The following is a 42,137-nucleotide window of genomic DNA, read 5'->3' on the forward strand; positions in this document are numbered from 1 at the left end:
TCGAAGAAGGAAATCCTGCAGCTTTACCTCGACCGCGCCTACATGGGCGGCGGCACTTTCGGCATCGAGGCAGCAGCCGATTTCTATTTCGGCAAGAGCGTCAAGGACCTGAACCTTGCCGAGGCGGCGATGCTGGCCGGCCTGTTCAAGGCGCCGACCAAATACGCGCCGCACATAAACCTGCCCGCCGCCCGTGCGCGGGCCAATGTGGTACTGTCCAATCTGGTCGATTCCGGCTTCATGACCGAAGGCCAGGTGCTGCAGGCAAGATTACACCCGGCCGAAATCGTCGACCGCGGCGAGCAGAAGAGCCCCGATTATTACCTCGACTGGGCCTTCGACGAGGTCAAGAAGATCGCCGCCAAAGGCGGCCCGCACTCGCTTGTCGCCCACACCACTTTCGACGCCAACATCCAGAAGGCGGCCGAAGAATCGATGGAGTTCCACCTCCGCCAGTTCGGCAAGGAATACAACGTCACCGAGGGCGCCATCGTCGTCATCGAGACCAACGGCGCCGTCCGGGCGATCGTCGGCGGCCGCGACTACGGCGCCAGCCAGTTCAACCGCGCCACCAAGGCACTTCGCCAGACCGGCTCCTCGTTCAAGCCCTATGTCTATGCGACGGCGATGGAGCATGGCTTCACGCCGGATTCGGTGGTGTCCGGCGGACCCATCTCCTGGGGCAGCTGGTCGCCCCACAATTACAATGGCGGGTCGGCCGGCAAGGTGACGCTGATCACGGCGATGGCCAAATCGATCAACACCGTGCCGGTGCGGCTGGCCAAGGATTATCTCGGCATCAAGCCGATCAAGGCGATGGCCGAAGCCATGGGCGTCGAGTCGCCGCTGGAATCGCACAAGACCATGGTGCTCGGTACATCGGGCATGACTGTGATGGACCAGGCGACGGGCTACAGCGTGTTCGCCCAGAACGGCTTTGCCGGAACCCGGCACGGCATAAGCCAACTCTTCAACCGTACCGGCGAGGTGGTCTACGACTTCGCCAAGGACGCGCCGCCGCCGCACCGGGTGCTGTCGGAGCAGGCGCTCAAATACATGAACACCATGCTGGCGGCGGTGCCGGTGATCGGCACGGCCCGGCGCGCGGCCCTTCCAAACATCGTTGTCGCCGGCAAGACCGGCACGACGCAGTCCTACCGCGATGCCTGGTTCGTCGGCTTTACCGGCAACTACACAGCCGCCGTCTGGCTCGGCAACGACGACTTCACCGCGACCAACAAGATGACCGGCGGCACGCTGCCGGCAATGGTGTGGCAGCGGCTGATGCTCTATGCGCACCAGAATATCGACCTGAAACCGATCCCCGGTATCGATCATCCTTTCGTCGATACCGAAATCGCCGCCAAGGCCGAGGAAGCGGAAAAGAAGAACGCCGAACAGGCAGCAGCCGACGCCGCCGCCGAGCGTCCGCCGGTGCTGTCCAGCCGGACCACCCGGACCCTGAAAGAACTCACCAGGCTTTTCCAGGCGGCACCCGTGCTCGACGCGCCCGCTGCACCGGAGACCCTGTCGGCGCTGTGACGGCCAATTCCGCGGGGCCGCTTGCCATAAGCCCCTGCGCCGAGATATCCCCGGGCGGCAATCTCTCTGTCCCCGGCCTTCGGTTCTCCCGGCTCGTCATGCTCAAGAACGCCTTCCTGACGCTGCTTTCGCTTGCCATCGCCATCGGTGGCGGTGGCGCCAGCGTCTGGTACGCGCTGAAGCTGCAGGATGGCGTCGGCGCCATCAGGATCGGGCAATGGACCGCCTTCCCGGATATCGGCACGCCGACGGCGGATCCTTATTCCAAAGCCCGGGTGGCTCGCGAAGGCGTGCTGGCGCTTGGACAGGCGGAAGGGCTGTCCTTCATAGCCGAACGCGATTCCGGCGGCGAACAGCTCAAGCGGCAATGCGCCTACAAGATTGCGGGCGGTTTTCCCACCGCTCGGTTCTGGACGCTTTATGCCGCCGACCAGTCGCTTGGCGTGGTCGAGACCGGCACGCCGAGGCCGGCTGCGCTGCAGTCCTATCAAGTGCTGCGCCAGGCCGACAATTCGGTGGTCATTTCCGTCGGCAGCCGCCCTGCACCTGGCAACTGGCTACTGACCAGCGGCGCCGGCAAGATGTACTTGGTGCTCACGTTCTACGACACACCGATCGCCAGCAGCACCGGTCTGTCGGACGTCACGCTGCCGCAGATCCAGAAGGTCGGCTGCAATGCGTAGCCTGCTGCATGCCGTGCTGCTCGGCCTGCTCGGCGCCGGCATCGTGCACATCGTCGTGCTGCTGCTCGTCCCCGAGTTCTCCGAACGCGACGCCTGGTCGCGATTGGCCATGGCTTCGGATCTCTACAAGATGACCAGGCTCGACGCGGAAGCCGGCGGCGCGCCGGTGGTGAAATCGGTCGATCCGCTGTTTTATGCGGCGGCTTGCCGCTTCGACCTTGCCGAGGGGATGGTGCGGGTCAAGGCGCCGGGCAAGGTGCCATTCTGGTCGATATCGGTCTATGACCGCGGCGGCCACAACATCTACTCGTTCAACGACCACAGCGCGACCGCAGGCGTGCTCGACACCGTTGTGCTGACGCCGGCCCAGATGATCGAGGTCCGCAAGGATCTTCCCGAGGAACTGCAAGGGGCCATCTTCGTCGAGGCGCCGATAGAGGAAGGCGTGTTCGTCATCCGTTCGTTCGTGCCCGACGACAGCTGGAAGCCGATTGTCTCGCGCTTTCTCGAACAGAGTTCCTGCGAACTGCAGGATTTTTAGGCCGGTTCCGATGCTCAGTGGTGCGGTACCGGCAATGTTCCCGACGGTCCCGGCTTGTCGGGGCCGGTCGGCCGCGTTTCGGCCGTCAGCGGCCGCTGCTCGTAGCGCACCCCGGGAAATATGATCACTGCCGCCGGCGCGGCTTGTTGTGCTCGATTGGTTGCCGCCGTTCGCGGCACGAAAGACAGTACCATGCCCATGGTTCGCGTATTCCTCTCGGTTGCCCCGGAGCACAACGCAACGCCTCCATAGTCGATTAAGAAGGCAGTAGGTTAACGGAGCGCTAACGGATCGCCGCTAAATTGATCTTTGTTCTTGGGAAACGCGAAACCGGTACAGCCCGGCAGAGCGCCCTCCAGATCGTGTCGAGTGTCAGGCGTATCCTTCGTGTCAGCTTCGGATTTCGGGCAAATCGCAGCAGGAGCTGAATCGGGAAAGGCCGAAAGGCTGTTTCGCGCCGCGGTATCGGCATTCTGTTCGCTCACCCGCCCTTCGCGCCGGGAGATCGCGCAGCTCGAAGACCTGACGCTGCCGCTTTTCGAGAATGTCTCGGTCGAATCGCGCCGCTACGTCGCAGCGGCCCTTTCCGAATGCGAATATGCACCCGCCGCGCTGGTGCGGCGGCTTTGCCAGGAGCGGGTCGACATCGCCGCTCCGCTACTCATCCGCTCGCGTGCCCTCAGCGACATCGACCTGATCGCGCTGATCGGGCGTCACGGCCTGCCGCATGCCCGTGCCATTGCCCGCCGCAAGGATCTCAACCAAACCATCGCCGATCTCACCAAAGTGCTTGAAAGGCCGACGCTGGTGCGGTCGCAGCAGCAGCCGGAAGCAACTGCCATTGCCCCGTCCGAAAACGCGGAAATGGTCGCGAGCGACGCAAACAGACAAGAGGCGGCCGACGCCGCCGAAACCGTACGCCGCCGGTTGCGATCCATGATGCGCTCCGAGCGCGGCACCGCCATCAGACCGTTCGTCGAGCCACAAACCTACGTCAAGCTGCGCGAAACCGCGCTGACCGGCAATGCGGCATTCTTTCAGACAGCGCTCGCCGATGCGCTCGAAGTCGATTTTTCAACGGCGCGGACGCTCACCGCGAGCCAAAATTACACACCGCTACTTTTCGCCTTGCGCGCGCTCGACCTCAGCGAAGACAAGGCGTTCCTGATCACGGCTGCCATCTATCCGACCGAGTTTCCGCACCCGCAGGCGATCCGCATCTTCCTCGACCGCTACCGCCTGCTGCACCGCGACGCTGCGTTGGACAGGCTCCGCGGCTGGAAGGCCGACACCGTGTCGAAAATCGTTCGCAAGCCCGGGCGCGTCGCGGCAAATGCCGACCTGCGCAAGCCGAACAACGCCGATGTAACCGCCACCCCAAAGGCGCTTCGCATCTGAAGGCTTGCCGTTACGACGCCTTGACCGAGATAAGCTCCTCGACGGGAACGACGCCCGCCTCGATCTCGATCACCCAGATATCCGGATCGAATTTCTTCTCGCGCTCCAGCTGCGCGTCGAAAATGGCGGCATCGTCGCCTTCGCCAAGCAGACTGAAAAAACGGTCGTCCGGCCTGGCCGAATCGTAGCTCGTCTGCGGCGCCGGCCCGAACAGCGCCATCTCTCCTAGCCGGCCACGCGCCAACACGAAAACTGCGCCGGCTTCCGTGGCGCCGCGCTTGACCACGGCGGCAAAGCCGCCGGCGCTAAAAACCCGGCGCAACAGGGCCGACACCCACAGATCGGTGGTTACCCGCATGGCGGGACCCTGTACGATTTCGGGTTTGTGGTGTCGAGATTCTCACTTATTCGCGAGCAACGGTTGGCCATCAAAGCAAGTCCCGGAATGCGACGATTTACCAACAAAGTCTAACAAAACTTGTTGGCCTCTGTGAAAAATGCTATAGTGCCCGGTATGAAAGCCCAGCCCATGCGCACTCTTACTGTGTCGCTTACCCCCAAGCAGGCCGCCCGTCTACAAGACGCCGTGAACAGCGGAGACTATGCTTCCAACAGTGAAATCGTCAGGGAAGCACTACGTCTATGGGAGCAGCGCGAGGAATTCCGCACTCTTGAACTGGAACGCCTCAAAAGGGCCTATGACGAAGGGATGGCAAGTGGCGAAGGTCAACACGTAAATCGTACGGCTTTCTTACGCGCTCTGAAGGCCGAACGCGCAGTCCGTGGCTGAATACCGGCTCACCCCGCGAGCTTCTCAGGATTTGCGAGATATTTGGCATCACATTGCCGTCGATAACGAGAAGGCGGCTGACAAGCTGATCGGACGCATTTTCGACAGGCTAGAATTGGCTTGCGAGCACGCCAAAATGGGCGCAGCTCGACCGGAATTGAGCGCCACCGCCCGCATTCTGGTCGAGGGGCGCTACATCGTGATTTACGAGCCCATGCCCTACGGCGTGTTAGCCGTGGCGATAGTCCATGGAATGCGTGACCCGGAGCAATGGCTTAAATAGGCCGGGAGACTAGGTTTCGGCCCTCAGTTGGTCAGGCCGATCTCGCGCATCTTGACGTAGACGATCTCGTCTGGCTCGCCGGTCTCCGGCAAGCCGAACAGCGCCTGGAATTCCTTGATCGCGGCCTTGGTGCGCGCGCCTACGACGCCATCCAATTGCATGTCCTCATTGCCGAACGCTTTCAGTCCGGCCTGGATCTTGACGATGCGGGGATCCGGCGTTTGCGCCGCTGCGTTTGCTGGTGCGGATACCGGAATGGCGGCCGGAGCAGCGGCCGTTTCGACCGGCCGCGGCACGGGATGCGGAACCACGGCCGCGGTCTTTGGCGTGGCGCCCAGTTGATCCAGCAGGACGCCGTCGATCTCGCCGGAGGCATTCAATCCGACTTTCTGCTGATAGGCCTGGATGGCCTTGCGCGTATTCGGTCCGGGAATACCGTCGATGGTGCCGGAATAGAAATCGAGATCCTTCAAGATGCCCTGGACCTGCTCGACGACCGGGTCGCTCTTGATCGGCGTAGCGGCCGGACGCACGATATTGATGGTGGTTTCGGGCTCATCGCTATCCGCCCGCGGAAAGCGTTCGATGCTTCTGGTAGCGAAAAACGCTCCGGCATGCGGAAAGGGCTGGTACCAAAGCGCGTTCGCCGAGACGTAGAACAGCGTCACCAGGAACGCGGTGGAGCCGCCGACCACAACAGGATTGCGCGAGATCAGGCTGCCCAGCGCCATCGCTCCGTGCTCGAAGGCATTGCCGCGGCGTTTGACCGCCTTAGGCTGTTTTGCGGAGCGACCCATTGCTCTCCCCTTTGCCACCGTCCGCCTTGGCTTTGACCGCGGACATCGGCACCACGCCGGTCTTCTCCGCCGAGCGGCCCGTCGGGCCGCTCACGGGAAGGCTGATCGTCACCGTGGTGCCCTCGCCCGGCATGCTTTCGATCGACATTGTGCCCTCGTGCAGCGCCACCAGCCCCTTCACCAGCGAAAGCCCGAGCCCTGTGCCTTCGAAACGACGGGTATAGTCGTTCTGGATCTGCATGAACGGCTTGCCGAGATTGGCGAAATCTTCCTCGGCGATGCCGATACCGGTGTCCCGGACCCAGAAATGCAGCCGCGAGCCGATCCGCTTGGCGCCGATGACGACATTGCCGCCTTCGGGCGTGAACTTGATCGCGTTAGAGACGAGATTGATCAGGATCTGCTGCACGGCGCGACGGTCGGCATTTATTTCGCCTGCATCCGGCGCGATCTGGGCCTGCAGATCGATGGCCTTTGCCTCGGCTTGCAGGCGCATCATCGACTGGCACATCTCGACCGCTTCGCGAAAGCGGAACGGTTCCGGTTCGGTCGCGTAGGCGCCCGATTCGATCCGCGATACGTCGAGTATCGAGGTGACGACGGCAAGCAGGTGCTGGCCCGAATCCCTGACCAGCCCGACATATTCCTTCTGGCGCGGATCCTTGAAGCTGCCGAACATCTCGTGCAGCAGCATGTCGGAAAAGCCAATGATGGCATTGAGCGGGGTGCGCAACTCATGGCTGACGACGGCAAGGAAGCGTCCTTTCGCCACCTCGGCCGAAGCAGCCGCCTCGTTGGCAGCGGCAAGCTCCTGGCGCAGTCCGGCCAGTTCATCGTTCTCGCGCAGAACAAGCGTGAAGACAGTCTCCTGCCCCGGTGCGCGCATCATCTCGAGCGAAAACGGCTGGTAGTTGTCGGCCGTCACGCCGCTGTTCTGCGGCAGCCGGACGCGAAGATCGAGCCGGCGCGACAGGGCGCCCTCGCGCATATCGGCCAGCGCACTGAGATATGGGACGCGGTCGGACAGATGGATGCGATCGAAAAGTCCGGTGCCGAAAAGCAGCTCCGGTGGCAGCCTCAGCATCGTGCGTGCCTTAGCCGAGGCGTCCAGAACCTCGCCATGGGCAGCGATTCGCAGCACGACGGCGTCGATCAGGTCTTCGAGCCGGTGGCTGCCGGCCGGATCGAGCTGAGCGCTGGCGGTGGCACGAAGTGAAGCGACACGCGGAATGAGCGTGAGCGCCCAGGCCAACGGCACCAGCCAGTGCCATGCGGCGATTTCGGTCTGGCCGAGCGGCAAGACGGAACCGGCTAAAGGCTGCAGCAAGACTGCGACAAGGGCCGAGATGGCGCCCCAGATCACGGCACGCCGCGACTGGCCGATCCACCAGGCTTCAAACGGCAGCGCCACCGCGAGCAAGGCAACCGGCGAGGCCACACCGCCGGCGGCAGCGATAAGGGCACCCAGGGCAACACTGCCGACGACCAAGGCGAGTTGGCCGGCCAGGGTCATCTTGCCCGATGCAGCCACCAGCAGGGCGGCGAACCAGCAAAGGCCGAACGCCGCAAAGATCGCAGCCACAGTCACGGCCGCGCCCATGCCCGACGTGACCAGCGTCACCGCTGCACCCGCGCTGAAGAAGGGAGCCGCCAGCATGACGCCAATGAACCGGCTCTCACGGCGGCGGTCGTCCTGGCCGAGGACGGACGGATGAACCATCCGTTCGCAACCGGCGGCTATCGCGCCTGGCAACTCGGCGTATCTGGCCTTGATCGCACTCAACTCAACGCACCCGGTCGTGAACGGCTCTGCTTTGCAGGCGGCTTTTGTCGATCCGAAACTCGCATCCAGCGTTTAAGGAATGGATAAGGCTGGGCCGATCGTCCCCGGCAGGCTGCAAATATCGGGATACCGGCGGGGAAAAAACCGGGGCAATTGCCGCCATAGTAAACGGAGCGTTATCCGGACCACCCGCGCCTGGGTTGGCGGGCGATCGCATCAAACTGTCACCAATGCAAAAAATAACGAGGAGAAACAATAGGTTGGATGGTTACCATTTGCTGAATGAAATATGAACCATTCGAGGCAAATGAACTTCAAAACGCTTTGTTTCGAATCTGCCTAAAATTTGAGGAAAACTGTTGCTTTCGGGACAAGTCGTCCTTTGCGCCTCCGTGCCAGTATCGCGGTACAAGGGTCGTGCGGTTCGGAGGCATGACCGTCATAAAGGACAGACAGATGGGCTTTCTGATAAGAGCTGCTTTCTGGTTTTCGCTGGTGCTTCTGGCGCTGCCGCTGGGTGTCGGCGCCGATGATGCGGGCCGCGAAAGCGTCGGGCCGCTCCAGGCGCTGTTTGCGGCGCGCGAAGCCGTCGGCGACATCGCCGGCATCTGCGAGCGCAAGCCGGACGTGTGCGAGACCGGCAAATCGGCAATGCACACCATCACCGCCCGGGCCAGGGAAACCGCCAAGATCGCGGCCGCCATGCTGGACGACAAAACCCCTGAACCAGATACGGTGACGACCACCGGCAGCGTGCCCGAGGAAATCGTCTTGCCGGCGAAAGTCGATCTGCCGGCGAAACTGCACTTGCCGGCGAAGAACTGACACTGTTTCGGCCGAATTCATCGCCAGACCGCAAGGCTCCCCACGCTCGGCGCCTGCGGCGTTTCTCCTCTTTTTCCGTGACGTGGCAGCGCCGGATGACTATATCCGGGGTGATGACTACGACGATCCAGACCATCCGCGACGACTTTTCCCTGCTCGACGAGTGGGAAGACCGCTATCGCTATGTGATTGAACTGGGTGAAGCGCTGCCGCCGTTTCCCGACGAGCAACGCATACCGGCCAACAAGGTCCCCGGCTGCGTCAGCCAGGTCTGGTTGACCACCGAACAGGGCGGTGGTGCCGACCCCGTTATTACCTTCAAGGGCGATTCCGACGCCCATATCGTGCGCGGTCTGGTCGCCATCATGCTGGCGCTGTTTTCGGGACGGCCGGCCAGCGAAATCCAGAGGACCGACGCGGAGGCCACATTGAAGGCGCTCGGACTTGACGAGCACCTGTCGCCGCAGCGCGCCAATGGTCTTCGCTCGATGGTCAAGCGCATCAAGCGCGACGCCGAAGCAGCGTTGAAGCAGACCGCCTGACCGGACGGCAGTTGCCGGCAGCATGGGGGGTTCGACCTTTGACCCCATAATACAAAACGGCGCCCGCAGGCGCCGTTTGAGTGTCAAACCCGAAGAGCCGGTTATCAGCGTCCCTTGCGCTTGCGGCCGAGACCCATCTTCTTGGCGAGCTGCGAACGGGCGGCCGCATAATTGGGCGCAACCATCGGATAGCTCGGGTCCAGGTTCCACTTTTCGCGATACTGGTCGGGCGTGAGATCATAGTGGGTCATCAAGTGACGCTTGAGCGACTTGAACTTCTTGCCGTCTTCGAGACAGATGATGTAGTCGTCATGCACCGAACGCTTCGGATTTACCGCCGGCTTCTGCTTGTCGGCAGGCGGCTGCTCGGCGGCCCCGCCGACGCGCCCCAAAGCGGCATGGACATCGGCAATGAGGTTCGGCAATTCGCCGACCGGCACGGGATTGTTGCTGACATAGGCGGCCACCACGTCGGCGGTAAGCTCGATCAGCGCGTCACTGTTTCTGGAAGGTGTTTCGGTAATATCCATGGCATTCAGGCCCCAACGAGAATTGTTTCTGTTTGCGCCCGTTTCGATAGTTGGGCATCGCGCGAACTTGTGCAGGAAAAAGCCTCCGCGATTCGCGTCGCGGCACCTTAATGGGCCTTGGCGTCAAGTAAGTCAATTCGCTTCTTGCGCTCTATTCAGCGATGCAAGTCAAATCTTTCATATTCAGCTTCACTCTTTCGTGCAGAGTGTAAACTTGCCGTTTTTTCTGGTCAGACCAGCATCGACTGACGCGGCGGCAAGCAGCCATTACACAGACTGCAGCAGGTAAATAGACCTCAATGCTTGATCCAGCCGGCAGCATTACAGCCTGGCCAATCGGCGGATTCAGTAAAATCATAGGTTGCGAAACATTACTGTTGCTCGTGAGCCGTCGGCCGGGAGCGGCGTGCCGCGTCACTGAAACGGGGTGATGTATTTTCCGTAGACCCAGCCGGTGACGAACTGGCCGTTCTGTGCCGGATCATGCCAGACTTGGCACCAGTGATTGCGGATCTTCTGTTTCTGCTGCCAGTACGAATGGTTGGCGAGATTCAGCAGATTTATCCCACCGGTGCATTTGCCGGTCATCTGCAGAACCGTCCCGTTGGGATAGCGGCCTGCTTCTGCGAAGTTCCCGAAGGATATTTGCGCACATTGAGTGTGTCGCCGAACGGCACATTGGCCACTTGCCAAGCCGCAAAGGCAGTTGCATGAGAATGACCGGCATTGGCCAGGGTCGTCGCAGCGACGGCGAGGGCCGCGACAGTCCGAGAAAAAATGTTCATTGTCCTCTCCTCCAGCCCGTCCCCTCGAGCCACCACGACAATAGATCATAGCCGCTGAACCCGCGCTGATCGGCGTGTTCATTCGCTATTCAAGTAACTTCCACAGCGAGACGCAATGACCAGAACCCCAGTGTTTCCGACCGCCACCCCACCGCAGCCGGAGAAACGGCCGATCTTCGACACGCATCACGGCATTACGCGGACGGACGACTATGCTTGGCTGAGGGCCACCAATTGGCAAGAGATGTTCAGGGATCCGTCTCTGCTCGACGGCCAAATCCGCGCCCACCTCGAAGCCGAGAATGCTTACCAGGCGGCGCTGATGGCCGATACGGCTCAGCTGCAGAAGCAGCTTTTCGCGGAAATGAAGGGGCGTATCAAGGAAGATGATTCCTCTGTGCCTATGAAGGATGGGCCCTATGCCTACGGCTCCTCCTTCAAGCTTGGCGGCCAGCAGCCGCGTTATTTCCGCACGGCGCGCGACGGCGGCGACAAGCAGATATTGCTCGACGGCGATGCCGAGGCCGAGGGTAAACCCTATTTCCGGCTGGGCGGCGTCGATCATTCGGACGACCACAGCAAGCTGCTCTGGGCCTTCGACGACAAGGGTTCCGAATTCTACACGCTGCGCGTCCGCGATCTCGCCGGCGGCAACGACCTGGCGGATAGGGTTCCGGACACCGGCGGTGGCGGTGTTTGGGATGCCGGCAATGACGGGTTTTTCTACACTCGCCTCGACCCCAACCACCGGCCTTCCAAAGTGCTGTTCCATGCGCTTGGTGACAGTCCTGAAAACGACCGGCTGATCTACGAGGAAACTGATCCCGGCTTCTTCATGGATGTCGGCGGCACGCGCTCCAACGAGTGGATCATGATCGGCATCAACGACCATGAGACCTCGGAATACCGAATCATGAGCGCCAACGATCCGTTCGCAGAGCCGAAGCTGGTTGCAGCGCGCCAGACCGGCCTGCAGTACGAGCTCGAGGAAGGCGGCGACATCTTCTTCATCCTCACCAATGCCGACGGTGCCAAGGACTTCAAGATCATGACGGCGCCGGCGCATGATCCGGTGCGCGCCAACTGGCAGGAACTGGTGCCGCACGAAGCGGGCCGGCTGATCCTTTCGGTGATCGGCTTCAAGGACCACATGGTCCGGCTCGAGCGCAAGGAAGGCCTGCCGCGCATCGTCGTACACGACCGCAAGAGCGGCGAGGAGCACCTGATCTCCTTCGACGAGGAAGCCTTCTCGCTCGGCCTGTCCGGCTCCTACGAATACGACACCGAGATCATGCGCTTTTCCTATTCGTCGATGACGACCCCGGCGCAGGTCTTCGATTACAACATGCGCACCCGCGAGCGAGTGCTGCTCAAGACCCAGGAAGTGCCGTCCGGCCACGACCCGGAGCACTACGTCACGCGCCGGCTGATGGCGCCTGCCGCCGACGGCGAACTGGTGCCGATCTCGCTCCTCCATCACCGCGACACGCCGCTCGACGGGTCGGCGCCGTGCCTGCTTTACGGCTACGGCTCCTACGGCATCACCGTGCCGGCCGCGTTCAATACCAATCTGTTTTCGCTGGTCGACCGCGGCTTTGTCTACGCGATAGCCCATGTTCGCGGCGGCAAGGACAAGGGCTATGGCTGGTACGACGACGGCAAGCGGGCGAACAAGATGAACACGTTCACCGACTTCATCGCGGTCGCTCAGCACCTCGTCGCCGAACGCTATACGCAGCATGACCGCATCGTCGCGCAAGGCGGTTCGGCCGGCGGCATGCTGATGGGGGCGGTCGCCAACATGGCGCCGCAATGTTTCGGCGCCATCATCGCCGAAGTTCCCTTCGTCGACGTGCTCTCCACCATGCTCGACGCCAGCCTGCCGCTGACGCCGCCGGAATGGCCGGAATGGGGCAATCCGATCGCTTCGGCGGAGGATTACCGGACCATCGCCGCCTATTCACCCTACGACAATGTCGCCGCACTCGACTATCCGCCGATTCTGGCGCTGGCCGGCCTGACCGACCCGCGCGTCACTTATTGGGAGCCGGCCAAATGGGTAGCGCGGTTGCGCGACCGCAAGACAGGTGAGAATCCGGTGCTGTTCAAGATCAACATGGATTCAGGCCATGCCGGCGCCTCTGGCCGGTTTTCGAGGCTGGAGGAAATCGCCTTCACCTATGCCTTTGCGCTCAAGGTGACAGGGAAGGCCGAGCTTGCCGCGTGAACACCGCGGATAGGCAGGTATTGCTTGCTGTTCCGCTACATGCCTTCATTGAGGATGGAAGTTGCGGAGAAGCCCACCAATGATCGATCTTGCCACATTGATTGCGTATGTCGCGGTTGTGCTTGGCTTTGTTTTCATCCCGGGTCCTGCCACCCTTTTGACCGTGGCGCGAGCAACCAGCTCTGGAACCAGGGTGGGCATCGCGACCGGCGCGGGGATCGCGGCCGGCGACGTGGTTCACACCTTCATGGCGATCGTCGGCATTTCGGCGATCATTGCCACGTCGGGGGCGCTTTTCAGCATAGTGAAGTACATCGGCGCAGCCTACCTCATTTATCTCGGCGTTCGCGCGATCATCGAGAAAACGCCTGCCTATCCGGCCGCCGGCGCACTTGCGATCCCCGCTGCCAAAGCATTTCGGCAGGCTGTTTTGACCGAGATTCTCAACCCCAAGACCGCACTTTTCTTCCTTGCATTTCTTCCGCAGTTTGTGCGGCCTGAAAACGGATCGGTGATGCTTCAACTGGCGACATTGGGCGTGATCTTTGTTCTGTTGGGCCTCGTCAGCACGGTGGTTTTCGCCGTGGGTGCGGGCGGCCTCGGCGCTTTCCTGCGCCGAAACCCGACGGTGCTGAGATGGCAGGGCAAGGCTGTCGGCGGCATCTATTGCGCCTTGGGCATCCGGCTGGCGCTGCAACAGCGCTAGGGTCTCGACATGCGACGCCGTACGAGGCTTCGGATACTGGGCAGGCACAGTTGATTTTCCGCTCGCAATTGCAAAGGTCGCGCGCTACCCAATGCGCGGCCTTTTCACTCGCCGCCAACACTCAATCACCCAGGGATCTGCCATGTTGCTCGTCGATGTCTATCTCGACAAATCGCCCATCCAGGGCATCGGCGTCTTTGCCAAGAACCACATTCCCCGCGGCACGCTGGTCTGGAAGCTCGACCCGAAATACGACCGCCGCATCGAGGTGACGACCTACGAGCGGGAAACCGGGCCGGTGAAAACCTACCTTGACCGCTACGCCTACCCGGACCGGTGCGACCCGAACTACATCGTCTTCGAAGCCGACGATGCGCGCTACATGAACCATGCCGACGACCCGAATTGCGACGTCTCGCAGCCGGAGGAGACTTATGCCTTGCGCGACATTGCGCCTGGCGAGGAAATGACCTGCGACTACAATCACTTCTTCGAAACCGGCTTCGACTTTCTCGGCGACCGCTGACGCAACGGCCGTCAGCTCGCCGGCTTCTTGCGAGCCGGATAGCCGTTGGGATGCGGCGGCACGGCTTTCAGATAGGCAGCGATTGCCGCGCGGTCCTCCGGGGTCAGCACGGCCATGTTCCGCTGCACGTCGACCATTGCGCCGCCGACCGTATCGAAATCCGGCGTGAAGCCGGTTTCGAGATAGTTGGCGATGTCAGCTTCGGACCAATCGGCAATGCCGCCCTCGCCCGACGTGATGTTCGGCACGATACCGCTGCCTTCGGCGGCGGCCGCACCTGCCAGCCACTGGCCCTTCCTGGTGCCGCCGGCGAGGTCCCGCGGCGTGTGGCATTCGCCGCAATGACCGGGGCCTTCCACCAGATAGCGGCCGGCCAGCACCGGGTCGGGCGTGCCGTCGGGAAAGGAAACGACCGGCTGGTCACTCAAATAGAGCAGCTTCCACAAGCCAAGACCGCGTCGGACATTGAAGGGAAATGCCAGCGAATTGGCGGGCGCCTTGCCGGCGACCGCGGGCAAGGTCTTGAGGAATGCATAGAGATCGGCAATGTCGGCCGGCTTCATGCGCGCGTATGAAGTATAGGGAAATGCCGGATAAAGATGCTCGGCCGACGGTGATACGCCCTTCAGCATGGCGTTGGCAAAGTCCTCGACGGACCAGGCGCCGATGCCGTCCCTGGCATCCTGCGATATGTTCGGCGGCACGAAGGTGCCGAACGGCGTCTTGAGCTCGAGGCCGCCGACCAGCTGAAGGCGGGCGTCGCCTTGCGAGCCGGGCTTGGCATGACAGGACGTGCAGCCGCCGGCGTAGAAGATGCGCTTGCCCCTGGCGGCGTCGCCGGGACCAAGCTCAGCCAGCGTTGCGGCATCGAGCCTGACCGGAGCCGACAGGAACCAGCCGGCAATCGCGGCCGCGCCGCCCAGAACGAGGGCGGCGCCGGCAAGTTTCTTCAGCAAGCGCATTGCCCGCCATCAGCCTTTTTTCACCCTGTAGTTTTGATGACAGTTGCCGCAGCCGCCGCCGATGATGTTGAACTGTGCCTTCAACGCCTCGGCATCCGCAGGTGCTGCGGCGACCGCTGCCTTGACGTCTGCGAGGTACTTGCCTTCAGCCGTCTTGAAGCCGGCCATGTCCTGCCAGATCTTGGGAGACGCCGTGGTGTCGCCGGTGTCGCTGCCCGCCGGGAAAAGCGTGTCGACGCCGGCATGGAATTTCTCGGCATTGGCCTGCAGTGCCTGCAACGCGGTCAGCACCGAAGCTGCGTCGTAGGGCGTCTCGCCCTTGACCACTTTCGACAAGCCGGCGGCGATCTTGCCACGTTCCTTCATCAGGGCCTGCCGGTCAGCAACCGGGTCGGCAAACGCCGCCGAACCGGCGAAGGCGAGCATCGAGATGGCGAGGATAAGCTTTCTCATTCACTTGGCTCCATGTTGAAGGCAATTCAGGATGCGGTCCCACCCGATGACAAACGGCAAGGATGGCTTAAAAATTCCGGCGCTTCGCCTCACGCTTGCGTGAAATTTTTGCAGCTGTCGTTTCTGATGTTGAAAAAGAAAAGCCCCGGTTCTGCCGGGGCTTTTCTGGAACGGATCAGGCCTTTTCGTAGAGTTCGAGCACATAGTCCCAGTTGATGAGACTGTCGACGAAGGCTTCGAGGTATTTCGGCCGGGCGTTGCGATAATCGATGTAATAGGAATGTTCCCAAACATCGACGCCGAGGATCGGCGTCGCGCCATGGACGAGCGGGTTCTCGCCATTCGGCGTCTTCGAGATCGCCAGCTTGCCGTCCTTGACCGAGACCCAGGCCCAGCCCGAACCGAACTGTGTGGTGCCGGCGGCGATGAAGTCGGCCTTGAACTTGTCGTAGCCACCAAGATCGCTGTCGACCGCCTTTTGCAATGCGCCCGGCAGCTTGTTGCCACCGCCGCCCTTCTTCATCCATTTCCAGAAATGGATGTGATTGTAGTGCTGGGCGGCATTGTTGAAGAGGCCCGCATTCTTGCCGAAGGACTGTTTGACGGCCTCTTCGACCGACAAATCGCCCATGCCCGCCTCGGCGGCCAGCTTGTTGCCGTTGTCGACATAGGCCTTATGGTGCTTGTCGTGGTGATATTCCAGCGTTTCCTTTGACATATAAGGCTGCAAGGCCTCGTAATCATAGGGCAAGGCGGGCAATTCAAAAGCCATCTGTCGTACTCCCTCGTGGAAAAATCCGGTGTCGATACCGGACTAACATAGGACTGGATTGGTCTGGAACAACTCCGGAAACGAAGCGCCGGCCGCTTTTTAGCGGGTCAGCCGGGCGAAGTCGAATGCGCCCATTCCCAATAGAGTTCGCGCGCCTTCTTGGCCACTGGTCCGGGCTGCAGATTGCGCTCCTCGATACGGGTGACCGGCACGACTTTCGAGTGGTTTCCGGTCGAGAAGATTTCGTCCGCCTCGAGAAAATCGCGGATCGACAGCGTCTTTTCCGTCGTCGTGAAGCCGTATTCGCCCAGCAGGGCCATCGTGCGCGCGCGGGTAATGCCGGACAGGAAGGTGCCGTTCGGCGCCGGTGTCAGGACATGGCCGTCCTTGACCAGAAAAATATTCGAGGTGCCGGTCTCGGCGACATTGCCCAGCATGTCGAGCACGAGCGCATTGTCGAAGCCGCGCATCTTGGCTTCGAGGATGGCCCGGCCGTTGTTGGGATAAAGGCAGCCAGCCTTGGCGTTGGTCGGCATGGTTTCGATGGTCGGGCGCCGGAACGGCGACACCGTCACCGAAAACCCAGCCGGCGAGATCATCGGCGATTCGTAGAGGCAAAGGCAGAAACGCGTCGAGGCCGGGTCGGCCGGCACGCCCATATAGCCGCCATGCTCGGCCCAATACATCGGCCTGATGTAGACTGCCGTCTTGCCGTCGAACTTCTTCAGCCCGTCCCAGGTCAGTCCGACGATCTTGTCGGTGCTCATCGTCGGCTTCAGGCCGAGCGCGATCGCCGAGGCATTTACCCGCGCTGCATGGCGATCGAGATCGGGAGCGACGCCCTCGAACCAGCGGGCGCCGTCGAACACGCTGGTGCCGAGCCACATGGCGTGGCTGCGCGGCCCTAGAATGGCAACATTGCCCTCGTACCAGTCGCCGTCGACGAAGGTCCATGTCGCGGATTGCGCCGCAGTCGCCAGTGTCATTGCCAGGTTCCGTTCGATGCTTGTTGCGGCGCATTGGAAGATGCTTTGGCGGCCGCCGTCAACCGGCTTGGCTGAGATTTGTTGAGGCCAGCGGGCTGGCGGACTGCAATCAGCGCTTGCGCCTTGCCTTACGCGGCCTCAAAACTGTCGAATGCAGTTCGCGGCTTACGTTTTCGACGCCTATGGCACGCTGTTCGACGTGCATGCGGCCGTGCGCCGTCACGCCGACCAGATCGGGCCGGACGGCCAGTTGCTGTCCGATATCTGGCGCGCCAAGCAGCTGGAATATTCCTGGGTCAGGACGCTGATGGGGGCCTATGCCGATTTCTGGCAGCTCACCGAGCAGGCCCTCGACTTCGCCCTGCGCAAGGTTCCATCCGCGGATGCCGGGCTGAGGGCGAAGCTGCTCGAGGCCTATTGGCGGCTGGACTGCTATCCGGAGGTACCGGCCGTGCTCAAGGCGCTCAAGGCATCGGGGGCAAGGCTGGCGATCCTGTCAAACGGTTCGCCTGAGATGCTGGAAGCGGCGGTCAAATCCGCCGCGCTCGACCAGGTCCTGGACGACGTCTTTTCCGTCGACAGCGTCAGGCGCTTCAAGACCGATCCGTCGGTCTACGACATGGTCACCACGGGCTGGCGCCTCTATCCGGGCGCCGTCTCTTTCCAGTCATCCAACCGCTGGGACGTCGCCGGCGCCACCAAATTCGGCTTCAGGACGGTGTGGATCAACCGCGCCAATCAACCAGAGGAATACCGGGATTTCCCACCGGCCCTGATCCTGCCGTCCCTCGATGGTCTGATCTCCGGGGTTTGACGGCCGGACATGTTGCCTCGACGCAACAGTGACGATCCAGTCACAGCTTTGCCTTTGTTTGTCCACCCTGCGGCCAGAATTGGAACCGCCTATCGCGCTGACATTGCTCAAGCACCTGCGCCGTATCGGACGCATTCACGCTTTGTTGCGATTTGAGACTTAAAAAAGGCAATCATGTTCACACCCCAATCGTCCTCTCTGCGCCTTAGCCGTCGCGGTTTCCTCAACGCAGCAGCCCTTGGCGCCGCCTCGGTCGCGGTCTCCAGTTGCACCACCCTGTCGCAGCAGCCGGTCGAGCCACCGCCGCCGACCTATGTCGAGCCGGCGCTCGGCGACTATGTGACGATGTATGGGCCGATGTCGGATGGGGGCTTCGAGCTGCCGGCCATACCTGTCGACAAGATCGACCCGCAGTTCCTGCGCCAGATCGTTGACGATCCGACCGGGCAGCAGCCCGGCACCATCGTCGTCGACACGACCAACCACTTCCTCTACCTGGTGCGCCCGGGCGGCCAGGCGATCCGCTACGGCGTCGGCCTCGGCCGCGCCGGCTTCGAATGGTCGGGCGATGCGGTAGTCCAATGGAAGCAGAAATGGCCGAAATGGACGCCACCGGACGACATGATAGCCCGCCAGCCCGAGCTCGCAAAATACAGTGCCGATAATGGCGGCATGCCCGGCGGGCTGGACAACCCGCTTGGCGCGCGAGCGCTTTATCTGTTCCAGGGTAACCAGGACACGCTGTACCGGTTACACGGCTCGCCGGAATGGCGCTCGATCGGCAAGTCGGTGTCGTCGGGCTGCGTGCGCCTGATGAACCAGGACATTATCGATCTCTACGATCGTGTGCCGAACAAGACCCCGGTCGTGGTGACAGCCGAAGTCGGCCAGCCGGTGGTGGCAACAGCAAACCGCAGAGCCATTCCGATCGACGCCGGCGTGCCGGAAGGATCGATCCTGCTCGGCCCGATAAAATCGGTGACCAACTCGATCTTCTGAGCTGGTCGAAAGCGCGGGCGGGGTCTTCCTCGCTCCCGCTGGTTTTGCTGCGCGTCGGCGTGCCCGTACCGGTGCCGGCCTTTAGGTCCGATGGCTTCGCCGAGCAGCGGATGTTGCCGCGCTGTGGGCAGACGCCACCGGTGACAGCTCATGACCGCATAGCCGCCGTCCGCTGTCCTCCAGATCTGGCTACTGGCGCTTCATGCCACGGCAGAATTTGCCAACGCCCATGCCCGCCTTCGGGTCCGATGCTCTTCACCGCCCCTTGGACAGGCTGCCTAGTATGCCGCGGACGATCGCACGTCCGACCGACGAGCCGACCGAGCGCACGACTGATTTGATCGCCGCCTCTGCCACCGTCTGGCGGTTGGAGGGGCGCGGCGCGCGGCGGCCGCCGGCTGGCTGGGGATCGTCGTTGCCGAAGCCGGGAATGGTCCAGCGCGAACGGCCTGCGTCCTGTTGCTGCGCCTGTGCCTCCTGGGCATCCTTGGCCTTTTTCTGCAGGATCTCGAAGGCCGATTCGCGATCGACGGTCTGGTCGTACTGTCCCGCGACCGGGCTCTCATTGATCAGCTTGCGGCGCTCTTCGGGCGTGATCGGGCCAAGGCGCGACGATGGCGGGCGGATCAGCGTCCGCTGCACCATGGACGGCACGCCCTTGGCTTCCAGCGTCGAGACAAGCGCCTCGCCGGTGCCGAGCTGCGTGATCACGGTTGCGCAGTCGAAATCGGGATTGGGCCTGAACGTCTCGGCCGCCGTCTTGACGGCCTTCTGTTCGCGCGGCGTATAGGCACGAAGTGCGTGCTGCACGCGGTTGCCCAACTGGGCCAGCACGGTTTCAGGGATATCCAGCGGATTTTGCGTGACAAAATAAACGCCGACGCCCTTCGAACGGATCAGCCGGACCACCTGCTCGACGCGGTCGACCAGCACCTTCGGGGCGTCGTCGAACAGAAGGTGCGCCTCGTCGAAGAAGAAGACCAGCTTCGGCTTGTCCGGGTCGCCGACTTCCGGCAGTTCCTCGAACAGTTCCGACATCAGCCACAGCAGGAACGTCGCATAGAGCCGCGGATTCATCATCAGCTTGTCGGCGGCGAGCACGCTGATGGCGCCGCGTCCATCGCGCGTGGTGCGCATGATGTCGGCGATCCGCAATGCCGGTTCGCCGAAGAAATTGGCCGCGCCCTGCTGCTCCAGGACCAGCAGCGTGCGCTGGATGGCGCCGACCGAAGGTTTCGTCACATTGCCGTAGCGGGCGCCGATCTCTTCGGCGCGGTCGGCGATATTGGCCAGCAGTGACTGCAGGTCCTTCAAGTCGAGCAGCAAAAGGCCTTCCTCGTCGGCGATGCGGAAGGCGATGTTCATGATGCCTTCCTGCGCCTCGGAAAGGTTCATCAGCCGCGACAGAAGCAGCGGCCCCATCTCCGAGATGGTGGCGCGGATCGGGTGGCCCTGCTCGCCGAACAGATCCCAGAAGATGACCGGGAATTCCTGGAATTCATAAGGATCGAGCTTGACCTGCTCGGCCCGCTTGACCAGGAAATCCTGCGCTGTGCCCATCATGGCGATACCCGACAGGTCGCCCTTGATGTCGGCGCAGAATACCGGCACGCCGACATTGGAGAAACCCTCGGCCAAAATCTGCAGGGTCACCGTCTTGCCGGTGCCGGTCGCGCCGGTGACCAGGCCGTGACGATTGCCATACTGCAGCAAAAGCTGTTCGGGCCGCTGATAGCTGTCGTCCGGCTTGCGGCTGGCCCCTATGAAGATACTGGTATCGTCGGCCATGTGTCCGGTCTCCGCAAACCTATAGGATTGAATGCCCTGATCCCTTGAAGAAAAGGGAGCCCCGCCGCAGGTATAGTGAGGCCATTGCGCAGCGACAATGGGCACCGTCGAAAATGGCTTTTGGAGCTTGCGGAACCTGCCCATGTTTGGCAATCGGTTGACGGTCGGCATCACGGAAGGCGTGTTGCACGGCAAGTGTGCTGCATTGTGATATCGGGCCGGGGACCGTAGACTGACATAGTCGGCCGCCGCGGCCGCTAGAACGAGGAGAACCGATGGGCGCCGGTGCCTTGACCCAGGATGCCGAACTTCCAAACGTCGACCGGCAACGATGGCTGGCGCTGGCGGAGAAGGCGCTGGGCGGCGGGTCCTTCGAGGAAAAGCTCGTCTCGCATACGGACGACGCCATCCGCATCGAGCCGCTCTACGAGCGTTCGGTAACCGCCGAGCCTGTCGTGCGCGCCAACCCGGGATCACCGTGGATCGTCAGCCAGCGTATCGACGATCCGGATATAGGCCGCGCCAGTGCGCAGGCGCTGGAAGACGTCGCGCAGGGTGCTACCGGACTGTCGCTTGTCTTCGAAGGTGCGCCGAACGCCTTCGGCTACGGCTTGCCGAGGACGGCGGAGGCGCTGGAGGGCGTACTCGACGGCGTGCCGCTCAACCGCATCCAGATCCGCATCGACGCCCATCCCTGGAGCCGTGCCGTGGCCGACTGGCTGGTGGCGTTCTTGACCAAGCGCCGCTCCGACCCGGCAAAGCTCAACCTCTCCTTCGGCATCGATCCGGCGGCGATCTTTGCCGGGACCGGCAGGCTGCGCATGTCGATCGAGGCTTTACAGGCTTCGATGCCGCAATCGCTGGCGCATTTCTTTTCGATGGGTGTGCCCGGCGTGCTGCTGGAGGCCGACGGGCGGGTATTCCACAATGCCGGCGCCACCGAGGCGCAGGAGCTTGGCACCATGCTCGCCTCGGCCGTCTCCTATTTGAGGCTGTTCGAGAAGGCGCGCCAGCCGCTCGTCTACGCGGCGCCGCATATTGGTTTTGCGCTGAGCGTCGACCACGACCAATTCGTTTCGACGGCCAAGGTCAGGACGTTGCGCAGGCTGTGGGCGCGTGTCCAGGAGGCCTGCTCGATACCGCCCTCCACCGCCAGCATCCATGCCGAAACCTCCTTCCGGATGATGACGGCGGCCGACCCGGAAACCAACATCCTGCGCACCACCATCGCCGCTTTCGCGGCTGCCGTCGGCGGCGCGGATTCGATCGCCATCCTGCCGCACACGATCGCGCACGGCCTACCCGCGGGTTTTGCTCGCCGCGTTGCCCGCAACGCGCAACTGATCATGGCCAATGAAAGCCACATCGACCACGTCGCCGATCCGGTTTGCGGTTCGGGCGCCGTCGAAGCGCTGACTGCGGAGCTCTGCGCGGCGGCCTGGCAGGAGTTCCAGCAGATCGAGGCAGAAGGCGGCGTGCTGACCAGCCTTGAGCAAGGCCACATCCAGAGGCGCGTCCAGGCAGCTTCCGCCCGCCGCAACACAGCCTACCAGGCGGGCGAACGGGCGATCGTCGGCACGACGCTGCACCCGTCGAAGACCGAGCGTCCGGTCGAGACGCTGGCGGCGGAGCGGCGGCCTGCCTTCACCGAAGGCGTTGCGGTGTGCGAGCCGCTATTTCCGATCCGCATCGATCAGTCGATCGGAGCCGTGCCATGATCCCGGATTTCAGCCAGATCGGCTGGTCGCCGCCACGGCGGGTGCCGGTCGAGGTCAAAGGCCAGCGGGTGACGCCGGAAGGCATTGCCGTCAAGCATCTCTACAACCAGGGCGATCTCAAGGGCTTGCCACATCTCGATACCTATCCAGGCCTGCCGCCCTTCGTGCGCGGCCCCTATCCGACGATGTATGTCCAGCAACCCTGGACGATCCGGCAATATGCCGGCTTCTCGACTGCCGAAGAGTCCAATGCCTTCTACCGTCGCAACCTTGCCGCCGGCCAGAAGGGCCTGTCGGTCGCCTTCGATCTCGCCACGCATCGCGGCTACGACAGCGACCATCCGCGCGTCGCCGGCGATGTCGGCATGGCCGGCGTCGCCATCGATTCCATTCTCGACATGCGCCAGTTGTTCGACGGCATCCCGCTTAACGAGATGACGGTATCGATGACGATGAACGGCGCGGTGCTGCCGATCATGGCGCTCTATATTGTGGCGGCGGAGGAACAGGGCGTCGCGCAGAAGGATCTCACTGGGACCATTCAGAACGACATCCTGAAAGAGTTCATGGTGCGCAACACCTACATCTATCCGCCAAAACCTTCGATGCGGATCGTGTCGGACATTTTTTCCTACACGTCGAAGCACATGCCGAAGTTCAATTCGATCTCGATCTCCGGCTACCACATGCAGGAGGCAGGAGCGACGGCGGATCTCGAGCTCGCCTACACGATTGCAGACGGTATCGAATATGCCCGCGCCGGCGTCGCGGCCGGCCTCGACATCGACCGTTTCGCGCCGCGCCTTTCCTTCTTCTGGGCGATCGGCATGAATTTCTTCATGGAAGTCGCCAAGCTGAGAGCAGCGCGCCTTTTGTGGGCCAGCCTGATGCTGAAGAACTTTTCGCCGAAGGGCGAGCGCTCGCTGTCGCTGCGCACCCATTGCCAGACTTCGGGCTGGTCGCTGACGGCGCAGGATCCCTACAACAACATCATCCGCACCATGATCGAGGCGATGGCGGCGACTCAAGGGCATACGCAGTCGCTGCACACCAATTCCTTCGACGAGGCAATGGCGCTGCCGACCGACCATTCGGCCCGCATCGCCCGCAACGCACAGCTCATCCTGCAGAAGGAGTCCGGCACGACGCGCATTATCGACCCGTGGGGCGGCTCCGCCTATGTCGAACGGCTGACGCATGATCTGGCGGCGCGTGCGCTTGCGCATATCGAGGAGGTCGAGAGCCTCGGCGGCATGGCCGCGGCGATCGAAAAGGGCCTACCGAAGCTGCGCATTGAAGAGGCTGCCGCGCGCACCCAGGCGCGCATCGATTCAGGCGAACAGATCGTGGTCGGTGTCAATGCTCACCGTCCCGGCACGGACATCGAAGTCGACGTGCTGAAGATCGACAATGCCGAAGTCAGGGCGCGGCAATTGTCGAAGCTGCAGCGGCTGAAAGGCACGCGTGACGTCGCCGCCGTCGAGAGCGCGCTCGATGCGCTTACCCGTGCTGCCGGGAGTAACGCAAACCTGCTGGAATTCGCCATCCGGGCCGCACGCGCCAACGCCACGGTCGGCGAGATTTCGCTGGCGCTGGAAAAGGTTTTCGGCCGCCATGTCGCCTCGGTGCAGACGATCTCCGGCGTCTATCGCAACGCGCTCGGCCACAATCCGGTGGTCGACCGGCTGCAGGACAAGATCATCGCGTTCGAGGAGAAGTCCGGCGGCAAGCCGCGCATTCTGGTCGCCAAGATGGGGCAAGACGGCCATGATCGCGGCCAGAAAGTGATCGCCACCGCCTTTGCCGACCTAGGCTTCGACGTCACCGTCGGGCCGATGTTCCAGACGCCGGACGAGATCGCCAGGCTGGCGGTCGAGCATGACGTGCACATCGTCGGCGCCTCGTCGCTGGCTGCGGGCCATTTGACGCTTATTCCCGAACTCAAGCATGCGCTGAAGAAGCTCGGCCGCGACGACATGCTGATCGTCGCCGGCGGCGTCATCCCGCCGCAGGATTACGACGCAGTCCGGCAGGCAGGCGCCACTGAAATCTTCCCGCCCGGCACGGTTATCCCGGAAGCGGCGGAGCGGCTGATGGACCGGCTGCTGCAGGCCGGCTGACGCTTTGTTATAATGTCTGTTGCAACAAGAAACACGCTGAGTTATAATCAGCGTTGCAACAGGATGCCTCACCATGAACACGACCATTCGCAAGATCGGCAATTCCGAAGGCGTGATCCTGCCGAGGGAGCTTCTCGATCGTCTGAACCTGAAGGCCGGCGACCAGCTTCAAATCGTTGAAACAGGTGACGGTCTTGCGCTGAAGCCAGTGGACGACAGCTTCGAGCGGCAAATGAAAGCTGCCCGCGAGGTCATGGACAAATACAAGGTCGCGCTTCAGAAGCTCGCCGAATGAGCTGGGAGTTTCTAACGCGGCGTGCAGTCGAAGCCATGCACGCGGAGCAGTTGCGCCGACACGGCGGAGCACAAGGCTTGAGGGATGAAAATGCCCTCGAATCGGCGCTCGCTCGCGCCGAAAACAAGGCCAACTACGGAGACCCGTCGGTTGAGGAACTCGCAACCGCCTATGTCTTCGGCATTGCCAGAAATCATGCCTTTGTCGACGGCAACAAACGCACGGCCATTGTCGCGTCCGGCGCATTTCTGATTGTGAATGGTTATGCCCTGTCGGCCAATGACGGCATGCTTTACGAATTCGTCATGGGCGTCGCCGCCGGCGAAATCGACGAGGCCGGCGCCGCAGCGTTCTTCCGCGATCATGTCGTCAAGCTCGAAGACTAACTGTCGGAGAGCTTGACGATCTCCCATTCCTTGCCGTTGACCACGGCAACTTCGCCGACCTTCTTGCCGAACAGCGCCATCGCCATCGGCGACATATGGGAAATTGTCCCTTTGCCCGGATTGGCTTCGTCCTCGCCGACGATCTTCCAGTGCACCTTCTTGCCGTCGTCGCTTTCCAGGGTGACACCCATGCCGAAACGAACCAGGTCGCTCCCCGGTTCGGGCACCGAAAGCTCGGCGCTTTCACGCCGCGCCGTCCAATAGCGGAGATCACGCGACACCAGCGCGATGCGCTCGCGGTCGGCCCTCTTCTCGGCTCTGCCCAGTTCGTCGCGCAGAGCGGCCACCTCGGCATCGATCAGCGCCATGCCGCGTTCCGTGACCAGATTGCGGTGATGGCTGATCGGCCGCTCGCCGATGCCGGCGATGGCGTTTTCGCTGTCTTCCTCGCGGGTGAAGGCCCTGCTCATCTGACGAACTTAGGCTTGGAATGGCGACTCCACAAGCCATTGCTGATGAAGAGGCTAATGGTGAAGATCTGGGGTTCAGTACCCGAGATTAGACAGCTGCTTGGGGTGTAAAGCTGGCCATGCGAATGCCTCAACTTGGCGCACTATCGCGCTTCGAGGGCCGCAAGGCTAAGGTCCGGTTGCGCAACTAGGTAGCGGAGCCCCTTGGTTCCGACGTCGCCTTGCTCAACGATATTGAAGCCGTGCCGGCCGAGATCCGCTGCAACTTTGTCCAAATCGACGTAACCATGCCGGTGGAGCCGAAAGGTGCTCTTCTGGCGCGGCGGTTTCGCAAAATCGACGATAAGCACACGACCGCCCGGCCTCAGGACGCGGAAGGCCTCTCTGCCGAATTCCTCGCGGCCCTTCTTTGGAAGATGGTGGAACATCAGCGTGCTGAGGACGACATCAAATTCCCCATCCTTGAAAGGCAGTTCCTGAGCGGTGGCGGTCGAGAACCCGACTTGTAGCCCGGCTCGCCGGGCCTTTGCCGTCGCGCGCGCAACCATTTCGGCGGAGGCGTCGACGCCGTGCACGCGCCCCTCCGGCGCCACTTTTGTCTGGCAAGGAGCGCGGTGGTGCCGGTGCCGCACCCGACATCCAGGACCACTTCTCCCGGCTTCAGCTCCGCAAAGCTTAATATCCTTTCGCGAAAAGCACGTTCGCGACCGAAGGTCAGAAGCCACGCCAGCATATCGTACAGGGCGGCGGAATGAAGCGTGATGCCGACATGCAGCGCCTTCTCCTCGCCGGCGGCCGGTCTGCGGTCCTTTCCGGACAGCCGCCCGTGAGCGCTTTGCCATATCAATAAGCTCGCGACTACGACGAGTGCACCAGCATGAAGCAGGAGGACGGGAACTCCCAAGGAAAAGACCGCATTTGCCTGTCCCAACGAGAAAAATGCCGCGAGCACCACGGCCACTTTGACGAGCGCGACTAACGCATGCCCTCCGACTATTGTTCCGAAAAGACGTTGGTGCATTGCTTTATCTCCGGCCAGCCGGGCATCGCGCTGGGCCTTCCGCAAGAGCATAGGATACTGGACAGTGTGTCCAGTATCAGTTTTACTGGCCACATCGCACCGACGCGCCCAATACTGGACGATTTGGTGTCCTTTGGCCGGAAAAGGATGTTGCCGATGCCAGCCGGACCGATCGACCGTCGGGTCGCCAGGACCCGCAGCCGACTGCAGCAGGCGCTTTTCAGACTGACCGCCGAGAAGGGATATACGGCGATCACGGTCGAGGATATCTGCAGGGAAGCCGATGTCGGCCGCTCGACTTTCTACACACACTATCCCGACAAGGACCGCTTGAGGAAAGCAACGATCGACGACCATCTGAAGACCTTGCAGGCGCACGGTGCCGAACGCTATTCGCAGCGAAACGCCAAGGGCTTTTCCTTCAGCGGTCCGGTGTTCGAGCATGCTCTTGCCACGCGGGAGATGCACCGTGCGCTGATGGGCGGGAAAAAGCGCGAAATGCCAGAAGAGATCCGCGGCTGGATAAGCAGGCAGGTTCGCCATGAGTTGGCGAATATCCAAGGTGATCAAGGCGGGGCCAGACTTGAGATCGCCACACGCTTCATCGTTGGCGCGTTCTTTGAAGTGATGCACTGGTGGCTTGAGAGGGATACGAAGCTGTCCCCCGCGGAGATCGACCAGACATTCCTGCAACTTGCCTTCAACGGGGTAAATGCGGTGATCGCTGAGCCAACGAGGATCGAATAGGGGCCAAGCGTCAGATTTTCACCACGAGTTCGACCGGGCTAGTCTGGCACGAATCCTGCGGCGTGAGCGTTGGACGCAAGGATCTGTGCCGATGTTGAACAGACGAACGCTGCTTGCGCAGACCGCCGGCTTTGCCGTCATGGGGATTTCGCTCGGCAAAGCAGCGGCGAAAAACCTGGCCGGCATCGAGAAAGCCGCGATGCGCGGGGCGATCAACGCGACCGAGCTCGGCGTCCGGCCCGGCGCGCTTGACGACCAGAGCAAGGCTTTCGCCAAGCTGCTGCGCGACGCGCACGACCGCGACATGCCGGTGTTCCTGCCGCCGGGGACCTATATCGTTTCCAACCTGTCGCTGCCCGGCCGGGTGCGCCTGTCCGGCGTGCCGGGCGCATCGCGGATCGTCTATGGTGGCAATGGCCATCTCATTATGGCCGAACGGGCCGAGCATATCGAACTCAGCGGGCTGGTGTTCGACGGCAGCAACCGCTGGATGGGCGACTACACGCAAGGCCTGCTCGATCTGCGCCGCATCGCCCATCTGGTCGTCGACAACTGCCAGATGACCGGCAGCGGCAAGAACAGTCTGGCGCTCGAACATGCCTCGGGCCGCATCGAGCGCTCGGAGATATCCGGTGCGGCCGATGCCGGCATCTATTCGGTCGAGGCCGATGGCCTGGAAATATCAGGCAATAGCGTCTCCGACTGCGCCAATGGCGGCATTCTCGTGCACCGCTGGCAGGCAGCGGAAGACGGCACCATCGTCAGCGGCAACCGGATCGAGCGCATCCAGGCGCGCAGCGGCGGAACCGGCCAGAACGGCAACGGCATCAATGCGTTCCGCGCCGGCAATGTCATCATCTCCGGCAATATTGTCTCGGATTGCGCGTTCTCGGCGATCCGCGCCAACAGTTCCAGCAATTTGCAGATCACCGGCAACACCTGCTCGCGTTCGGGCGAGACGGCCGTGTATTCCGAATTCTCGTTCGAAGGCGCCGTCATCGGCAACAACATCGTCGATGGTGCTGCGAACGGTATTTCGATCGTCAACTTCAACGAAGGCGGCCGCATGGGCGTGTGCTCCGGCAACATCGTCCGCAATCTGTCGACCAGCGGTCCCTACCCTGCGGACGCGCCCGGCTTCGGCGTCGGCATCAGCGTCGAGGCCGACACCACCGTTTCCGGCAATGTCGTCGAGAATGCGCCGCTCTACGGCATGCAGATCGGCTGGGGACCGTTCATGCGCAATGTGGTCGCCACGGGAAACATCGTCCGCAAGGCGGGGACCGGCATCGTCGTGACCGTGGTCGAAGGTGCCGGGACGGCAATCATCTCCGACAATGTCATCGACGGGGTCCAGAATGGCGCGATTGTCGGCCAACGCTGGGCCGAGCCGGTGACCGGCGACCTCGCCGCGTCAGGCAATGCCGGCTACGCGCATTTGACCGTCGAGCGCAACCACGTCAGTTGAGGGTGGCCGTCGGCCGAAGCGCGCCAACCTTGGCGCCGATCCGGCTTTCGATGGGCGGATTTGCCTGTTCGACCAGTTTCGCCGCTACCATCTTGTCGGCGTGCAGCAGCTTAGCCAGCACGGCCGCGACCATCGCTTCAGCGGCGCGGCCGGCGCCATCATCGCATTTCAGCGCGATGCCAAGGCCGAGCTCCGGAAGGGCGGCGCAAAAAACACCTTCGGCGCCTCCCTTGACGAAAATCCGCCCGGGCGCGGCCTCCATCATCGCGACATCGGACCTGCCCGTGCCGGCGACGAAAAACGGCTCGGCCATGCAGGCGGAGAGCAGCCGCTTCGCCGCCCGGGCGCGCACCGGCTCGAAGCCGGCACCTGTCGCCATGCGGGCAAAGCCAAGGGCAAAGCTGCGCAGCGGCACGGCATAGGTCGGAATCGAGCAGCCGTCGGTGCCGCGGTGATCGGCGTCATGGGCAGCACCGGTCACCGCCTGCATCGCTTCGCGCACCATCTCCTGCGAGGCATGGCCAGCCTTGACGTAACCACGATGGGCGATGCCGCTGTGAACGCAGGTGCATAGGAAGCCTGAGTGCTTGCCGGAACAATTATTGTGCAGCGCGCTCGGCACGCGGCCGGCGCGGGCAAGTGCCAGCGTCGCTCCATGGCTCGACGGCCAATGCGCGCCGCATTCGAGTGCCGCCTCGTCCAGGCCGGCCTTCGCCAGCATGGCGCGCGCCAGCTCGAGATGTGGCGGCTCGCCGGAATGCGAGGCGCAGGCCAGCGCCAGCTCCCGATCACCGAAGCCGTAGGCATCGGCAGCGCCGCTCTCGACCAGCGGCAGCGCCTGGATCGCCTTGACCGCCGAACGCGGGAACACCGGCTGTGCCGTGTCGCCGATCTCCCAGACAGGCTTGCCATCGGCGTCGAAGACGGCAACAGCGCCGCGATGGGCACTCTCGACGATTGCGCCGCGCAAGACTTCGACCAGAACCGGATTTGCCATGTCACCTCCCGCAAATGCGGGCGGGTTTATCTGATCCTGTCGAGAATGGAAACGTAGTTGGCGACCGCGGCACCACCCATGTTGAAGATGCCGCCGAGTTTTGCTCCCGGCACCTGGATGCCGCCCGCCTCGCCGACAAGCTGCATGGCGCTCAGCACATGCATGGATACGCCGGTGGCACCGATTGGGTGGCCCTTGGCCTTCAGCCCGCCCGACGGATTGACCGGCAACCTTCCATTCTTCGCCGTCTCGCCATCCAGGGCCAGCTTGGCGCCCTCGCCGGGCTTGGCCAGGCCCATTGCCTCATACTCGATCAGTTCGGCGATGGTGAAGCAGTCATGCGTCTCGACAAAGGAAAGGTCGCCGAGCGTCACGCCCGCCTGCTTCAGCGCCTGGTTCCAGGCCTGCTCACAGCCCTCGAAGGCGAGAATGTCGCGCTTCGACATCGGTAGGAAATCCTGCACATGCTCATTGGCGCGAAAGGCGACGGCGCGACGCATCTTCAGCGCCGTGGCCGTATCAGCAAGGACAAGCGCAGCGGCGCCGTCTGAGACCAGCGAGCAGTCCGTGCGCTTCAGCGGACCGGCGACGAAGGGGTTTTTTTCGCTTTCCTGCCGGCAGAACTCGTAACCGAAATCCTTGCGCATCTGCGCATACGGATTGTCGACGCCGTTCTTGTGGTTCTTGGCGGCGATCATCGCCAGCGCATCCGACTGGTCGCCATAGCGCTGGAAATAGGCTTGGGCGATCTTGCCGAAGACGCCGGCGAAGCCTGCCGGTGTGTCACCGTCCTCCGGCAGATACGAGGCCTTGAGCAGGTTCTTGCCGATCTCAGGACCTGATGTCGTCGTCATCTGCTCGGCGCCGACCACCAGCACGATACGGGCAGCATTGGCGTCGATGGCGCGGATGCCTTGCCTGACTGCCGCCGAGCCGGTGGCGCAGGCGTTCTCGACGCGGGTCGCCGGCTTGAAGCGCAGCCGGTCGTCGGCCTGGAGTACCAGGCTCGCGGTGAAATCCTGGGCGGAAAACCCGGCGTTGAAGTGGCCGAGCACGATCTCGTCGACGTCATCCGGACCGATGCCGGCATGATCAAGCGCCTCGACTGCCACCTTGGTGATCAGGCTCTCCAGCGTCTCGCCTTCGAGCTTGCCGAAGCGCGAATGCGCCCAACCGACGATGCATGCTGTCATGGCGATCTCCATCCTGTGGACCCGGGCTACGCGATCTTGCGGCGCGCCTCAGCATTGTTCAAGCATGAACCGTTCCGCCGGCTTCGTGAAGGGGCCAGAACCGCACAATCGCTTGATCTTGAACATCTGGTCATAGTGCCTGGCTTTTGCCAGCAAGTCAGACCGGATTTTTGTTGATTGATGCGTCAATAAAAAATAATCTTGGTGCCAACAGGCCGGAGCAAGAATGCCGAAACTCGGAATGGAACCGTTGCGCCGCAGGGCGCTCATCGACGCAACGATCTCGGCGATCGGCGAGCGCGGTTCGCTCGATGTGACGATGTCGGAAATCGCCGGGCGCGCCGGCGTGTCCTCGGCGCTTGCCCACCATTATTTCGGCGCGAAGGACGAATTGCTGCTGGCGACGATGCGCCACATCCTCAGCGAACTCACCGCCGATACGCGCCGTGCACTTCGCGCGGCCGGCACGGCGCGCCAGCGCGTCTCGGCGGTGGTCGCGGTCAACTTCTCCGACGTCCAGTTCCAGCCCGAAACGATCGCCGCCTGGCTCGCTTTCTATGTCGAGGCGCAGAAGTCGTCAGCACTTCGTCGGCTGCTCAAGGTCTATGCGCGACGGCTGCATTCCAATCTGCTCAGCGGGCTGACCGGCATCCTGCCGAGGAGCGAGGCCGACCGAGTCGCCGAAGCGACGGCGGCGCTGATCGACGGGCTCTATATCAGGCGCGCGCTGAAAGAAGGTGTTCCCGATGCCGCGACCGCGATTGCACTGGTCGAGGACTATCTCGAAACGAAGCTCAGCGGACGGCAGAAGCAGTGACATCCAAACCGAACATCCTGATCGTCATGGTCGATCAGCTCAACGGAACGCTGTTCCCGGATGGGCCGGCGGATTTCCTGCACGCGCCGAATCTGACGGCGCTCGCCGCGCGTTCGGCGCGTTTTTGCAACAATTACACCGCCTCGCCGCTCTGCGCCCCGGGCCGCGCCGCATTCATGAGCGGCCAGTTGCCGTCACGCACCGGTGTCTATGACAACGCCGCCGAATTCGCGTCTTCGATCCCGACCTTTGCCCATCATCTGCGCGCCGCAGGTTATCACACCTGCCTCTCCGGCAAGATGCATTTCGTCGGGCCGGACCAGTTGCACGGTTTCGAGGAGCGGCTGACCACCGACATCTATCCGGCCGATTTCGGTTGGACACCCGACTATCGCAAACCCGGCGAGCGCATCGACTGGTGGTATCACAATCTCGGCTCCGTCAGCGGCGCCGGTACTGCCGAGATCACCAACCAGCTGGAATATGACGACGAGGTCGCCTTCCATGCGGTGCAGAAGCTCTACGATTTTGCCCGCGTCTCCGACGATGCCGCACATCGGCCCTGGTGCTTGACGGTTTCCTTCACCCATCCGCACGATCCCTACGTCGCACGGCGGCGCTACTGGGATCTCTACCAGGATTGCCCGGCGCTCGAGCCGGAGGTCGGCTTCATCCCCTACAACAGGCAGGACCCGCATTCGCAGCGGCTCTACCGCGCCAGCGACTATGACAGCTTCGACATCACCACTGAGCAGATACGCCGCGCGCGGCGCGGCTATTTCGCCAACATCTCCTATCTCGACGACAAGGTCGGCGAATTGCTGTCGGTACTCGAGCGCACGCGAATGCTCGACGATACGATCATCCTGTTCTGCTCGGATCACGGCGACATGCTCGGCGAGCGCGGCCTGTGGTTCAAGATGTGCTTTTTCGAAGGTTCGGCGCGGGTGCCGCTGATGATCGCCGGCAAGAGCATACACGCCGGGCTGATCGAGACGCCGGTTTCCAATCTCGACGTGACGCCGACGCTTTGCGACCTGGCCGGCATCGACATCAGCGCGATTGCCCCGTGGACCGACGGCCAGTCGCTGCTACCGTTGCTGAACGGAAAGAAACGCTCCGCGCCGGTGCTGATGGAATATGCCGCCGAAGGCTCCAACGCGCCGATGGTGGCGATGCGCGAGGGCCGCTACAAATTCATCCATTGCGAGATCGACCCGCCGCAACTGTTTGATCTTGAATCGGATCCGCGGGAATTGACCAATCTCGCCGCCGATCCGGCCAATGCGGCTTTGGTGGCCGCTTTCATCGACAAGGTGCGGGCGCGCTGGGACATGGCGGTGTTCGATGCCGCGGTGCGTGCCAGCCAGGCGCGCCGCTGGGTGGTCTACCCGGCGCTGCGCAACGGCACCCATTATCCCTGGGAATTCCAGCCGCTGCAGAAGGCATCGGAGCGCTACATGCGCAACCACATGAACCTCGACCTGCTCGAAGAGCAGAAGCGCTTTCCGCGAGGCAAATGATGGCAGACCGTCTCGTCCCCTCGCTCGACCATCTCAGGCAGGCCTATGCCGTCACCTCTAAGGCGACGCAGATCACGCCGCTGCTGGAATCGGCGGCACTCGCCCGCGAGACCGGCGCTGCCCGCGTCTTCGTCAAGGCCGAATCGCTGCAATGGGCCGGATCGTTCAAGGTGCGCGGCGCCTACTGGCGGCTGAAGAAGCTCTCGCCTGACGAAACGCAAAACGGCGTCGTCGCCTACTCCTCTGGCAATTTCGCGCAAGGGCTGGCGGCGGCAGGCCAGGCGCTTGGCATTCCCGTCACCATCGTCATGCCGATCGACGCTCCGGCCGCCAAGCGCGACGCCACATCGGTTACGGCGCGCGCGTGGTGCTGACTGACCATGGCGATCGCGCGCGTGAGGAAGTCGCCGCCGCCAAGGCGCGCGAGATCGCCTCGAGCGAAGGCCTGGCCCTGCTGCACCCGTTCGACGATCCGGAGATCGTCGCCGGCCAGGCCGGTGCCGGGCTGGAGGCACTTGACCAGCTGGCCGCCAGGCAAGCGGAAGTCGATCTCTTGTTCTGCTCAGTCGGCGGCGGCGGCCTAATCGGCGGCGTTTCGCTGGCCTTCCGTTACCTGTCGCCCGCCACGGAGATCATCGGCGTCGAGCCCGAAGGTTTTGACGGCATGGGCTCGTCGCTGGCGCATGGCGCCATCGAAACCATGCCGATCGGGCCGAAATCGATCTGCGACGGGCTGATGTCGCGGCGGCCGGGCGACGCGCCGTTCGCAGCGGTGAAGGCGGCCGGCGTTCGCGGCGTCACCGTCGACGATGCCTCGGTGCGGCGCGCCATGCGCATCGCCTTCGAGCGGCTGAAGCTGGTGCTCGAACCATCCGGCGCTGCTTCGCTGGCGGCGTTGCTCGGCGGTAAGGTCGACGCGACCGGCAAGACCGTTCTCGTAGTGGCAACCGGCGGCAACGTCTCGCTGGCCGATTTCATTGCGCATATGAACCACGGGCGCGCATAAATCATGCTTGAAGCGGATTTCGTCATTATCGGCTCCGGCTCGGCCGGCTCGGCCATGGCCTACCGGCTGTCGGAGGACGGCAAGCATTCGGTCATCGTCATCGAATATGGCGGCAGCGATATCGGGCCGCTGATCCAGATGCCGTCGGCGCTGTCGATCCCGCTCAATATGAGCCTCTACGACTGGGGCTTTGCCAGCGAGCCCGAGCCGCACCTCGGTGGCCGCGTGCTGGCGACGCCGCGCGGCAAGGTGATCGGCGGCTCGTCGTCGATCAACGGCATGGTCTATGTGCGCGGCCATGCCCGCGACTTCGACCACTGGGCCGAACAGGGCGCGGCCGGCTGGGGGTTTGCCGACGTGCTCCCCTATTTCAAGCGCATGGAGGACAGCGCAGGCGGCGAGGATGGCTGGCGCGGCCATGGCGGCCCGCTGACTGTGCAGCGCGGCTCGAGGACGAACCCACTCTATGGCGCCTTCGTCGAGGCAGGCCGTCAGGCCGGCTTCGAGCTGACCGACGACTATAATGGCGCGAAGCAGGAGGGCTTTGGGCCGATGGAGCAGACCATCCGCGGCGGCCGTCGCTGGTCGGCGGCGAGCGCCTATCTGAGGCCGGCGCTGAGGCGGAAAAATGTCATCCTGGTCAAGGGTTTCGCCCGGCGGGTGATCATCGAGAATCAACGCGCCACCGGCGTCGAGATCGAAGCGCGCAAACGGATTCAGGTAGTCAGAGCGCGGCGCGAGGTGATCGTTGCCGCCTCCTCGATCAACTCGCCCAAGATCCTGATGCTGTCCGGCATCGGCCCCGGCCAGCACCTTAGGGAGAACGGCATTCCGGTGATCGCCGACCGGCCGGGTGTCGGCCGCAATCTGCAGGATCATATGGAGCTCTACATCCAGCAGGAATCGACAAAGCCGATCACGCTGAACTCGGTGCTGAATCCGTTTTCGAAGGCGATGATCGGGGCACAATGGCTGTTCTTCAAATCCGGCCTCGGCGCCACCAACCATTTCGAGGCAGCCGCCTTCGTGCGCTCGCGCGCCGGCGTCGACTATCCCGATATCCAGTATCACTTCATCCCGGCCGCGGTCCGCTATGACGGCAAGGCGGCGGCCAAGGCGCATGGTTTCCAGGCGCATGTCGGGCCGATGCGGTCGAAGTCGCGCGGTTCGGTCACGCTGCGCTCGCCCGATCCCAAATCGAAGCCGGTGATCCGCTTCAACTACATGTCGCATCCGGACGACTGGAAGGAGTTCCGCCACTGCATCCGGCTGACCCGCGAGATTTTCGGGCAAGCGGCCTTCGATCCATACCGCGGCAAGGAACTGTCGCCGGGCGCGCATATACAATCGGATGACGAACTCGACGCCTTCATTCGCGATCACGCCGAAAGCGCCTACCATCCTTGCGGCACCTGCAAGATGGGCCGTGCCGATGATGCGATGAGCGTCGTCGATCCCGAATGCCGCGTCATCGGCATCGAAGGGCTGCGAGTCGCTGATTCCTCGATCTTCCCGCGCGTCACCAACGGCAATCTCAACGCGCCGTCGATCATGACTGGCGAGAAAGCCGCCGACCACATTCTCGGACGCACGCCGCTGCCACCTTCCAACCAGGAACCATGGATCAATCCGCGCTGGCAGGTGTCGGACAGATAGGCCATGATCCGGCGGACGCATATTCCGCATGCCGCGACAAGACGATTTGGAGAACAGTCATGCGCGCCCAGCCAACGGCATCGCATTATGTCAATGGCCGCTATATCGACGACGAGCGCGGCGCAGCGCTGCCGGTTATCTATCCGGCAACCGGCGAGACCATCGCCATGCTGCGCTCGGCGACGCCGAACGTGCTGGAGCTCGCGATCGAGGCGGCGCGTGCAGCACAACCGGCCTGGGCGCGGCTGAAGCCGGTCGAACGCGGCCGCATCCTGCGCCGTGCCGCCGACATTCTGCGCGGGCGCAATGCCGATCTGGCGCGCATCGAGACGCTGGATACCGGCAAGCCTATCCAGGAGACGCTGGTTGCTGACGCCCCGTCGGCGGCCGACTGCCTGGAATATTTCGGCGGCGCCGTTGCCGCCTTTAATGGCGAGGCCGTCGATCTCGGCGGACCCTTTGCCTATACCAGGCGCGAAGCGCTCGGCGTCTGCGTCGGCATCGGCGCCTGGAACTACCCGATCCAGATCGCCGGCTGGAAATCCGCACCCGCGCTCGCCATGGGCAATGCGATGGTGTTCAAACCGTCGGAGAACACGCCTCTTTCAGCGCTGGCGCTCGCCGAAATCTACACCGAGGCCGGCCTGCCGGACGGGCTGTTCAACGTCGTGCAGGGTTTTGGCGATGTCGGCGCCGGGCTTGTCGGACATGATGTCGTCGCCAAGGTCTCGGTGACCGGTTCGGTGCCGACCGGCCGCAAGGTGCTGTCGCTCGCCGGCTCGAAGATGAAGCACGCGACGATGGAGCTCGGCGGCAAGTCGCCGCTGATCGTCTTCGAAGACGCCAACCTCGAAAATGCCATCGGCGGCGCGATGCTCGGCAATTTCTATTCGACCGGCCAGATCTGCTCCAACGGCACGCGGGTCTTCGTGCAGAGCGGCATCCATGACCGTTTCGTCGAGAGGCTGACCGAACGGACGAAGAAAATCCGCATCGGCGATCCGCTCGATCCGGACACGCAGATGGGGCCGCTGGTCTCGAAGGCGCAGCACGACAAGGTGGTCTCTTACATCGAGGCCGGCAAGCAGGATGGCGCGGTGCTCGCCTGCGGCGGCAATGTGCCTTCGCTGCAGGGTTTCCAGGGTGGCTTCTTCGTCGAGCCGACGGTGTTCACCGAGGTCACCGACACGATGCGCATAGCGCGCGAGGAGATTTTCGGGCCGGTGATGAGCGTGCTGAAGTTCGACAGCGAGGACGAGGTGATCGAGCGCGCCAACGATACCGAATTCGGCCTCGCCGCCGGCGTGTTCACCCGCGACCTGGCGCGCGCCCATCGTGTGATCGCCGAACTGCAGGCCGGCACCTGCTGGATCAACGCCTACAATCTGACGCCGGTCGAAATCCCCTTCGGCGGCTTCAAGCAGTCCGGCATCGGCCGCGAGAATTCGCTCGCGGCGCTAGCACTCTATTCGCAGCTGAAGTCGGTCTATGTCGAGACCGGGGATGTCGCCAGCCCGTACTGATCCTTGCGGGCCGTGCCGTCGAGATACTGGGTCAGCGCGCAGACGAGATGATAGAAGATGCTGGCCGGCACCTCGTTTGCCAGCGAGCGGCCACGCTCGTCGATGCGGTCGATCCACAGGCCGAGCGGTGCCGGATTGATGTGCCAGCGGAACAGCCGGCCGACCCGCGCCTCGATTTCCGGCTTCAGGTCGGGCCCCCCCGAACCGTCCAGCGCGATCGCCGCCTTGATCGCTTCGGCCTGCGGCCAGCTGCGCGAGACGCGGTCGAGCGGCAGTCCTTGCCGCGAGACGGCGCCGTAGGCGAGGCCCGTGGCGCGGTTCAGGCCATTGGCGATCGCCGACGCGTAGAGCTTCCTGGCGAGGCCGGTCAAGTCGCTCTGGCGGCTGCGGCCGGCGAAGTCGATCAGCAGCGAGGCCCATTCGAAATGATGGCCCGGTTCGGTCCAGGTGCCCTTCTCGCCAGGGGCCGGCCGCCATTCATGGTCGAAATACTCGCCAAGGGTCCAGCTTTCCGGGTCGAAGAAATGGCTGCGGAACAGATCGACGATGCGCGCGGCGCGGCGGAGATGAGCGCGCTCGCCGGTCGCCTGATGCCAGGCCAGGAACGCCTCGAGCAGATGCATGTGCGGGTTGGAGCGGCGCTCGCCCTCGCCACTCGAGGTCTCGCGGAAGCCGGTCAGGCGTTCGTCCTCGAGATGCGCGTCGATGAACGCAAAGGTTTCCTCGCCAAGCCGCAACGCATCGGGATTGCCGCACATATGGGCATGCGCCAGCGCCAGGAGCACGCAGGAATGATCGTAAGCATCCTCGGCGCCGTCGGCGACGGTGCCGTCGATGTTGAGGGTGCGTACCCAGCCGCCATTGTCGGTACGGCCGTGCCTGGCCATGAATTCGAGGCCGTGGCTGATCAACCGATCGGCCGGGCCGTTCCAGCCGCGCGCCTTGGCGACGGCGAAGGCGTAGATCTGCCTGGCCTGCGTGCGCATGCGCTTGGGTTTCATCAGGGGGGCGGCATCGAAGCCGAGCGCTTCGTGGAAACCGCCATGGCGCTCATCGACGCCGACCGTCGACCACAACGGCACCGTCTCCTCGAACAGCCAATGGTGCACGCGGCGCTGCCAGGCGCCGCTTTCGATGACGCGATCGTCGGCGGGCGTGAACCTGGTCTCAAGGCGACCGCTCTTTTCGAGCTGCTCGACGATCTTTTTGACATTCTGGCTGTGGCTGACCGGCGCGACGAAAGTGGCGTCGGCGGTCGACACGATGGCGACGTCCTTCAGGCCAATGGCCGACAGGAGGCGACCATCGCTGCGGATATAGGAGTTCTCGCAATCGATGGCGACGACATCGCCGACGATGACATTGCCCTGCCTGTCGGAGGGGCCGACGTCGAGCAGCGATTGCCAGGAGCCGAGATCGTTCCAGCGAAAGCCCGCCGGCACCATGGCGATGCCGCTGGCGCGCTCCATGATCGCATAGTCGATCGATGTCGATGGGATGGCGGCATAGAGCTCCAGAGGCATGTAGAGGCCCGAAAGGTCTGATGTCGCCGCCTGATAGGCAGCCTCGGTGGCGCTCCAGATGTCGGGCTGGAAAGCCATGAATGCGTCGCGCATGGCGCTGGCGCGAAACAGGAAGATGCCGGTGTTCCAATAGAAGTTACCGGCCTCGAGATAGCTCTGCGCCGTGGCGAGATCGGGTTTTTCGATGAAACGCGAGACGTCGCAGATGCCGTCCCGCTCGCCGGCCACCTCGATGTAGCCATAGCCGGTCTCAGGTTGCGCGGGCTTGATGCCGAAAACCACCAGCCTGCCCTCGCGCGCCGCCGCGGTGCCGGCTTCGACGCTCTGCCAGAATTGCTGCGCCGTCGCGATCTCGTGATCGGAGGGCACCACCAGCACCAGGCTGTCGCCGAATTCCGACAAGGTGCGCAGGCTTGCCAAGGCAACGGCCGCGGCAGTGTTGCGGCCGGTCGGCTCGAACAGCGGGCCGCCGCCGGAAAGCTCGAGACCGGCAATATCGGCATGAACGCGGTCGGCGTGCCTTTCCGAGGCAATCAGGAAGATCGGCGTTTCGCCCTCCGGCCGCGCGGTCAGCCGGCGCAGCGTCTTGGCCAGCATCGAGCCGTCGCCGGAAAAATCATGGAACTGCTTGGGATTGTCCTCGCGCGACAGTGGCCACAGCCGCGAGCCGACGCCGCCGCTCATCACAAAACTGACGATCCGTTCGGTCATGAAAACAAGCCTCGTGCTCAAAAGGTCTGATTGTAGGCGCCGACTTCGGGGCTGCGGCGCAGCACGGCATCGACGGCTTCGAACATCTGCCGGCGCCGCTCCGACGATACCGGGCTTTCGACCACCACGACAAGCTCCGGCTTGTTCGAGGATGCCCGCACCAGCCCCCAGGTGCCGTCCTCCGCCACGACCCTGACGCCGTTGACGGTGATCAGTTCGGCGATCTTCTGGCCGGCGAAGACCGCGCCGTCGTTCTTCATCTTGCGAAAATCGCCTACGACGCGCTCGACGACGCCGTATTTGAGCTCGTCGGCGCAGTGTGGCGACATGGTCGGCGTGCCGAACGTCAGCGGCAGATCGCGGTAGAGATCGGCCATGCTACTTTGCGGACTGCGATCCAGCATCTGGCATATGGCGATGGCCGTTACCAGGCCATCGTCATAGCCGCGGCCGATCGGCGGATTGAAGAAGAAATGGCCCGATTTCTCGAAACCGGCGGCGGCGCCGAGTTCGGCGACGCGCCGTTTGATATAGGAGTGACCGGTTTTCCAATAGTCGGTGACCGCGCCATTTTCCCGCAACACCTTGTCAGTCATGAACAATCCGGTCGACTTGACGTCGACGACGAAAGTCGAGCCGGGATAGAGGTGCGAAATGTCGCGCGCCAGCATGACACCGACCTTGTCGGCGAAGATCTCGTTGCCCTCATTGTCGACCACGCCGCAGCGGTCGCCGTCGCCGTCGAAACCGAGCCCGACATCGGCGCCCGTTTCCAGCACCTTGTCGCGAATGGCGTGCAGCATCTGCATGTCTTCGGGGTTTGGATTGTAATTGGGAAATGTATGATCGAGCTCGACGTCGAGTGGGATTACGTCGCAGCCGATCCTTTCCAGTGCCTCGGGAGCGAAAGCCCCAGCGGTGCCGTTGCCGCAAGCGGCCACCACCTTGAGCTTCCTGGAGATACGCTTTCCCGCTGTCAGATCGTCAAGGTAGGTTTTGCGGAAGTCCGCAACGAAGTCATAGGAGCCGCCACCGACAAGATCGAAATCGCCGGACAGCACGATCGCCTTCAACGCACTCATCTCCTCCGGACCAAAAGTCAGCGGGCGCGCCGCGCCCATCTTGACGCCGGTCCAGCCATTCTCGTTGTGCGAGGCAGTGACCATGGCGACGGACGGGGTGTCGAGCGCAAACTGGGCGAAATAAGCCATCGGCGACAGGGCCAGCCCGACATCCTTGACCCGTGCGCCGGCTGCCATCAGCCCGGAAACCAGCGCCAGCTTTATGGCAAGCGAATAGGAGCGAAAATCGTGGCCGGTGACGATGTCGGGCCCGGCACCCAGGCGACGGATCAGCGTGCCGAGCCCCATGCCGAGCGCCTGAACGCCGATCAGATTGAGTTCCGGTGTTTCGTTCGAGCCGGGATGGCCGAACCACCAGCGCGCATCATATTCGCGAAACCCGGACGGCTTGATCAGCGCCGAGGTTTCAAACTCAAAAGTGTTTGGTTTGACATCGCTAACGATCTTCATCGACAAGGCTGCAAACTCCAGGCTGCTGAATCAGGTGCTTCGAGGCAAGGCGACGGTTACCCAGAAGCCCTTTAAGCCGTGTTTGTGCGACAGGAAACTGAAACCTGTATGACGTGGCGACGAAAGCGAAAGAAATGCGACAGAAGCGCCTCCATTGACGCTTGCAGTAACCAAACGCGGCGGCTATAAGCCCGCGGTCTGGTCACGGAGTGTAGCGCAGCCTGGTAGCGCACATCGTTCGGGACGATGGGGTCGCAGGTTCAAATCCTGCCACTCCGACCAGAAAAAACAGGGTACGACCCGGAGACATGGGTAACAGAATGTACCTAAGACATGGGTGACAACCTCGTGCCGAACGGGTTGTCGATGGTCTGCAAGGTTCTCTGTTCCAGGTCGATATATCCCAGATCATAGTGCATGAAGCTTACGAGCCAAATGCCGTCGTCGACCTCCTTTATTCCGAGCCTCTGACCGGCGAGCACGGTCGAGACGTTGATCTTCTTCCTCATCATGCAGATGCGGCCGCAGGCGGTGACCAGGATGTCCTTGTCATGGAGGGGATAGGTCAGCTCCGGCAGGCCGGAATACGGCCGTGAAGAGTTCCGTCGGTAGCTTCATGGCCAACGCCTCATGCGGCCTTTCCTCGTTGAATTCGCTGATGAAAGCGTCAAATCTGGCCTGCTGTTGCAGGGCATTCAT

The 42,137-nt window shown here is 62.8% G+C and carries 41 protein-coding genes, 1 tRNA gene and 2 pseudogenes (1 of these 44 running past the window's edge); 25 read left to right on the forward strand and 19 right to left on the reverse strand.

Going from position 1 to position 42,137, the window contains the following annotated elements; genetic code table 11:
• The 3 genes from NKH78_RS26805 to NKH78_RS26815 form a co-directional block, all read left to right on the forward strand.
• Positions 1–1,542, forward strand: the 3' portion of a protein-coding gene (locus NKH78_RS26805) for a transglycosylase domain-containing protein (protein WP_352738197.1). It extends 618 nt beyond the left edge of the window; 1,542 of the gene's 2,160 nt are visible here — the last part of the coding sequence; its start codon lies beyond the left edge, outside the window; its stop codon occupies positions 1,540–1,542.
• Between the two features lie 98 nt (positions 1,543–1,640).
• Complete coding sequence (locus NKH78_RS26810; RefSeq protein WP_352706148.1) at positions 1,641–2,225, forward strand: DUF1214 domain-containing protein; 585 nt, start codon at positions 1,641–1,643, stop codon at positions 2,223–2,225.
• The gene (locus tag NKH78_RS26815) at positions 2,218–2,766 is read left to right on the forward strand and encodes a DUF1254 domain-containing protein (RefSeq protein ID WP_254819944.1); all 549 of its coding nucleotides are present in this window, start codon (positions 2,218–2,220) and stop codon (positions 2,764–2,766) included. Before NKH78_RS26810 ends, NKH78_RS26815 begins: the two co-directional genes overlap by 8 nt.
• Positions 2,767–2,780: 14 nt before the next feature.
• On the opposite strand, the gene NKH78_RS26820 is transcribed toward NKH78_RS26815, so the two are convergent.
• A complete protein-coding gene (locus NKH78_RS26820) occupies positions 2,781–2,966 on the reverse strand; it encodes a hypothetical protein (protein WP_254819943.1) in 186 nt (61 codons plus the stop codon).
• A gap of 187 nt (positions 2,967–3,153) precedes the next feature.
• Between NKH78_RS26820 and NKH78_RS26825 the strand changes: the two genes are divergently transcribed.
• Positions 3,154–4,164 carry a hypothetical protein gene (locus NKH78_RS26825; protein WP_352778067.1) on the forward strand — a complete coding sequence of 337 codons (1,011 nt, stop codon included), beginning with the start codon at positions 3,154–3,156 and terminating at the stop codon, positions 4,162–4,164.
• A gap of 10 nt (positions 4,165–4,174) precedes the next feature.
• Here NKH78_RS26825 and NKH78_RS26830 read toward each other — a convergent pair whose 3' ends face one another.
• Positions 4,175–4,522: a DUF1491 family protein gene (locus tag NKH78_RS26830; protein ID WP_254819941.1), complete on the reverse strand. Its 348-nt coding sequence runs from the start codon at positions 4,520–4,522 to the stop codon at positions 4,175–4,177.
• A gap of 171 nt (positions 4,523–4,693) precedes the next feature.
• On the opposite strand from NKH78_RS26830, the gene NKH78_RS26835 reads away from it, so the two are divergent.
• Positions 4,694–4,954: a type II toxin-antitoxin system ParD family antitoxin gene (locus NKH78_RS26835; protein ID WP_254819940.1), complete on the forward strand. Its 261-nt coding sequence runs from the start codon at positions 4,694–4,696 to the stop codon at positions 4,952–4,954.
• The gene (locus tag NKH78_RS26840) at positions 4,947–5,237 is read left to right on the forward strand and encodes a type II toxin-antitoxin system RelE/ParE family toxin (RefSeq protein ID WP_254819939.1); all 291 of its coding nucleotides are present in this window, start codon (positions 4,947–4,949) and stop codon (positions 5,235–5,237) included. The genes NKH78_RS26835 and NKH78_RS26840 overlap by 8 nt, the downstream gene beginning before the upstream one ends.
• A 23-nt stretch (positions 5,238–5,260) precedes the next feature.
• On the opposite strand, the gene NKH78_RS26845 is transcribed toward NKH78_RS26840, so the two are convergent.
• Together NKH78_RS26845 and NKH78_RS26850 are read right to left on the reverse strand one after the other, a co-directional pair.
• Positions 5,261–6,034, reverse strand: coding sequence for a peptidoglycan-binding domain-containing protein (locus NKH78_RS26845; protein WP_254819938.1), 774 nt, complete (start codon positions 6,032–6,034; stop codon positions 5,261–5,263).
• Complete coding sequence (locus tag NKH78_RS26850) at positions 6,009–7,754, reverse strand: ATP-binding protein (RefSeq protein ID WP_352778081.1); 1,746 nt, start codon at positions 7,752–7,754, stop codon at positions 6,009–6,011. Before NKH78_RS26850 ends, NKH78_RS26845 begins: the two co-directional genes overlap by 26 nt.
• Positions 7,755–8,273: 519 nt before the next feature.
• Here NKH78_RS26850 and NKH78_RS26855 point away from each other — a divergent pair.
• Together NKH78_RS26855 and NKH78_RS26860 are read left to right on the forward strand one after the other, a co-directional pair.
• A complete protein-coding gene (locus NKH78_RS26855) occupies positions 8,274–8,642 on the forward strand; it encodes a DUF5330 domain-containing protein (RefSeq protein ID WP_352738215.1) in 369 nt (122 codons plus the stop codon).
• 113 nt (positions 8,643–8,755) lie between these two features.
• Positions 8,756–9,184 (forward strand): SufE family protein, encoded by a 429-nt coding sequence (locus NKH78_RS26860; RefSeq protein ID WP_352471107.1) that lies wholly within the window; start codon positions 8,756–8,758, stop codon positions 9,182–9,184.
• A 104-nt stretch (positions 9,185–9,288) separates the two neighbouring features.
• Here NKH78_RS26860 and NKH78_RS26865 read toward each other — a convergent pair whose 3' ends face one another.
• The 3 genes from NKH78_RS26865 to NKH78_RS26875 all read right to left on the reverse strand — a co-directional run bounded on the left by NKH78_RS26865 (position 9,289) and on the right by NKH78_RS26875 (position 10,499).
• Entirely contained in the window at positions 9,289–9,714 is a 426-nt protein-coding gene (locus NKH78_RS26865) for a Ros/MucR family transcriptional regulator (RefSeq protein WP_023677844.1), read from the reverse strand.
• Positions 9,715–10,128: 414 nt separating this feature from the next.
• Positions 10,129–10,302 (reverse strand): hypothetical protein, encoded by a 174-nt coding sequence (locus NKH78_RS26870; RefSeq protein WP_352884759.1) that lies wholly within the window; start codon positions 10,300–10,302, stop codon positions 10,129–10,131.
• Positions 10,299–10,499 (reverse strand): hypothetical protein, encoded by a 201-nt coding sequence (locus tag NKH78_RS26875; RefSeq protein WP_352884761.1) that lies wholly within the window; start codon positions 10,497–10,499, stop codon positions 10,299–10,301. Before NKH78_RS26875 ends, NKH78_RS26870 begins: the two co-directional genes overlap by 4 nt.
• Positions 10,500–10,614: 115 nt before the next feature.
• On the opposite strand from NKH78_RS26875, the gene NKH78_RS26880 reads away from it, so the two are divergent.
• The 3 genes from NKH78_RS26880 to NKH78_RS26890 all read left to right on the forward strand — a co-directional run bounded on the left by NKH78_RS26880 (position 10,615) and on the right by NKH78_RS26890 (position 13,958).
• Positions 10,615–12,726 (forward strand): S9 family peptidase, encoded by a 2,112-nt coding sequence (locus NKH78_RS26880; protein ID WP_352738200.1) that lies wholly within the window; start codon positions 10,615–10,617, stop codon positions 12,724–12,726.
• Positions 12,727–12,805: 79 nt separating this feature from the next.
• Positions 12,806–13,432, forward strand: coding sequence for a LysE family translocator (locus NKH78_RS26885; RefSeq protein WP_352738202.1), 627 nt, complete (start codon positions 12,806–12,808; stop codon positions 13,430–13,432).
• Positions 13,433–13,574: 142 nt separating this feature from the next.
• The gene (locus NKH78_RS26890) at positions 13,575–13,958 is read left to right on the forward strand and encodes an SET domain-containing protein (protein WP_254819935.1); all 384 of its coding nucleotides are present in this window, start codon (positions 13,575–13,577) and stop codon (positions 13,956–13,958) included.
• An 11-nt stretch (positions 13,959–13,969) separates the two neighbouring features.
• On the opposite strand, the gene NKH78_RS26895 is transcribed toward NKH78_RS26890, so the two are convergent.
• The 4 genes from NKH78_RS26895 to NKH78_RS26910 form a co-directional block, all read right to left on the reverse strand.
• On the reverse strand, positions 13,970–14,920 hold the full coding sequence (locus NKH78_RS26895; RefSeq protein WP_352647200.1) for a cytochrome c: 951 nt from the start codon (positions 14,918–14,920) through the stop codon (positions 13,970–13,972).
• Between the two features lie 9 nt (positions 14,921–14,929).
• Complete coding sequence (locus NKH78_RS26900) at positions 14,930–15,373, reverse strand: c-type cytochrome (protein WP_352740856.1); 444 nt, start codon at positions 15,371–15,373, stop codon at positions 14,930–14,932.
• Between the two features lie 175 nt (positions 15,374–15,548).
• Complete coding sequence (locus NKH78_RS26905) at positions 15,549–16,145, reverse strand: superoxide dismutase (protein WP_023677850.1); 597 nt, start codon at positions 16,143–16,145, stop codon at positions 15,549–15,551.
• Between the two features lie 107 nt (positions 16,146–16,252).
• A complete protein-coding gene (locus NKH78_RS26910) occupies positions 16,253–17,131 on the reverse strand; it encodes a branched-chain amino acid aminotransferase (RefSeq protein ID WP_352479513.1) in 879 nt (292 codons plus the stop codon).
• A gap of 151 nt (positions 17,132–17,282) precedes the next feature.
• Between NKH78_RS26910 and NKH78_RS26915 the strand changes: the two genes are divergently transcribed.
• On the forward strand, positions 17,283–17,945 hold the full coding sequence (locus tag NKH78_RS26915) for a haloacid dehalogenase type II (RefSeq protein ID WP_352690040.1): 663 nt from the start codon (positions 17,283–17,285) through the stop codon (positions 17,943–17,945).
• Between the two features lie 174 nt (positions 17,946–18,119).
• Positions 18,120–18,944: a L,D-transpeptidase gene (locus NKH78_RS26920; protein WP_352740858.1), complete on the forward strand. Its 825-nt coding sequence runs from the start codon at positions 18,120–18,122 to the stop codon at positions 18,942–18,944.
• 255 nt (positions 18,945–19,199) lie between these two features.
• Here the strand turns inward: NKH78_RS26920 and NKH78_RS26925 are convergent, their stop codons facing one another.
• Positions 19,200–20,732, reverse strand: a complete 1,533-nt coding sequence (locus NKH78_RS26925; RefSeq protein WP_352884765.1) for a helicase HerA-like C-terminal domain-containing protein — start codon at positions 20,730–20,732, stop codon at positions 19,200–19,202.
• A 275-nt stretch (positions 20,733–21,007) separates the two neighbouring features.
• Here NKH78_RS26925 and NKH78_RS26930 point away from each other — a divergent pair, with 275 nt between their 5' ends.
• The 4 genes from NKH78_RS26930 to NKH78_RS26945 all read left to right on the forward strand — a co-directional run bounded on the left by NKH78_RS26930 (position 21,008) and on the right by NKH78_RS26945 (position 25,251).
• Positions 21,008–22,450, forward strand: coding sequence for a methylmalonyl-CoA mutase subunit beta (locus tag NKH78_RS26930; RefSeq protein WP_352690043.1), 1,443 nt, complete (start codon positions 21,008–21,010; stop codon positions 22,448–22,450).
• Complete coding sequence (gene scpA, locus NKH78_RS26935) at positions 22,447–24,570, forward strand: methylmalonyl-CoA mutase (RefSeq protein ID WP_352690045.1); 2,124 nt, start codon at positions 22,447–22,449, stop codon at positions 24,568–24,570. Before NKH78_RS26930 ends, scpA begins: the two co-directional genes overlap by 4 nt.
• Positions 24,571–24,643: 73 nt before the next feature.
• Complete coding sequence (locus NKH78_RS26940; RefSeq protein ID WP_095496758.1) at positions 24,644–24,865, forward strand: AbrB/MazE/SpoVT family DNA-binding domain-containing protein; 222 nt, start codon at positions 24,644–24,646, stop codon at positions 24,863–24,865.
• The gene (locus NKH78_RS26945; protein WP_352740862.1) at positions 24,862–25,251 is read left to right on the forward strand and encodes a type II toxin-antitoxin system death-on-curing family toxin; all 390 of its coding nucleotides are present in this window, start codon (positions 24,862–24,864) and stop codon (positions 25,249–25,251) included. The genes NKH78_RS26940 and NKH78_RS26945 overlap by 4 nt, the downstream gene beginning before the upstream one ends.
• Here the strand turns inward: NKH78_RS26945 and NKH78_RS26950 are convergent.
• Positions 25,248–25,721: a GreA/GreB family elongation factor gene (locus tag NKH78_RS26950; RefSeq protein ID WP_352507466.1), complete on the reverse strand. Its 474-nt coding sequence runs from the start codon at positions 25,719–25,721 to the stop codon at positions 25,248–25,250. The genes NKH78_RS26945 and NKH78_RS26950 overlap by 4 nt on opposite strands.
• Before the next feature lie 143 nt (positions 25,722–25,864).
• A complete protein-coding gene (locus NKH78_RS26955) occupies positions 25,865–26,563 on the reverse strand; it encodes a class I SAM-dependent methyltransferase (protein ID WP_352740863.1) in 699 nt (232 codons plus the stop codon).
• A gap of 140 nt (positions 26,564–26,703) precedes the next feature.
• Here NKH78_RS26955 and NKH78_RS26960 point away from each other — a divergent pair, with 140 nt between their 5' ends.
• Positions 26,704–27,489, forward strand: a complete 786-nt coding sequence (locus NKH78_RS26960; protein ID WP_352507465.1) for a TetR/AcrR family transcriptional regulator — start codon at positions 26,704–26,706, stop codon at positions 27,487–27,489.
• Positions 27,490–27,580: 91 nt separating this feature from the next.
• Positions 27,581–28,957, forward strand: coding sequence for a TIGR03808 family TAT-translocated repetitive protein (locus NKH78_RS26965; RefSeq protein ID WP_352884768.1), 1,377 nt, complete (start codon positions 27,581–27,583; stop codon positions 28,955–28,957).
• On the opposite strand, the gene NKH78_RS26970 is transcribed toward NKH78_RS26965, so the two are convergent.
• Complete coding sequence (locus tag NKH78_RS26970) at positions 28,950–29,954, reverse strand: asparaginase (protein WP_352884770.1); 1,005 nt, start codon at positions 29,952–29,954, stop codon at positions 28,950–28,952. The two genes, NKH78_RS26965 and NKH78_RS26970, sit on opposite strands and share 8 nt — an antisense overlap.
• A gap of 26 nt (positions 29,955–29,980) precedes the next feature.
• A complete protein-coding gene (locus NKH78_RS26975) occupies positions 29,981–31,147 on the reverse strand; it encodes an acetyl-CoA acetyltransferase (protein ID WP_352884772.1) in 1,167 nt (388 codons plus the stop codon).
• Positions 31,148–31,373: 226 nt separating this feature from the next.
• Here NKH78_RS26975 and betI point away from each other — a divergent pair, with 226 nt between their 5' ends.
• The 5 genes and pseudogenes from betI to betB all read left to right on the forward strand — a co-directional run bounded on the left by betI (position 31,374) and on the right by betB (position 37,672).
• A complete protein-coding gene (betI, locus tag NKH78_RS26980; RefSeq protein WP_352884774.1) occupies positions 31,374–31,964 on the forward strand; it encodes a transcriptional regulator BetI in 591 nt (196 codons plus the stop codon).
• Positions 31,961–33,487, forward strand: coding sequence for a choline-sulfatase (gene betC / locus NKH78_RS26985; RefSeq protein ID WP_352884775.1), 1,527 nt, complete (start codon positions 31,961–31,963; stop codon positions 33,485–33,487). The genes betI and betC overlap by 4 nt, the downstream gene beginning before the upstream one ends.
• Positions 33,487–34,493 (forward strand): annotated as a pseudogene (locus NKH78_RS26990) (threonine/serine dehydratase family protein). The gene betC and the pseudogene NKH78_RS26990 overlap by 1 nt, the downstream one beginning before the upstream one ends.
• A 3-nt stretch (positions 34,494–34,496) precedes the next feature.
• Positions 34,497–36,149, forward strand: a complete 1,653-nt coding sequence (gene betA / locus NKH78_RS26995; RefSeq protein WP_352479498.1) for a choline dehydrogenase — start codon at positions 34,497–34,499, stop codon at positions 36,147–36,149.
• Between the two features lie 59 nt (positions 36,150–36,208).
• Entirely contained in the window at positions 36,209–37,672 is a 1,464-nt protein-coding gene (gene betB / locus NKH78_RS27000; protein ID WP_352740867.1) for a betaine-aldehyde dehydrogenase, read from the forward strand.
• Here betB and NKH78_RS27005 read toward each other — a convergent pair.
• Both NKH78_RS27005 and NKH78_RS27010 read right to left on the reverse strand, forming a co-directional pair.
• Positions 37,636–39,906, reverse strand: a complete 2,271-nt coding sequence (locus NKH78_RS27005; protein ID WP_352884777.1) for an AGE family epimerase/isomerase — start codon at positions 39,904–39,906, stop codon at positions 37,636–37,638. The genes betB and NKH78_RS27005 overlap by 37 nt on opposite strands.
• A gap of 17 nt (positions 39,907–39,923) precedes the next feature.
• The gene (locus NKH78_RS27010; RefSeq protein WP_502899854.1) at positions 39,924–41,438 is read right to left on the reverse strand and encodes a phosphomannomutase/phosphoglucomutase; all 1,515 of its coding nucleotides are present in this window, start codon (positions 41,436–41,438) and stop codon (positions 39,924–39,926) included.
• Positions 41,439–41,643: 205 nt separating this feature from the next.
• Between NKH78_RS27010 and NKH78_RS27015 the strand changes: the two genes are divergently transcribed.
• Positions 41,644–41,720: transfer RNA gene (locus NKH78_RS27015), tRNA-Pro, on the forward strand.
• A 44-nt stretch (positions 41,721–41,764) separates the two neighbouring features.
• Here NKH78_RS27015 and NKH78_RS27020 read toward each other — a convergent pair.
• Positions 41,765–42,137, reverse strand: a pseudogene (locus tag NKH78_RS27020) (IS481 family transposase); the annotation flags it as partial.

The sequence above is a fragment of the Mesorhizobium sp. M0910 genome, assembly GCF_040319465.1.
Taxonomy (GTDB): Bacteria; Pseudomonadota; Alphaproteobacteria; order Rhizobiales; family Rhizobiaceae; genus Mesorhizobium.

What these genes read in the sequence shown, in the direction of transcription:
- NKH78_RS26810 (WP_352706148.1), top strand. Translation starts at nt 1,641, where the DNA reads ATGCTCAAGAACGCCTTCCTGACGCTGCTTTCGCTTGCCATCGCCATC.
- NKH78_RS26815 (WP_254819944.1), top strand. Translation starts at nt 2,218, where the DNA reads ATGCGTAGCCTGCTGCATGCCGTGCTGCTCGGCCTGCTCGGCGCCGGC.
- NKH78_RS26820 (WP_254819943.1), bottom strand. Translation starts at nt 2,966, where the DNA reads ATGGGCATGGTACTGTCTTTCGTGCCGCGAACGGCGGCAACCAATCGA.
- NKH78_RS26830 (WP_254819941.1), bottom strand. Translation starts at nt 4,522, where the DNA reads ATGCGGGTAACCACCGATCTGTGGGTGTCGGCCCTGTTGCGCCGGGTT.
- NKH78_RS26835 (WP_254819940.1), top strand. Translation starts at nt 4,694, where the DNA reads ATGCGCACTCTTACTGTGTCGCTTACCCCCAAGCAGGCCGCCCGTCTA.
- NKH78_RS26845 (WP_254819938.1), bottom strand. Translation starts at nt 6,034, where the DNA reads ATGGGTCGCTCCGCAAAACAGCCTAAGGCGGTCAAACGCCGCGGCAAT.
- NKH78_RS26850 (WP_352778081.1), bottom strand. Translation starts at nt 7,754, where the DNA reads ATGGTTCATCCGTCCGTCCTCGGCCAGGACGACCGCCGCCGTGAGAGC.
- NKH78_RS26855 (WP_352738215.1), top strand. Translation starts at nt 8,274, where the DNA reads ATGGGCTTTCTGATAAGAGCTGCTTTCTGGTTTTCGCTGGTGCTTCTG.
- NKH78_RS26860 (WP_352471107.1), top strand. Translation starts at nt 8,756, where the DNA reads ATGACTACGACGATCCAGACCATCCGCGACGACTTTTCCCTGCTCGAC.
- NKH78_RS26865 (WP_023677844.1), bottom strand. Translation starts at nt 9,714, where the DNA reads ATGGATATTACCGAAACACCTTCCAGAAACAGTGACGCGCTGATCGAG.
- NKH78_RS26870 (WP_352884759.1), bottom strand. Translation starts at nt 10,302, where the DNA reads ATGACCGGCAAATGCACCGGTGGGATAAATCTGCTGAATCTCGCCAAC.
- NKH78_RS26875 (WP_352884761.1), bottom strand. Translation starts at nt 10,499, where the DNA reads ATGAACATTTTTTCTCGGACTGTCGCGGCCCTCGCCGTCGCTGCGACG.
- NKH78_RS26880 (WP_352738200.1), top strand. Translation starts at nt 10,615, where the DNA reads ATGACCAGAACCCCAGTGTTTCCGACCGCCACCCCACCGCAGCCGGAG.
- NKH78_RS26885 (WP_352738202.1), top strand. Translation starts at nt 12,806, where the DNA reads ATGATCGATCTTGCCACATTGATTGCGTATGTCGCGGTTGTGCTTGGC.
- NKH78_RS26890 (WP_254819935.1), top strand. Translation starts at nt 13,575, where the DNA reads ATGTTGCTCGTCGATGTCTATCTCGACAAATCGCCCATCCAGGGCATC.
- NKH78_RS26895 (WP_352647200.1), bottom strand. Translation starts at nt 14,920, where the DNA reads ATGCGCTTGCTGAAGAAACTTGCCGGCGCCGCCCTCGTTCTGGGCGGC.
- NKH78_RS26900 (WP_352740856.1), bottom strand. Translation starts at nt 15,373, where the DNA reads ATGAGAAAGCTTATCCTCGCCATCTCGATGCTCGCCTTCGCCGGTTCG.
- NKH78_RS26905 (WP_023677850.1), bottom strand. Translation starts at nt 16,145, where the DNA reads ATGGCTTTTGAATTGCCCGCCTTGCCCTATGATTACGAGGCCTTGCAG.
- NKH78_RS26910 (WP_352479513.1), bottom strand. Translation starts at nt 17,131, where the DNA reads ATGACACTGGCGACTGCGGCGCAATCCGCGACATGGACCTTCGTCGAC.
- NKH78_RS26915 (WP_352690040.1), top strand. Translation starts at nt 17,283, where the DNA reads ATGCAGTTCGCGGCTTACGTTTTCGACGCCTATGGCACGCTGTTCGAC.
- NKH78_RS26920 (WP_352740858.1), top strand. Translation starts at nt 18,120, where the DNA reads ATGTTCACACCCCAATCGTCCTCTCTGCGCCTTAGCCGTCGCGGTTTC.
- NKH78_RS26925 (WP_352884765.1), bottom strand. Translation starts at nt 20,732, where the DNA reads ATGGCCGACGATACCAGTATCTTCATAGGGGCCAGCCGCAAGCCGGAC.
- NKH78_RS26930 (WP_352690043.1), top strand. Translation starts at nt 21,008, where the DNA reads ATGGGCGCCGGTGCCTTGACCCAGGATGCCGAACTTCCAAACGTCGAC.
- scpA (WP_352690045.1), top strand. Translation starts at nt 22,447, where the DNA reads ATGATCCCGGATTTCAGCCAGATCGGCTGGTCGCCGCCACGGCGGGTG.
- NKH78_RS26940 (WP_095496758.1), top strand. Translation starts at nt 24,644, where the DNA reads ATGAACACGACCATTCGCAAGATCGGCAATTCCGAAGGCGTGATCCTG.
- NKH78_RS26945 (WP_352740862.1), top strand. Translation starts at nt 24,862, where the DNA reads ATGAGCTGGGAGTTTCTAACGCGGCGTGCAGTCGAAGCCATGCACGCG.
- NKH78_RS26950 (WP_352507466.1), bottom strand. Translation starts at nt 25,721, where the DNA reads ATGAGCAGGGCCTTCACCCGCGAGGAAGACAGCGAAAACGCCATCGCC.
- NKH78_RS26955 (WP_352740863.1), bottom strand. Translation starts at nt 26,563, where the DNA reads ATGGCAAAGCGCTCACGGGCGGCTGTCCGGAAAGGACCGCAGACCGGC.
- NKH78_RS26960 (WP_352507465.1), top strand. Translation starts at nt 26,704, where the DNA reads ATGCCCTCCGACTATTGTTCCGAAAAGACGTTGGTGCATTGCTTTATC.
- NKH78_RS26965 (WP_352884768.1), top strand. Translation starts at nt 27,581, where the DNA reads ATGTTGAACAGACGAACGCTGCTTGCGCAGACCGCCGGCTTTGCCGTC.
- NKH78_RS26970 (WP_352884770.1), bottom strand. Translation starts at nt 29,954, where the DNA reads ATGGCAAATCCGGTTCTGGTCGAAGTCTTGCGCGGCGCAATCGTCGAG.
- NKH78_RS26975 (WP_352884772.1), bottom strand. Translation starts at nt 31,147, where the DNA reads ATGACAGCATGCATCGTCGGTTGGGCGCATTCGCGCTTCGGCAAGCTC.
- betI (WP_352884774.1), top strand. Translation starts at nt 31,374, where the DNA reads ATGCCGAAACTCGGAATGGAACCGTTGCGCCGCAGGGCGCTCATCGAC.
- betA (WP_352479498.1), top strand. Translation starts at nt 34,497, where the DNA reads ATGCTTGAAGCGGATTTCGTCATTATCGGCTCCGGCTCGGCCGGCTCG.
- betB (WP_352740867.1), top strand. Translation starts at nt 36,209, where the DNA reads ATGCGCGCCCAGCCAACGGCATCGCATTATGTCAATGGCCGCTATATC.
- NKH78_RS27005 (WP_352884777.1), bottom strand. Translation starts at nt 39,906, where the DNA reads ATGACCGAACGGATCGTCAGTTTTGTGATGAGCGGCGGCGTCGGCTCG.
- NKH78_RS27010 (WP_502899854.1), bottom strand. Translation starts at nt 41,438, where the DNA reads ATGAAGATCGTTAGCGATGTCAAACCAAACACTTTTGAGTTTGAAACC.